Origin of the sequence: Streptomyces sp. NPDC060184 (assembly GCF_042728795.1) — a bacterium.
Lineage (GTDB): Bacteria > Actinomycetota > Actinomycetes > Streptomycetales > Streptomycetaceae > Streptomyces.
In genome coordinates, this window is record NZ_JBHWYX010000024.1 from 1 (window position 1) to 55682 (window position 55682).

52 protein-coding genes (1 of these 52 running past the window's edge) are annotated in these 55682 nt (G+C 72.4%); 30 read left to right on the forward strand and 22 right to left on the reverse strand.

The window, feature by feature from the left end; translation table 11 throughout:
- Window positions 1-111: 111 nt before the first annotated feature.
- Window positions 112-1671 carry a DUF2637 domain-containing protein gene (locus tag ACFWEE_RS17635; RefSeq protein WP_386890064.1) on the reverse strand — a complete coding sequence of 520 codons (1560 nt, stop codon included), beginning with the start codon at window positions 1669-1671 and terminating at the stop codon, window positions 112-114.
- A gap of 309 nt (window positions 1672-1980) precedes the next feature.
- Here ACFWEE_RS17635 and ACFWEE_RS17640 point away from each other — a divergent pair, with 309 nt between their 5' ends.
- On the forward strand, window positions 1981-2514 hold the full coding sequence (locus ACFWEE_RS17640; protein ID WP_386890066.1) for a hypothetical protein: 534 nt from the start codon (window positions 1981-1983) through the stop codon (window positions 2512-2514).
- Between the two features lie 36 nt (window positions 2515-2550).
- Here the strand turns inward: ACFWEE_RS17640 and ACFWEE_RS17645 are convergent, their stop codons facing one another.
- On the reverse strand, window positions 2551-3480 hold the full coding sequence (locus ACFWEE_RS17645) for a DUF3558 domain-containing protein (protein ID WP_386890067.1): 930 nt from the start codon (window positions 3478-3480) through the stop codon (window positions 2551-2553).
- Between the two features lie 238 nt (window positions 3481-3718).
- A complete protein-coding gene (locus tag ACFWEE_RS17650; RefSeq protein ID WP_386890068.1) occupies window positions 3719-4576 on the reverse strand; it encodes a DUF3558 domain-containing protein in 858 nt (285 codons plus the stop codon).
- Between the two features lie 258 nt (window positions 4577-4834).
- On the opposite strand from ACFWEE_RS17650, the gene ACFWEE_RS17655 reads away from it, so the two are divergent.
- Entirely contained in the window at window positions 4835-6028 is a 1194-nt protein-coding gene (locus ACFWEE_RS17655; RefSeq protein WP_386890070.1) for an RtcB family protein, read from the forward strand.
- A gap of 112 nt (window positions 6029-6140) precedes the next feature.
- On the opposite strand, the gene ACFWEE_RS17660 is transcribed toward ACFWEE_RS17655, so the two are convergent.
- From ACFWEE_RS17660 to ACFWEE_RS17675, 4 genes are all read right to left on the reverse strand, one after another.
- A complete protein-coding gene (locus ACFWEE_RS17660; RefSeq protein ID WP_386890071.1) occupies window positions 6141-6899 on the reverse strand; it encodes an SDR family NAD(P)-dependent oxidoreductase in 759 nt (252 codons plus the stop codon).
- Between the two features lie 63 nt (window positions 6900-6962).
- Window positions 6963-7730 (reverse strand): Mut7-C RNAse domain-containing protein, encoded by a 768-nt coding sequence (locus ACFWEE_RS17665; RefSeq protein WP_386890073.1) that lies wholly within the window; start codon window positions 7728-7730, stop codon window positions 6963-6965.
- Between the two features lie 172 nt (window positions 7731-7902).
- On the reverse strand, window positions 7903-8199 hold the full coding sequence (locus ACFWEE_RS17670; RefSeq protein ID WP_386890075.1) for a hypothetical protein: 297 nt from the start codon (window positions 8197-8199) through the stop codon (window positions 7903-7905).
- A 181-nt stretch (window positions 8200-8380) separates the two neighbouring features.
- On the reverse strand, window positions 8381-8980 hold the full coding sequence (locus ACFWEE_RS17675; RefSeq protein WP_386890076.1) for a hypothetical protein: 600 nt from the start codon (window positions 8978-8980) through the stop codon (window positions 8381-8383).
- A 284-nt stretch (window positions 8981-9264) separates the two neighbouring features.
- Between ACFWEE_RS17675 and hemL the strand changes: the two genes are divergently transcribed.
- Window positions 9265-10572: a glutamate-1-semialdehyde 2,1-aminomutase gene (gene hemL, locus ACFWEE_RS17680; RefSeq protein WP_386890077.1), complete on the forward strand. Its 1308-nt coding sequence runs from the start codon at window positions 9265-9267 to the stop codon at window positions 10570-10572.
- Window positions 10569-11261 (forward strand): histidine phosphatase family protein, encoded by a 693-nt coding sequence (locus ACFWEE_RS17685; protein ID WP_386890079.1) that lies wholly within the window; start codon window positions 10569-10571, stop codon window positions 11259-11261. Before hemL ends, ACFWEE_RS17685 begins: the two co-directional genes overlap by 4 nt.
- 144 nt (window positions 11262-11405) lie before the next feature.
- Here the strand turns inward: ACFWEE_RS17685 and ACFWEE_RS17690 are convergent, their stop codons facing one another.
- From ACFWEE_RS17690 to ACFWEE_RS17700, 3 genes are all read right to left on the reverse strand, one after another.
- Entirely contained in the window at window positions 11406-12587 is a 1182-nt protein-coding gene (locus tag ACFWEE_RS17690) for a PP2C family protein-serine/threonine phosphatase (RefSeq protein ID WP_386890081.1), read from the reverse strand.
- 243 nt (window positions 12588-12830) lie between these two features.
- Window positions 12831-14138 carry a PP2C family protein-serine/threonine phosphatase gene (locus ACFWEE_RS17695; protein WP_386890083.1) on the reverse strand — a complete coding sequence of 436 codons (1308 nt, stop codon included), beginning with the start codon at window positions 14136-14138 and terminating at the stop codon, window positions 12831-12833.
- 382 nt (window positions 14139-14520) lie between these two features.
- Window positions 14521-15024, reverse strand: a complete 504-nt coding sequence (locus ACFWEE_RS17700; protein WP_386890084.1) for a MarR family winged helix-turn-helix transcriptional regulator — start codon at window positions 15022-15024, stop codon at window positions 14521-14523.
- Between the two features lie 234 nt (window positions 15025-15258).
- On the opposite strand from ACFWEE_RS17700, the gene ACFWEE_RS17705 reads away from it, so the two are divergent.
- The 5 genes from ACFWEE_RS17705 (at window position 15259) to ccsB (ending at window position 20878) form a co-directional block, all read left to right on the forward strand.
- Window positions 15259-16563 carry a hypothetical protein gene (locus ACFWEE_RS17705; RefSeq protein WP_386890085.1) on the forward strand — a complete coding sequence of 435 codons (1305 nt, stop codon included), beginning with the start codon at window positions 15259-15261 and terminating at the stop codon, window positions 16561-16563.
- Window positions 16564-16630: 67 nt separating this feature from the next.
- Window positions 16631-17242: a TlpA family protein disulfide reductase gene (locus ACFWEE_RS17710; protein WP_386890087.1), complete on the forward strand. Its 612-nt coding sequence runs from the start codon at window positions 16631-16633 to the stop codon at window positions 17240-17242.
- Window positions 17243-17246: 4 nt separating this feature from the next.
- Window positions 17247-18008 (forward strand): cytochrome c biogenesis CcdA family protein, encoded by a 762-nt coding sequence (locus ACFWEE_RS17715; protein ID WP_386890089.1) that lies wholly within the window; start codon window positions 17247-17249, stop codon window positions 18006-18008.
- A 6-nt stretch (window positions 18009-18014) separates the two neighbouring features.
- The gene (locus ACFWEE_RS17720) at window positions 18015-19799 is read left to right on the forward strand and encodes a cytochrome c biogenesis protein ResB (RefSeq protein WP_386890090.1); all 1785 of its coding nucleotides are present in this window, start codon (window positions 18015-18017) and stop codon (window positions 19797-19799) included.
- On the forward strand, window positions 19796-20878 hold the full coding sequence (gene ccsB, locus ACFWEE_RS17725; protein WP_386890092.1) for a c-type cytochrome biogenesis protein CcsB: 1083 nt from the start codon (window positions 19796-19798) through the stop codon (window positions 20876-20878). Before ACFWEE_RS17720 ends, ccsB begins: the two co-directional genes overlap by 4 nt.
- Window positions 20879-20964: 86 nt before the next feature.
- Here the strand turns inward: ccsB and ACFWEE_RS17730 are convergent, their stop codons facing one another.
- The gene (locus tag ACFWEE_RS17730; protein WP_386890094.1) at window positions 20965-22281 is read right to left on the reverse strand and encodes an aldehyde dehydrogenase family protein; all 1317 of its coding nucleotides are present in this window, start codon (window positions 22279-22281) and stop codon (window positions 20965-20967) included.
- A gap of 193 nt (window positions 22282-22474) precedes the next feature.
- On the opposite strand from ACFWEE_RS17730, the gene ACFWEE_RS17735 reads away from it, so the two are divergent.
- Window positions 22475-22924, forward strand: coding sequence for a MarR family winged helix-turn-helix transcriptional regulator (locus ACFWEE_RS17735; protein ID WP_386890096.1), 450 nt, complete (start codon window positions 22475-22477; stop codon window positions 22922-22924).
- Window positions 22925-22997: 73 nt separating this feature from the next.
- On the opposite strand, the gene ACFWEE_RS17740 is transcribed toward ACFWEE_RS17735, so the two are convergent.
- Window positions 22998-23414 carry a PLD nuclease N-terminal domain-containing protein gene (locus ACFWEE_RS17740; protein ID WP_386890098.1) on the reverse strand — a complete coding sequence of 139 codons (417 nt, stop codon included), beginning with the start codon at window positions 23412-23414 and terminating at the stop codon, window positions 22998-23000.
- Window positions 23415-23482: 68 nt separating this feature from the next.
- Complete coding sequence (locus ACFWEE_RS17745; RefSeq protein ID WP_386890100.1) at window positions 23483-24295, reverse strand: class I SAM-dependent methyltransferase; 813 nt, start codon at window positions 24293-24295, stop codon at window positions 23483-23485.
- A gap of 87 nt (window positions 24296-24382) precedes the next feature.
- Here ACFWEE_RS17745 and ACFWEE_RS17750 point away from each other — a divergent pair, with 87 nt between their 5' ends.
- From ACFWEE_RS17750 to ACFWEE_RS17805, 12 genes are all read left to right on the forward strand, one after another.
- Window positions 24383-25102, forward strand: a complete 720-nt coding sequence (locus ACFWEE_RS17750; protein WP_386890101.1) for a GntR family transcriptional regulator — start codon at window positions 24383-24385, stop codon at window positions 25100-25102.
- A gap of 181 nt (window positions 25103-25283) precedes the next feature.
- Entirely contained in the window at window positions 25284-25484 is a 201-nt protein-coding gene (locus tag ACFWEE_RS17755) for a hypothetical protein (protein ID WP_386890103.1), read from the forward strand.
- Between the two features lie 94 nt (window positions 25485-25578).
- The gene (locus ACFWEE_RS17760) at window positions 25579-27036 is read left to right on the forward strand and encodes a menaquinone biosynthesis decarboxylase (RefSeq protein WP_386890105.1); all 1458 of its coding nucleotides are present in this window, start codon (window positions 25579-25581) and stop codon (window positions 27034-27036) included.
- Window positions 27033-27950: a menaquinone biosynthesis prenyltransferase MqnP gene (gene mqnP, locus ACFWEE_RS17765; RefSeq protein WP_386890107.1), complete on the forward strand. Its 918-nt coding sequence runs from the start codon at window positions 27033-27035 to the stop codon at window positions 27948-27950. Before ACFWEE_RS17760 ends, mqnP begins: the two co-directional genes overlap by 4 nt.
- A gap of 139 nt (window positions 27951-28089) precedes the next feature.
- Window positions 28090-28770: a UbiX family flavin prenyltransferase gene (locus ACFWEE_RS17770; protein WP_386890221.1), complete on the forward strand. Its 681-nt coding sequence runs from the start codon at window positions 28090-28092 to the stop codon at window positions 28768-28770.
- A gap of 120 nt (window positions 28771-28890) precedes the next feature.
- Window positions 28891-29346: an Lrp/AsnC family transcriptional regulator gene (locus ACFWEE_RS17775; RefSeq protein ID WP_266707593.1), complete on the forward strand. Its 456-nt coding sequence runs from the start codon at window positions 28891-28893 to the stop codon at window positions 29344-29346.
- 48 nt (window positions 29347-29394) lie between these two features.
- Window positions 29395-30558 (forward strand): aminofutalosine synthase MqnE, encoded by a 1164-nt coding sequence (gene mqnE, locus ACFWEE_RS17780; protein ID WP_386890109.1) that lies wholly within the window; start codon window positions 29395-29397, stop codon window positions 30556-30558.
- Window positions 30559-30744: 186 nt separating this feature from the next.
- A complete protein-coding gene (locus ACFWEE_RS17785) occupies window positions 30745-31269 on the forward strand; it encodes a GNAT family N-acetyltransferase (protein WP_386890110.1) in 525 nt (174 codons plus the stop codon).
- A gap of 160 nt (window positions 31270-31429) precedes the next feature.
- Window positions 31430-31723: a DUF4229 domain-containing protein gene (locus ACFWEE_RS17790; RefSeq protein ID WP_386890112.1), complete on the forward strand. Its 294-nt coding sequence runs from the start codon at window positions 31430-31432 to the stop codon at window positions 31721-31723.
- A gap of 438 nt (window positions 31724-32161) precedes the next feature.
- Window positions 32162-33511 carry a dicarboxylate/amino acid:cation symporter gene (locus ACFWEE_RS17795; RefSeq protein ID WP_386890113.1) on the forward strand — a complete coding sequence of 450 codons (1350 nt, stop codon included), beginning with the start codon at window positions 32162-32164 and terminating at the stop codon, window positions 33509-33511.
- A 166-nt stretch (window positions 33512-33677) separates the two neighbouring features.
- Window positions 33678-34319 carry a TetR/AcrR family transcriptional regulator gene (locus ACFWEE_RS17800; protein WP_386890115.1) on the forward strand — a complete coding sequence of 214 codons (642 nt, stop codon included), beginning with the start codon at window positions 33678-33680 and terminating at the stop codon, window positions 34317-34319.
- A 188-nt stretch (window positions 34320-34507) separates the two neighbouring features.
- A complete protein-coding gene (locus ACFWEE_RS17805) occupies window positions 34508-35227 on the forward strand; it encodes a DUF4232 domain-containing protein (RefSeq protein ID WP_386890117.1) in 720 nt (239 codons plus the stop codon).
- A gap of 73 nt (window positions 35228-35300) precedes the next feature.
- Here the strand turns inward: ACFWEE_RS17805 and ACFWEE_RS17810 are convergent, their stop codons facing one another.
- The 3 genes from ACFWEE_RS17810 to ACFWEE_RS17820 form a co-directional block, all read right to left on the reverse strand.
- Complete coding sequence (locus tag ACFWEE_RS17810) at window positions 35301-35726, reverse strand: nuclear transport factor 2 family protein (RefSeq protein WP_386890118.1); 426 nt, start codon at window positions 35724-35726, stop codon at window positions 35301-35303.
- A gap of 78 nt (window positions 35727-35804) precedes the next feature.
- Window positions 35805-36665 (reverse strand): MaoC family dehydratase, encoded by an 861-nt coding sequence (locus ACFWEE_RS17815; RefSeq protein WP_386890119.1) that lies wholly within the window; start codon window positions 36663-36665, stop codon window positions 35805-35807.
- Between the two features lie 4 nt (window positions 36666-36669).
- Window positions 36670-37989: a 3-oxoacyl-ACP reductase gene (locus tag ACFWEE_RS17820; protein WP_386890120.1), complete on the reverse strand. Its 1320-nt coding sequence runs from the start codon at window positions 37987-37989 to the stop codon at window positions 36670-36672.
- A gap of 71 nt (window positions 37990-38060) precedes the next feature.
- Here ACFWEE_RS17820 and ACFWEE_RS17825 point away from each other — a divergent pair, with 71 nt between their 5' ends.
- Together ACFWEE_RS17825 and ACFWEE_RS17830 are read left to right on the forward strand one after the other, a co-directional pair.
- Window positions 38061-39323, forward strand: coding sequence for an acetyl-CoA C-acetyltransferase (locus ACFWEE_RS17825; RefSeq protein WP_386890121.1), 1263 nt, complete (start codon window positions 38061-38063; stop codon window positions 39321-39323).
- A gap of 81 nt (window positions 39324-39404) precedes the next feature.
- The gene (locus tag ACFWEE_RS17830; protein ID WP_386890123.1) at window positions 39405-41342 is read left to right on the forward strand and encodes an AMP-dependent synthetase/ligase; all 1938 of its coding nucleotides are present in this window, start codon (window positions 39405-39407) and stop codon (window positions 41340-41342) included.
- Window positions 41343-41379: 37 nt separating this feature from the next.
- On the opposite strand, the gene ACFWEE_RS17835 is transcribed toward ACFWEE_RS17830, so the two are convergent.
- From ACFWEE_RS17835 to ACFWEE_RS17845, 3 genes are all read right to left on the reverse strand, one after another.
- Window positions 41380-41628: a hypothetical protein gene (locus tag ACFWEE_RS17835; protein WP_386890124.1), complete on the reverse strand. Its 249-nt coding sequence runs from the start codon at window positions 41626-41628 to the stop codon at window positions 41380-41382.
- A 59-nt stretch (window positions 41629-41687) separates the two neighbouring features.
- Window positions 41688-42134 carry a sel1 repeat family protein gene (locus ACFWEE_RS17840; protein ID WP_386890126.1) on the reverse strand — a complete coding sequence of 149 codons (447 nt, stop codon included), beginning with the start codon at window positions 42132-42134 and terminating at the stop codon, window positions 41688-41690.
- 148 nt (window positions 42135-42282) lie between these two features.
- Window positions 42283-43437, reverse strand: coding sequence for an Lrp/AsnC family transcriptional regulator (locus ACFWEE_RS17845; RefSeq protein ID WP_386890128.1), 1155 nt, complete (start codon window positions 43435-43437; stop codon window positions 42283-42285).
- Window positions 43438-43496: 59 nt separating this feature from the next.
- Here ACFWEE_RS17845 and ACFWEE_RS17850 point away from each other — a divergent pair, with 59 nt between their 5' ends.
- The 3 genes from ACFWEE_RS17850 to ACFWEE_RS17860 all read left to right on the forward strand — a co-directional run bounded on the left by ACFWEE_RS17850 (window position 43497) and on the right by ACFWEE_RS17860 (window position 47145).
- Entirely contained in the window at window positions 43497-44693 is a 1197-nt protein-coding gene (locus tag ACFWEE_RS17850) for a M20 family metallopeptidase (RefSeq protein WP_386890129.1), read from the forward strand.
- 89 nt (window positions 44694-44782) lie between these two features.
- A complete protein-coding gene (locus ACFWEE_RS17855) occupies window positions 44783-46192 on the forward strand; it encodes an MFS transporter (protein ID WP_386890131.1) in 1410 nt (469 codons plus the stop codon).
- Between the two features lie 149 nt (window positions 46193-46341).
- Window positions 46342-47145 (forward strand): ALF repeat-containing protein, encoded by an 804-nt coding sequence (locus tag ACFWEE_RS17860; RefSeq protein ID WP_386890132.1) that lies wholly within the window; start codon window positions 46342-46344, stop codon window positions 47143-47145.
- Between the two features lie 111 nt (window positions 47146-47256).
- Here the strand turns inward: ACFWEE_RS17860 and ACFWEE_RS17865 are convergent, their stop codons facing one another.
- Entirely contained in the window at window positions 47257-48006 is a 750-nt protein-coding gene (locus ACFWEE_RS17865; RefSeq protein WP_386890134.1) for an HAD family hydrolase, read from the reverse strand.
- Window positions 48007-48219: 213 nt separating this feature from the next.
- Between ACFWEE_RS17865 and ACFWEE_RS17870 the strand changes: the two genes are divergently transcribed.
- Window positions 48220-50802, forward strand: coding sequence for a bifunctional FO biosynthesis protein CofGH (locus ACFWEE_RS17870; RefSeq protein ID WP_386890135.1), 2583 nt, complete (start codon window positions 48220-48222; stop codon window positions 50800-50802).
- Between the two features lie 69 nt (window positions 50803-50871).
- On the opposite strand, the gene ACFWEE_RS17875 is transcribed toward ACFWEE_RS17870, so the two are convergent.
- Complete coding sequence (locus ACFWEE_RS17875; RefSeq protein ID WP_386890137.1) at window positions 50872-52098, reverse strand: PLP-dependent aminotransferase family protein; 1227 nt, start codon at window positions 52096-52098, stop codon at window positions 50872-50874.
- A gap of 302 nt (window positions 52099-52400) precedes the next feature.
- Between ACFWEE_RS17875 and ACFWEE_RS17880 the strand changes: the two genes are divergently transcribed.
- Window positions 52401-53465 carry an alpha/beta fold hydrolase gene (locus ACFWEE_RS17880; protein WP_386890138.1) on the forward strand — a complete coding sequence of 355 codons (1065 nt, stop codon included), beginning with the start codon at window positions 52401-52403 and terminating at the stop codon, window positions 53463-53465.
- A gap of 72 nt (window positions 53466-53537) precedes the next feature.
- The gene (locus ACFWEE_RS17885; RefSeq protein ID WP_386890139.1) at window positions 53538-54413 is read left to right on the forward strand and encodes a carbon-nitrogen hydrolase family protein; all 876 of its coding nucleotides are present in this window, start codon (window positions 53538-53540) and stop codon (window positions 54411-54413) included.
- 6 nt (window positions 54414-54419) lie between these two features.
- Here ACFWEE_RS17885 and ACFWEE_RS17890 read toward each other — a convergent pair whose 3' ends face one another.
- A protein-coding gene (locus tag ACFWEE_RS17890; protein WP_386890140.1) for an MFS transporter crosses the window boundary here: on the reverse strand, window positions 54420-55682 show its 3' portion. Its footprint extends 264 nt past the window's final position; the window shows 1263 of its 1527 coding nt (coding positions 265-1527); its start codon lies off the right edge, out of view; the stop codon is at window positions 54420-54422.

Sequence of the window (55682 nt, forward strand, 5' to 3'; positions counted from 1 at the left end):
CGCCCGGAGAGATCCGGGCGGCGGCCCCTTCTTCTGTCGTGTTCTTCTGTCGTGCGGGGGCGCGATGCGGGGCCGGTCCGACGACCGGCGGCCGAGGTCTCGGCGCCCGGCTCAGGCGATGTGGTCGGCCGCGAGCTCCGCGTCGAACCGCTGCTTGAACTCCGGCATCAGGCGGCGCAACAGGGCGGCGCTGCGCGGGTGCTGGACGTTGTGGCCGTCGGCGAGGTGGATGCCGAGGACGTCGACGCTCGGGTAGCCGCTGTTGGTCTGCACGAACGTCCGGAAGACCTGGTACGCGATCTCGGCGTACTCGGCGTCTTCGGCGTTCTCCGCCTCGGCGGTGACCCGTGCGGCCCGCTCCGCCTGCGCGTCGGCCTCGCGCTCGGCTTCCCGCACGGTCTCCTCGGCCGCCTGGACGGCCTCCCGCGCGTCCTGGTCGGCCTGGTCGGCCTGCGGAGCGTCGGCCCGCGGACCGGCTTCCGGCTGCTGTCCGGCGTCCCGCTGCCCGGGCTCCTGCTGCCCGCCGCGCTGGTGCGGGACGGCGCCGATGGTGCCCACGTTGCCGAGCGGGCGGGTACGGCCGCCGGGGCCCGAGGGCACCTGGGTGGGCGTGCGCTCGTAGGTGTCCTCGTAGAAGGGGTCGTAGTCGCCCTGGTACGGCTGGTCCGACGGCGGCTTCGCGAACCACGGGCTGCCCTGCGCCTCCGGGTCGGGGTCCACCGGAACCCAGTCGCCGCGCTCCTGCTGGACGGTGTCCTGCGGGTACGGCCCCTGCGGATACGGGTCCTGGGGGTACGCGTCCGGCGGCACGTCGTCCGGGACGTACCCGCCCCGGGCGCCGTCGTTCCGCTGCTGCGGCAGGGCCGCGCGCGGCGGGAGGTCCCGCTGCTGCGGGTGGGGCGCCCCGTCCTGCCGGCGTTCGGTGCCGTGCGCGTGCTCCGTGAGGTCACCGGGGGCGAGTTCGGGCTTCGGCGCGGGCGGCAGCAGCACCGGCTCGATCCCGGCTGCCGCGAGCCCGGCCGGGGCGGTGTCGGCGAGCGGTACGCCGAACTTGGCGAGCCGCAGCGGCATCAGCGCCTCGACCGGGGCCTTGCGCCGCCAGGTCCGGCCGAAGCGGGCCTGCAGCCGGGCCTGGTAGACCAGCCGGTCCTGTTCGAGCTTGATGACCTGTTCGTAGCTGCGCAGCTCCCAGAGCTTCATGCGCCGCCACAGCTTGAACGTCGGTACGGGGGAGAGCAGCCAGCGCGTGAGGCGCACGCCCTCCATGTGCTTGTCGGCGGTGATGTCGGCGATCCGGCCCACCGCGTGGCGGGCGGCCTCGACGGCGACGACGAAGAGGATCGGGATCACCGCGTGCATGCCGGTGCCGAGCGGATCGGGCCAGGCGGCGGCGCCGTTGAACGCGATGGTCGCGGCCGTCAGCAGCCACGCCGTCTGGCGCAGCAGCGGGAACGGGATGCGCATCCACGTCAGCAGCAGGTCCAGCGCCAGCAGGACGCAGATGCCCGCGTCGATGCCGATCGGGAACACCAGGGAGAAGTTCCCGAACCCCTTCTCCAGGGCGAGTTCGCGCACGGCTGCGTACGAGCCCGCGAACCCGATCGCGGCGATGACCGCCGCTCCTGCGACGACGAGCCCGATCAGTACCCGGTGCGTGCGTGTGAGCTGCATCGCGGCCACCCGCGATCCCCTCCCCGACCTCTGTTCTCCGCCCGGCTTCCGACATCCGGTGGGGGCCAGCCTGGCACATGTGTACGAGCTGTGATGCGCGGGGAGGCCGGGAGGGCCGCCCGGAGGGGGGTCCGACGGGAGTCCTTGATTCCGCAAAGGGGGCTCTGGGCTGGGACGTTGGCCCAGGGGCGATTTTCGGTCACGACTTGGGGGCGGCCGGTGGGACCGGACCGCTCCGGTCCTACGCTGAGCGCGCGACAGGGCGTCAGCAGCCCCTCGAACCCCTACGAGCGAGCCTGGTGATGACCCATGACCTCGGAGGTCGTCTCCGTACGCCCCAGTACCCGCCGCGCGACGGCCCCCACCGCCATCCTCCTCGCGGTCGAGGCGTTCAAGGCGCTGGTGAGCGGCGAGGCGCTGCAATGGTGGTTCTTCGGCGTCACGGCGTTGTTGTTCCCGGCCGTCCTCGTGGCCGTCCGCAGGTGCGCCGTCACCGTCACCTCGCGCACCGTCACCGTGCGTCAGCCCCTGCGGACCGTCTCCTTCCGTCTCGACCGGCTGCGTTCGGTGTCCGGCGGGCGTCCGCCGGGCAAGAAGCGCGGCGTGGAGACGCTGAGGTTCCAGGGCATCGGCGCGACCCGTACCTCGTTCAGCATGGTGTTCGTCCCCCCGGCCGACCGCCGCCGCCTGGTCACCGCCCTCACGGAACGCACGGCGCCGGACGTGGTGCGGTGGGACGAGCCGATGCGCGCCATGCTCGCCGAGGGCCGCCCGGACACACCGCCGGGGTCCGGCCCCCGGAAAGCGGCCGGACCCCGGAGCGGGACCCGCAAGACGTCCTGACGCCCGGACGCCGTCCGGGCGTCAGGACGTCGTCGTTCAGGACTTCGTCGTCGCCTTGGGCGTCGCCTTCGCGGTGGCGCCCGAGCCGGAGTCCGCGTCCGAGTCGGAGTCCGAGGCGGCGCTCTTGCTGCTGCTCGTCTTCGGGCTGTCGCTCTCGCCGTCGGTGCTCTTGCTGCTGCTGGTCTTCGGGCTGGAGCTGGTGGTGGCGCTCGGGCTCGACGCGTCGTCCGCGGTGGTCCCGCCCGCACCGCCGACGGCCGCCACCGCCTCCTTCGCCGCGGCCTGCGCGCCCGCCAGGATCTCGGCGGCGGACGGGGCCTTGGCGCCCGCGTAGCCGGTGCCGTTGTAGTTCACCGAGACGACGACGTTGGCCGTGCGCACCACGATCGCGGCGTAGGAGAAGTCCTCGCTCGTCTTGTTCAGGGTGTAGGTGATCGCGGTCGCCTGGTCGCCGATGCCGGAGACGGGCGCGGTCGCGAGCTTCTTGGCGCCGTCGACCGCCTGCGCCTTGGCGACCGACTTGGTGTAGTCGGTGGTCGCCCGGTCGGCGCCGCTGCCCAGTGCCTCGTCGGAGTCGTACCGGACGAAGCCGAGGTCCAGCCAGTGGTAGACGGAGCCCTTCACGCCCTTGTCGTCCAGGCCGTTCCAGGAGCAGCTGCCCCGGGCGTCGTCGTCGGAGGACTTGCCCACGGTGCCGCCGGCCTTCTTCGCGGACGGCACGAGCTTCTTGACCGTCTTCGCGGAGAGCGCCTTGCACGGGTCGGGCAGCCCGGCGAACTTCGCCGGCTCCACGGTGGGGGTCGCGGAGGCGGAGGCGGCGGCGCTCGACGAGCCGGAGGCGGTGGATCCGGCGCTCTTCTCCTTCGCGTCGTCGCCGGAGTCCGACGAGCAGCCGGCGGCGACGAGCATCACCGGGACGGCGGCGCAGAGGAGTATGCGGGACAGTCGCGGGGCTGATCGGTGCATGGTTCCTTCACTCGGACGGGACGGCGATCGCGGTCGGGCGGTCGTGCCGGCGCTCCGCCGCGCGGGCGTTCGTGCTCGGCTTCGGGACGGGCGCCGTGCGGCGGTCGGTGTACGGGCGGGCGGTGGTGCGGATGCGTGTTCCGAGGAGCCACCGTACGACGGACGCGGAACCCGCGCGGCCACGGCGGCGGCCCGCGACGGCCCCGGTGGGGGTCCGGCCGGCGCCCGTGGAAGCGGTCTATTCGTTGATGCTCTCGTCCAGTCCGTGGGCCAGTGACTGGGCCTTCTCCTGGAGTTCCGCACTCTCGGGCACGCCGTCGGCGTCGGCCGCCTGCTCGGCGTACCGGACGGTCACGACGACGTTCGATGTGCGGAAGACCACGCTGACGGTGCGGCGCTGCGCGGAAGAACCTCCGCTTTCGAGCGAATCGTCCAGGAACGCGGCATTTCCGATGTTGTTCAGCACCCGGGGCGCGAGCTCGTCGGAGGCCCCGTCGCCGCCGTCGTCGCCTCCGTCCGGGGTCGGTGACGCGGTCGTCGTCGGGGAGGTGGAGCCCTGCGGCGCCACCCCGGCCCCGTCGGACGCGGCCGGGTCCGACAGGGCTCCGGCGGAGGGGTCCGCGGGGTCCGCCGAGGGGTCCGCCGGAGAGGAGGACGTGACCGAGGGCGACGGCAGGCCGGCCGCCTCCGCCTTCTTCCCGTACACGGTGGCGGCGCTGTCCTCGTCGCTCACCGAGGGGTCGTAGGAGACGACCCGCTCGAAGTCGACCACCAGGGTGCGGGTCGACTCGGAGGTCCGTGCCTGCCAGGTGCAGCCCACCTTGCGGTCGGTGTCGTACGTGACCGACGCCCGGCCCTCGTACGCCCTCTCGCGCTGGTCCTCCGGGAGGTCCGCCACGCCCGGCAGCAGCTGCTTGAGCGTGTTCACGCTCACGGACCGACAGGCCTCCGGCAGGGTCTGGTACTTGCCGGGAGGCGCGACGGAGACGGTGGGGGTCCCGGGCTTCGCGTCGGTGGTGGCGTCCTCGGTGCCCGAGCCCCCGGTGCAGCCGGCGACGAGCACCGCGAGAAGCGCGATGCCGGGAACGTACGCCATGGGTCGCAAGGTCCCAGGCCCCCTTCGGTACGAAAACGAGTTGCCGCGCGACGGCGGCCGATGGACACAATGTGTATCGCACGTGCGGCTGTGAATGCCGGTCGGCCGAGATGTTTGCCGACCTTGGCACCGGTTTTGCGCTTTAAGTCTTTTGGGCCTTTTCGGGCCTCTTCGGATGGCTGTCCCGCTGTCCTGCTGTCCTGTTGTCCGTCCAGTTGTCTGTCCTGTCAGTTTCATGCCGGGGGAAGTCGAGGGTTCATGTCGTACGTGGAGATGCCGGGGGCGCAGGTACCGATCCGGATGTGGACCGACCCGGCGTCGGTCGAGGACGTCGCGATGCAGCAGCTGCGCAACGTCGCGACCCTGCCGTGGATCAAGGGCCTCGCCGTGATGCCCGACGTCCACTTCGGCAAAGGGGCGACGGTCGGCTCGGTCATCGCCATGCACGGAGCGGTTTGTCCCGCCGCCGTCGGCGTGGACATCGGCTGCGGCATGTCCGCCGTCAGGACCTCCCTCACCGCCAACGACCTGCCCGGCGACCTCTCCCGGCTGCGCTCCCGCATCGAGGAGGCCATCCCGGTCGGACGCGGGATGCACGAGGAGCTGGTGGACCCGGCCGGACTGCCCGGGGCCGGAGCGGCCGGCTGGGACGACTTCTGGAGCCGGTTCGGCGGGATCGCCGAGGAGGTGAAGTTCCGCCAGCAGCGGGCGGTGCGGCAGATGGGCACGCTCGGCGGCGGCAACCACTTCATCGAGTTCTGCCTCGACGAGGCGGGCTCGGTCTGGCTGATGCTGCACTCCGGTTCGCGCAACATCGGCAACGAGCTGGCCGACCACCACATCGGCATCGCCCAGAGCCTCCCGCACAACCAGGGCCTGGTCGACCGCGACCTCGCGGTCTTCGTCGCGGACACCCCGCAGATGGCCGCCTACCGCAACGACCTGTTCTGGGCGCAGGAGTACGCCATGTTCAACCGGGCCGTCATGATGGGGCTCTTCCAGGACGTGGTGCGCAAGGAGTTCCGGAAGGCGAAGGTCACCTTCGAGCCGGTCATCTCCTGCCACCACAACTACGTGTCGGAGGAGCGGTACGACGGCATGGACCTGCTGGTCACCCGGAAGGGCGCGATCCGGGCGGGCTCCGGCGAGTACGGGATCATCCCCGGATCCATGGGCACCGGTTCGTACATCGTGAAGGGCCTCGGCAACGAGAAGTCCTTCAACTCCGCCTCACACGGAGCAGGCCGCCGGATGAGCCGGATGGCCGCGAAGCGGAGGTTCACCACCAAGGACCTGGAGGAGCAGACGCGCGGCGTCGAGTGCCGCAAGGACTCCGGCGTGGTGGACGAGATCCCGGGCGCGTACAAGCCGATCGAGAAGGTCATCGACCAGCAGCGGGACCTGGTGGAGGTCGTCGCCAAGCTGAAGCAGCTCGTCTGCGTGAAGGGCTGAGACGGGAGCGCGCCCACGGGCCCGGCCGTGCGAGGCCGGGCCGGCGCCAGCCGTGCGAGGCCGGGCCGGGGCCAGCCGTGCCGGGCGGTGTCCGTGGGCGCGCGGCCGTCGCTCAGAGCGTGCGGTGGACCTTGGTGTTGGACGCCTGCGCGCGCGGGCGGACGACGAGGAGGTCGATGTTGACGTGGCTGGGACGCGTCACGGCCCAGCCGACGGTGTCGGCCACGTCCTCGGCGGTCAGCGGCGCGTCGACGCCCGCGTACACCTTGGCGGCCTTCTCCTTGTCGCCCCGGAATCGGTTGGTGGCGAACTCGTCGGTCTTCACCATGCCGGGCGCGATCTCGACGACCCGGACCGGCGTCCCGACGATCTCCAGCCGCAGCGTCTCGGCGAGCACGTGCTCGCCGTGCTTGGCCGCGACGTAGCCCGCGCCGCCCTCGTACGTCCCGTGGCCCGCCGTCGAGGTCAGCACCACGACCGTGCCGTCGCCGCTCGCCGTGAGGGCCGGCAGCAGCGCCTGGGTGATGTTGAGGGTGCCGACGACGTTCGTCTCGAACATCTGGCGCCAGTCCGCCGGGTCCCCGGTGGCGACCGGGTCCGCGCCGAGCGCGCCGCCCGCGTTGTTCACCAGGACCGCGAGCGAACGGAAAGCGGTGGCGAACTCGTCGACCGCCGCACGGTCGGTCACGTCCAGGGCGTAAGCGGTCGCCTGGTGGCCCGCCGCCACGATCTCCTCGGCCAGCGCCTCGATGCGGTCCTTGCGGCGGGCGGTGAGCACCACGCGGTAGCCCTCGGCGGCGAGCCGGCGGGCGGTCGCGGCACCGATGCCGCTGCTCGCACCGGTGATGACGGCGATCGGGGTGGCGGCCATGACGAACTCCCTCGGACAGGTGACCGGTACCCGGCCAGGATAGGCAGAGCCACGCCCCTGACCTCAGGCGGCGTCCGGCCCGCCGAACTCGCGCACGGCCTCCGCGACCACCGTCTCCAGATGCCCGTGGTGCGCGCCCCGCCAGTACACCCGCTCGCACACCGTGCACTGCGCGAACACGTCGTACGCCGCCTGCGTGCCGTGCTCCAGCCGGTCGGCCACCGCGTCCTTGTCGGCCTCCCGCAGCGGCCCGTTGCACGCCGTGCACCGCGACCACGGCACCAGGACCGGCGCGAAGCGCCCCAGCACGTCCCGCAGCTGGTCCTCGGGCCGGTCGCTGTAGACGTACGCCCCCGCCCAGAGCTCCCGCCTCCGCAGCAGCCCCCGGTCCCGCGAGAGCATCACCCGCCGCTCGCGCGCGGAGAGCGCCGCCAGCGCGGGATCGCCGATGTCCTCGCTCTCGTACGCCGCGTCGACCCCGAGCAGCCGCAACCGCCGGGCCAGCGTGCCCAGATGCACGTCCAGCAGGAACCGCAACGGCGCCCCCGGCACCCGCTGCGGACGCTCCACCGCCCGTACGACCAGGTGCTCCCCGGACCGCGGGACGTGCGACACCGGCACCCCCACCCCGTCCACCACCAGCGCCCCCGCCTCGGTGAGCGGCACGCCGAGCGACTCCACGACGTGCCCGAGCGTCGACACCCCGTCCGTCACCAGCGCGGTCACCCCCTCGCGCCGCTCGTGCGCGACGAACAGCCGCAGCCCGGGATCGACTTCGACGGTGATCTGCTGCTTGGCCGCGGGAGTCCCGGGCACGGGAGGCTTGGTCACGGGCCCAGGATGTCACCGGGGAGGCCGGCGGAGCGAGGAGTTTCCGGGCGGAGCGGGCCGCGCACGTACCGGGCGGCTCTCGGACCAGCACCCCCCTGCGCCGGGCGGGACCGCGCAGCTCCGTGCCGGCGGGGCCGGACACCAGGAGCGACGATCCGCCGCCCCCGGCGGCTCAGACCTGCGGGGCCGGGTCGGAGCTGGGGGTGGTGGCCCGCGCGCCGGGGGCGGCGTCGGGGGTGTCCGCGTCCGCGGCGGGCCGGGTGTAGAGCGGGCCGAACGCGGCGTACGCGTCGGCGAGGATCTCCTCGGCCGTGACGAGCGTCCGCTCACGCGCGAGGCGGAGCGCCTGGCGGGTGTACGGGGAGGGCGGGGCCGGGTGGCGGCGGCGCCACCAGCTCGCGCCCACGGCGTACGCGCCACTGGCGAGGACCACGGCGGGGACGGAGAGGATCGGCAGCACATCGCCCACGGCGGGACCTCCTTCAACGGATGTCCCTCTTGTGTCGGCAGGTTCCAGGGCCCGACTGGAGATCGTTCTTCGGCCAATGAATGGCCGGATGACTACGGATGGATGCGCAGGGTGCGCGGATGCGCTCCGGTGCACCCGGGAGCGTTCCGCTCCGGGGTCCGCGCCCCGGTGGTTCCGTGCGTCAGGGCCACACCAGGCAGTACGCCTGGTGGCCCGCGTCGTGCAGGCGGACGGAGAAGTCCTGCCACTCGTGGAGGAGGCGGTAGACGTTGAAGGCGTCGCGCGGGCCGCCCCGGTCGGGGACGGTCGACCATATGAAGGCCGCCGCGCCCACCGTCTCCTCGCCCACGTCACGCAGGGGGTCGACCACGGTCATCGGCAGCTTCACCACCGCGTAGTCGGGGTGCAGGACGACGAGCTCCAGCGGCGGGACCTGGTGCAGCGGGATCCCCTGTATACCGGTGAGGACCATGGCGGCCACCGTCTCCGGCTTGATCTTGCTGAACATGCCCCCCATGCCCAGCTCGTCGCCGCCCAGCTCCTCCGGGCGCATCGAGATGGGCACGCGGGCGGCGGTCGCGCCGTCCGGGGCGCCGAAGTACTTGTACGTCACCCCCACCCGGCCACCGCTCCTGATCCCGGGACCGCCGCCGGCATCCGGTGCGTCCGGTGCCGGTCTGCTGCCCTGTACGCGCTCAGCATCACGCCGGTGACGCCCACGCCGGGCAGGCTCGGGCCCCGGGCCGTCGGTGCCTTCGCCCACTCCGCCACCGCGATGCATATTTCATCCACCCGACTACTTCTTAGGAGACACAGCCCCACCGCGCAACCCGATCATCGTGTCAGTGACCTCCCCACCAGGCGTGCGGCGAAACACCTGCCCGCGAGTCCGCGCGCGCCTCTGACACCATGGCATGTGTGAGCTTTCCCCATGACGCCCCAGTTTCGCAGACGCGAGGGGGCTGACGCCCTTTCGTGATACGAGGAGTGCGCGCTCCTTGCTCACCGGTGGCCGCGATGTCCCCACCAGCCCTCCGACCCCCCGAATCGCAGATCAGGACCAAAGTGGCGTATTCATACGAAGCCCCAGTCTCACAGTCGCTCTTCGACCGCGCGTCCGCCGTGACGCCCGGTGGCGTGAACTCACCGGTGCGCGCTTTCAACGCCGTAGGCGGTACGCCCCGGTTCATGGTGTCCGGCACCGGTCCGTACCTCACCGACGCCGACGGCCGCGAGTACGTCGACCTCGTCTGCTCGTGGGGGCCGATGATTCTCGGCCACGCCCACCCCGAGGTCGTCGGCGCCGTCCAGGCGGCCGTCGCCCGGGGCACCTCCTTCGGTACGCCGGGTGAGGGCGAGGTCGCGCTCGCCGAGGCGATGGTGGCCCGGGTCGAGCCCGTCGAGCAGGTGCGCCTGGTCTCGTCCGGCACCGAGGCGACCATGTCCGCGATCCGCCTGGCGCGCGGCTTCACCGGCCGCGCCAAGGTCGTGAAGTTCGCCGGCTGCTACCACGGTCACGTCGACGCGCTGCTGGCCGCGGCGGGCTCCGGCGTCGCCACCTTCGCGCTGCCCGACACCCCCGGGGTGACCGGCGCGCAGGCCGGGGACACCCTGGTGCTCCCGTACAACGACCTGGAGGCCGTCCGCGCCGCCTTCGCCGCGCACCCCGGCGAGATCGCCTGTGTGATCACCGAGGCCGCCGCGGGCAACATGGGCGTCGTCCGGCCGGTGGACGGCTTCAACGCGGGGCTCAAGGAGCTGTGCGCCGCCGAGGGCGCGCTGTTCATCTCCGACGAGGTCATGACCGGCTTCCGCACCTCGAAGGCCGGCTGGTACGGCGTCGACGGCGTCCGCCCCGACCTGATGACCTTCGGCAAGGTCATGGGCGGCGGCTTCCCGGCCGCGGCCTTCGGTGGCCGCGCCGACGTCATGGCGTACCTCGCCCCGGCCGGGCCGGTCTACCAGGCGGGCACCCTCTCCGGGAACCCGATCGCCACCGCCGCGGGCCTCGCGCAGCTGCGGCTGCTCGACGACGCCGCGTACGCGAAGGTCGACGCGGTCTCCGCCGAGCTCCAGGGCCTGGTCAGCGGCGCGCTCAGCAAGGAGGGCGTGGCGCACCACGTGTCCACGGCGAGCAACATGTTCTCCGTGTTCTTCACCGACGAGCCGGTCCGGAACTACGCCGACGCGAAGAAGCAGGAGGCGTTCCGTTACACCGCCTTCTTCCACTCGATGCTGTCCCAGGGCGTCTACCTGCCGCCCTCCGCGTTCGAGTCCTGGTTCGTCTCCACCGCCCACGACTCCCGGGCCGTCGAGCGCATCGCCGACGCCCTGCCCGCCGCCGCCCGCGCCGCCTCGGAGGCCACCGCATGAGCGAGAACGGTTCCGCCCAGGACATCACCGTCGTCCACCTGATGCGCCACGGCGAGGTGCACAACCCGGAGGGCGTGCTCTACGGGCGCAAGCCCGGGTACCACCTCTCCGAGCTGGGCCGGAAGATGGCCGACCGGGTCGCCGAGCACCTGGCGCAGCGCGACATCCGCCACGTCGTCGCCTCCCCGCTGGAGCGCGCCCAGGAGACCGCGACGCCGATCGCGAAGACGCACGGGCTCGACCTCGCCACCGACGCGCGGCTGATCGAGGCCGCCAACGTCTTCGAGGGCAAGACCTTCGGCGTCGGCGACGGCGCGCTGCGCAACCCGGACAACTGGAAGCACCTCACCAACCCGTTCAAGCCCTCCTGGGGCGAGCCGTACATCGAGCAGGTCGTACGGATGATGGGCGCCCTGGACGCCGCGCGCGACGCGGCCCGGGGCCACGAGGCGGTCTGCGTCAGCCACCAGCTGCCGATCTGGATCGTGCGCAGCTTCGTGGAGCGCCGCAGGCTCTGGCACGACCCGCGCAAGCGGCAGTGCACCCTCGCCTCGCTGACCAGCTTCACCTACCAGGGCGACAAGATCGTCTCGGTCGGCTACTCCGAGCCCGCCCGCGACCTGGTGCCCGCGCACCTGCTCGCCGGGGCGAAGCCGGTGAAGGGGAAGTCGAAGGCGTTCGGCGCCTGAGGACGCGACGCACCCGAGCGCACCGATCCCGGGGGCGGGCCACCTACCGTGGCCCGCCCCCGGGATCGTTCGTTCCGCCCGGGGCCCCGAAGCCCCCGGAGCCCCGGAGTCCCGAAGCGTCGAACCCCGGAAGCCCGGAGCCGGTCAGCCCTCCGGGCCGCCCTTCGCGCCGAACCAGTCGAGGCAGACGACCAGCGCGTCGTCCTCCGGCTCCGCGTCCCGGTGCTCGGCCAGGGCCAGCAGCACGGCCCTCGGTACGGACGGGGCGTGCAGCAGCCCGGCCGCCTGGATGGCGCGGGCCAGCGCCCGTTCGCCGTACGGCTCACCGGCACGGTTCCGTGCCGCGTAGACGCCGTCGCTGACGAAGACCAGCCGGTCCCCCGGCAGCACCTGGAACTCCTGGACGGCGTAGGCGGTCTCGTCGAACATGCCGAGCGGGAGCTGCGCCTCCAGGCCGACGCGCTCCACGGTCCTGCCGCGCCTGCGCCAGAGCTGCGGCGACCCGGCGTCCACGACCTGGACGTTGCCGGTGGCGAGTTCGAAGGTGAGCAGCAGTGTCGACACGTGGGACGCGCCCCGGTACTCGGCGTACAGCGCCTGGTCGGCGAGGGCCGCCTGGTCCGCTATGCCGATGCCGGCCCGGCGGGCGTTGCGCAGGGCGTTCACGGCCAGGTTGGTGAGGAGCGACGCCTCGATGCCCTCGCCCATGCCGTTGGTGACGGTGAGGGTGAGGGTGTCGGCGGTGGTGGACCAGTCGAAGTTGTCGCCGTGGATGGCGTACGCCGGTTCCAGCTGGGCGCCTATGGCGTACTCGGGCCGTGAACACGCGCGGGCGGGCAGGAGCTGCCACTGCATCTCGGCGGCGAGGGTCAGCCGGCTGACCCGGCGGGCCCGCAGATAGAGGTCGGTGTCCCGTTCGGCGACGATGATCTCGTGGCCGAGGAGCTGGGCGATCTCGGTGAGGTCGTGGACGGCGCCGGTCGTACGCCGGTCCTGGGGCAGGGTCACGTCGAGGACGCCGAGCCGGTCGCCCCGGACGGTCACCGGGAGGTGCAGGACGACCGAGTCGCCCCGCCCCGGCGCGGTGCGCTCGTACGGTGTCTGGCTGCCGAAGGCGCGGCCCTCCGGGCTGCCGTTCACCGGCACCGGGCCGTCCGGGCGCGCCGGGGCGTCGACCGGCTGGAGCACCGTCAGGCTGTAGTCGGCCATCAGGAGCTCGACGTCCGTGGCGCCGTAGTGCTCGGCGAGTGCGGCGCGCGCGGCCTCCACCAGGGCGTGCGGCGCGGCGGTACGCAGGGCGCGTTCCACGGCCAGGTAGTTCGTCACAGTTGGTCGGCTTTCTTCACCAGGTGGCTGCTCGGGGGCGAGCAGAGTAACGGGACCAGGGGGGTGTCCGACGGGCCGGTGCCGGGCCCTTCGCGCCGCGCCCCTCCGACGGCGGAGCGGGGAGCGGCGGCCGGAGCGGGCGTCAGCGGGTACGGGCGCGGCGGAGCGTCGTCGGCCGGAGCGCCGTCGTCGGCCGGGGCGCCGGCTGGGGCGCCGGTGGGCGCGCCGGTGGGGGCGCCGCCCTCACACGGTGTCCGTCCAGCCGAGGTGGAGTACGGCCACGTCGTCGGCGAGTCCGCCGCTGCCGGCGGCGAGGTCCTCGCACCGCTGGACGACCGCGTCCACGAAGTCGTCGGCCGGGAGACGGTGGGCGTACTCCCGCGCGATCCTGACGAGGCCCTCCTCGCCGAGGCGTTCGTACCCGTCGCCCGTGCGGCCCTCGATGAGCCCGTCGGTGAAGAGCGCGAGCCGTGTCCCCCGGGGCGCCTCCAGGACGGTCACCGGCCAGTGCGCGCGGCCGGGCAGCAGGCCCAGCACGGGGCCGCCCGGCACTTCCTCCAGGCGGACCGGGCCGTCCGGCGGACGTACCAGCAGCCCCGGGTGACCGGCCCGCAGGACCTCCACGCGCGGAGTACGGGCCGCCCGGCTGAGCGTGGTGAGGGTGGCGAAGATCTCGGGGCCCGAACGCTCGGCGACCAGCATCTGTTCGAGCAGGTCCAGGAGTCGTTGGCCGCGCGCGCCGGAGAGGACGAAGGAGCGCCACGCGACCCGCAGGCACACCCCGAGGGCGGCCTCGTCGGGGCCGTGGCCGGAGACGTCGCCGACGACGGCGTGCGTGGTGCCGTCGGGTGTCTGGACGACGTCGTAGAAGTCGCCGCCGAGCAGGGTCTGCGCGCGGCCGGGGCGGTAGCGGGAGCAGACCTGGGCGGTGTCGTCGCGGAGCAGCGGGGTGGGCAGCAGACCGCGTTCGACCCGGCTGTTCTCCGCGGCCAGCATCCGGCTCTCCCGGAGATCGGCGGCGGCCCGCTCGGCCCGCTTGCGCTGTATGGCGTAGCGGATGGCCCGGACGAAGAGCTCGGCGTCGAGGCGGCCCTTGATCAGGTAGTCCTGGGCGCCGCCGGAGACCGCGGCGAGCCCGGAGTCCTCCTGGGCGAGGCCGGTCAGGACGACGACGGCGGTGTCCGGCGAGCGCGAGAGGATGGTCTCCAGCGCGCCGAGTCCCTGGGAGTCGGGCAGGTGGAGGTCGAGCAGGACGCACTGGGGGGTGTCCCGGTCGAGGGCGTCGAGCGCCTCCGCGAGGGTCCGCGCCCAGGACAGGTCGATGGCGACCCCGCTGTCGGCGACCATCTCCTCGACCAGCAGCGCGTCCCCGGGGTCGTCCTCGATCAGCAGGACGCTGGGCCCGTCGCCGCTCCACAGGTCGAAACCCGGGGCGCCGCCGGTGCGGCCGGCGGGGAGGGCCGCGGTACGGGGCGCGGCGGTGCCGGTGCGCGACGGTTCGCGGGAACCGCCGTCACGAGGTGCGAGGACGGTGGGGGGCGGGGTGCCCAAGGCGCTGTGCCTCCTCTCACCATGGGCCGGCCGGCCATGGGACCGCACGATGCGACCGCGACGAGACTAGAGGTAATAGTTGTTCACTGACAACAATTGCAGGGAGGAAACATCCCTGGTCGGGGCGGTGCGGGGTGAATCGGCCCGTGGTCGGCGGGTTCGTCGCCGGTTCGTCGCGGCGGCGTCGTGGGTTCGTCGTGGGTTCGTCGCTGGTTTTCCGTGGGTCCGCCCTCGGCCTTCCGCGCCACCGCGACGGGCGGTGAGGGTGTGCCGGACCGGGCCGGGCGGTGTTTCCGCGGGGCGGTGAGGGGTGCTGATCCCGGGGGCTCCCGGCGCTCTAGGGCGTTCCCCGGTCCCGCGTGTTCCCCGGCGTTCCCCGGCCTCAGGCGGGGTTGGCCAGCCAGGCCGGTCCGTCGGACTCGTATCTCTCTCCGTCGACGACCTCGGCGGCGGCGTCCCGGAACGCCGCGAGCCCGTCGCGCAGCGCTTCGGCCGCCTCGGGCTCCATCGCCGCGAGCACCAGGGACACCTCCCGCACCTGGCCGGCCCTGATCTCCTCCAGCAGCGCCCGGCCGGGACGGCTGAGGTGGAGCTCTATCTCCCGGCGGCTGGCCGCGCTCAGTCGCCGCTCGACGAGACCCGCGGCTTCCAGCCGGTCGCAGAGACGGCTCGTCGCGGGCGGGGTCGACCCCAGCGCCTCGCCCAGGGCCCGCATGTTGCCGCCCTCGTGGCGCTCGATCGCCAGCAGTGCGCGCAGCTGGGACGGGGAGGTGGGGCCCGTCGGGGTGTTGGCCTGGGCTCTTCCCCAGAGAACCGCGAGCAGATTCGTCACCTCGGACGCGGTGCGGGCCACTTCTTGGGGGGACGACGGCCGACGCGGGAACATCGCTCCACTGTGCCACCCCCGCGGCGCCGTTGTCAGCCCGCGCGGCTCCGGGCCGATGGCCGAAAGCCGTCGGGACCGTCCCCTCTGAGCGGAGCGCTTGTGGAGAACCGGTGAGGGTCCGGTCGTGTGGTGAAAATCAGATAATCGTAGGAACCATCGCGTCGCTCCTTCCATCTCAGCCATCGGCAGTTTGTATGGCCATGAGATAAAACGACCGTCGATGGGGACGTGGACGTGAACCAGAAACACGCGAACAACATCAACCGGAGGGGACTGCTGGGAGCGGGCCTGGGAGCCGCAGCCGCCGCGGGAATCGCGGGCTGCGGCTCACTCGGTTCCGGGGGCGGGGCGCACCACGGGCCCGGGAAGAGCTCCGGGGGCGCCGCCGGTACGGCTCCCGACCACGGCGCGCACGCCGGCGGAGGGAAGGAGCGCGGCACGGGCTCCGCGAACAGCGGCGTCCGGCTGATCGGAGACGGTTCCACCTCCGACACCGGAAAGCAGCCGAAACAGCCCGACGCGCCCGTCCCGCTCGAACCCGGCCAGACGCCCCCGCAGTTCGTGATCTTTTCCTGGGACGGGGCGGGCGAGGTCGGCAACGGCCTTTTCCCGCGCTTTCTCGAACTCGCCCGGGAACACGACGCCGCGATGACCTTCTTCCTTTCCGGCATCTATCTGCTGCCCGAGTCGAAGAAGTCGCTCTACCAGCCGCCCAACAATCCGCGCGGCGCCTCCGACATCGGCTACCTCACCGACGACCACGTCAGGCAGACGCTGCGGTACGTGCGCGAGGCGTGGCTCGACGGCCACGAGATCGGCACCCACTTCAACGGCCATTTCTGCGCCGGTGAGGGGTCGGTGGAGAACTGGACGCCCGCGCAGTGGCACAGCGAGATCAATCAGGCCGTCTCCTTCGTGACGCAATGGCGGACCAACAGCGGCTGGGAGAACGTCGAACCGCTTCCTTTCGATTACCGGAAGGAACTCGTCGGCGGACGCACCCCCTGCCTCCTCGGCCAGGAGAACCTGCTGCCGACCGCGAGCAGGCTCGGCTGGCGCTACGACGCGAGTTCGCCGGGCGGGACGCAGATGTGGCCGGAGAAGCGGCTCGGCGTGTGGGATCTCCCGCTCCAGGGAATCCCGTTCCCCGGCCACACCTTCGAAGTCCTCTCCATGGACTACAACATCCTCGCCAATCAGTCGCAGAATTCGACCCGGGGCATGCCCTCGCGCTATCCGGACTGGCGCGAGCAGGCGACCGGTTCCTATCTCGCCGGATTCCGCAGGGCGTACGAATCGAATCGCGCCCCCTTCTTCATCGGCAATCACTTCGAGGAGTGGAACGGCGGTATCTACATGGACGCCGTGGAGGAAGTGATCAAGCACGTGGCCGGACAGCCGGACGTGCGACTCGTCTCGTTCCGCCAGTTCGTGGACTGGCTGGACGTCCAGGACCCGGCAGTTCTGGCGAAGCTCCGTACACTCGAGGTCGGTCAGGCCCCCGCCGGTGGCTGGAACGCTTTCTTTAAGCAGGCCTGACAAGGGGCTTTACGGGCACCGAGGGGGGTGCCCAAGATCCCCGGATCTGCCATGCGAAACTTTTCACATGAGCCATGGCCGCGCACCCCGACGCCGCTTCACCCTGCTCGCCGCCACGACCGCCGTCGTGGCCGGTGCCCTGACCCTGTCCGCCTGCGGCGGGGACGACATCAAGTCGGGCGGCGGCGGTGACACCAACTTCGTCACCGGCAGCGGCGGCATCTCGACCGTGGCCGCGAAGGACCGCACGGCCGCCCCGGAGCTCGAAGGCAGCACGCTGGAGGGGAAGAGCCTCGACGTCGCCGCCTACAAGGGCAAGGTCGTCGTCGTCAACGTCTGGGGATCGTGGTGCGGCCCCTGCCGCGCGGAGGCGAAGCACTTCGCCGCCGTCTCCAAGGAGACCGCCGGCCAGGGCGTCCAGTTCGTCGGGATCAACACCCGCGACACCCAGAAGGACGCCGCCCTGAACTTCGAGGCGGACGCGGGCATCACGTACCCGAGCCTCTACGACCCGGTCGGCAAGCTCATCCTCCGCTTCCCCAAGGGCACCCTGAACCCGCAGACCATCCCGTCGACCGTGGTCATCGACCGCGAGGGGCGCATCGCCGCCCGCACCCTCCAGGCACTCGACGCGGAACAGCTGCACAAGATGATCGACCCGCTGATCGCGGAGAAGTGACCCGGTGACCGCCCTCGCCGCCGCCACGTACAACGAGACGGTCGTCAACGGTGCGCTGCTGGCCGCCGTGCCGATCGCGCTCCTCGGCGGTCTCGTCTCGTTCTTCTCGCCCTGCGTCCTGCCGCTGGTCCCCGGCTACCTGAGCTACGTCACCGGCATCAGCGGCACCGACCTGGCGAACGCCCGGCGGGGCCGGATCGTCGGCGGCGCCTCCCTCTTCGTCCTCGGCTTCACCGCCGTGTTCGTCTCGGGCGGCGCGCTCTTCGGCTACTTCGGCGGCAACCTCCAGGAACACAGCGAGGCCCTGCAGCGGGTCCTCGGCGTGCTGATGATCCTCATGGGCGTCTTCTTCATGGGGCTCATGCCGTGGATGACCATGCGCGAGTTCCGCATCCACCGCAGACCGGTCACCGGTCTGCTGGGCGCCCCGCTGCTGGGCGCCCTCTTCGGGATCGGGTGGACCCCCTGCCTCGGCCCGACGCTGAGCGCGGTGTCCATGCTCGCCTTCGACCAGGGCACCGCCGAGCGCGGGGCACTTCTGACGGTCGCGTACTGTCTGGGTCTCGGTGTCCCGTTCGTCCTCGCCGCCGTCGCCTTCCGCAAGGCGCTCGGAGCATTCGGCTGGGTCAAGCGCCACTACGCATGGGTCATGCGCATCGGGGGCGTCATGATGATCGCGACCGGCGTCCTGCTGCTGACGGGGCTGTGGGCCACGTTCATGCAGGACGTGCAGGGCTGGTCCAACGGTTTCACTGTGGGGATCTGAGTTCCATTGAGCAAGCTGAACACGACTGACGAGCGCGACGCGGCGCACACCGACGAGCAGGACGTCCGGGAGCTCGGCGACGCCGGGGCCCAGCTCTCCACCGCGCCCGTGGAGGAGCGCGCCGACCGTGAGGCCGGGCTGCCCGCCATGGGTGTCATCGGCTGGATCCGCTGGTTCTGGCGCCAGCTCACCTCGATGCGGGTCGCGCTGATCCTGCTCTTCCTGCTGTCGCTCGGCGCCATCCCCGGCTCGCTGATCCCGCAGAACAGCGTGGACGAGCTGAAGGTGCTGACCTTCAAGAACGCGCACACCACGCTCACCCCGGTCTACGAGAAGCTCCAGCTCTTCGACGTCTACAGCTCGGTGTGGTTCTCCGCGATCTACATCCTGCTGTTCGTCTCGCTCATCGGCTGCATCCTGCCGCGCAGTGTCCAGTTCGTGGGCCAGCTGCGCAGCCGCCCCCCGCACGCCCCGAAGCGCCTGACCCGGCTGCCGGCGTACACGACCTGGCGTACGGAGGCCGAGCCGGAGCAGGTCCGCGAGGCGGCGCTCGCCCTGCTGCGCAAGCGCCGGTTCCGCTCCCACACGGTGGGCGACGCGGTCGCGGCGGAGAAGGGCTACCTCCGCGAGGCCGGGAACCTGATCTTCCACGTCGCGCTGATCGTGATGCTGGTGGCCTTCGCCGTCGGCTCGCTCTTCAAGTACGAGGGCGGCAAGCTCATCACCGAGGGCGACGGCTTCGCCAACACGATGACGCAGTACGACGACTTCACGTCCGGGTCGCTGTACGACTCCGACTCGCTCTCGCCGTTCAGCTTCACCCTCGACGACTTCGTCGGCACGTACGAGAAGACCGGCCCCCAGCGGGGCACGGCCCGCACCTTCGAAGCGCGGGTGACGTACGCCGAGGGCGCGTACGGCAAGGACAAGAAGGGCGTCATCAAGGTCAACGAGCCCTTGGTGATCGACGGCACCAAGATCTTCCTGATCTCGCACGGCTACGCCCCGGCGGTCACGGTCCGGGACGGCAGGGGCAAGCAGATCTTCAAGGGTGCCGTTCCGCTGCTGCCCCGGGACGCCAACATCACCTCGTCCGGCGCCATCAAGGTCATGGACGGCTACAGGGACAAGAACGGCAAGTGGGACCAGCTCGGCTTCCAGGCGTTCTTCGTCCCGACCTTCGCCGGGGCCGGCAGCGGCACGATGCTCTCGCAGTTCCCCGGCGCGGAGAACCCGGTGCTGGCGCTCAACGCGCTGCACGGCAGCCTCGGCGTCAACTCCGGCCTCCCGCAGAACGTCTACCAGCTCGACACGACCAAGCTGAAGGCGTTCAAGGACGCCGACGGCAACAACCTGAAACAGCGCCTGGCTCCCGGCGAGACCATGCAGCTCCCGGACGGCGCGGGCTCCATCACCTTCGACGGCGTCGAGGAGTGGGCCAGCTTCCAGATCTCGAAGCAGCCGGCCGCCGGCTGGGCGCTCGGCGGGGCCGTCGCCGCCATCGCAGGACTCGCCGGTTCGCTCTTCATCCAGCGCCGCCGCGTCTGGGTGCGGGCCGCGCGCGGGGCCGACGGGGTGACCGTCGTCGAGATGGCCGGACTCGGCCGCAGCGAGTCCGCGAAGCTGCCCGAGGAACTGCTCTCCCTGGCGTTGGCGCTGAACGACGTGGCGCCGACCGCACCCGATCCGCAGCCCGGCCCCGACCCGGGGCCGGAGACCGACGCCGCGGCCGAACCCGGCCCCGGTCCCGACGTACCTGCCGCAGAAACTGCCGAAGGGGCTGAGAAGTGAATCTCGCCGCCGCCGCCAACGAGAATCTGGCGCACACCAGCAATGTGCTGATCTATTCGTCGATGGCCGTCTACACCCTGGCCTTCCTCGCGCACATCGCGGAATGGGTGTTCGGCAGCCGCAGCAAGGTCGGCCGCACGGCCGCCGCGCTCGACGCCGGGGCCGCCGCCCGGTCCTCGGTGAAGGTCCAGGTCAACCAGGCCGGCGGCGCGACCGCCGTGCTGGAGCGCCCGAAGGTGGTCACCCGGTCCGCCGCCGGGACCCGGGACGTCCCGGACGGTCCCGGCGCCGCCGGCGGCACCTTCCAGGGCGACCTGTGGGGCCGGATCGCGGTCTCGATGACCGTGCTCGCCTTCCTCGTGCAGGCGGGCGGCGTCGTCGCCCGCGCGCTCTCCGTGGAGCGCGCCCCCTGGGGCAACATGTACGAGTTCTCGATCACCTTCTCCACGGTCGCCGTCGCGGCCTACCTGGTCCTGCTCCTGCTGCGGAAGAACGTCCGCTGGATGGGCCTGCTGCTGGTCACCGTGGTCCTGCTGGACCTCGGCATCGCCACCACCGTGCTCTACACGGACAGCGACCAGCTGGTGCCGGCGCTCCACTCGTACTGGCTGTGGATCCACGTCTCCACCGCCATCATCTGCGGCGCCGTCTTCTTCCTCGGCGCGGTCGCCACGCTGCTCTACCTCTTCCGCGACAGCTACGAGCGGAAGATCGAGAACGGCGAGACGCCGGGCCGGTTCGCGCAGTCCGTGCTGGACCGGCTGCCCTCCGCGGCGACGCTGGACAAGTTCTCGTACCGCGCCAACGCGGCCGTCTTCCCGCTCTGGACGTTCACGATCATCGCGGGCGCGATCTGGGCCGGCGAGGCGTGGGGCCGCTACTGGGGCTGGGACGCCAAGGAGACCTGGTCGTTCATCACCTGGGTCGCCTACGCCTGCTACCTGCACGCCCGCGCGACCGCCGGGTGGAAGGGCCGCAAGGCCGCCTACCTGGCGCTCATCGCCTTCGGCTGCTGGCTGTTCAACTACTACGGCGTCAACATCTTCATCACCGGCAAGCACTCCTACGCCGGGGTCTGACGCCCCGCACCACCTGCGCGAAACGGCTGCCCGCACCTCCGGTACGTACCGGGGAGCGGGCAGCCGTTTCGCGTGCGGTGGGGGCGTCAGCCGAGCGGGGTGTCCAGGACCGCCTTGCGGTGGGTGAAGGTGTCGATGGAGTAGGGGCCGTGGTAGCTGCCCATGCCGCTCTCGCCGACCCCGCCGAACGGCAGGTCGGAGACGGTCAGGTGGGCGAGCGGCAGGCCGATGCCGACGCCGCCCGAGGAAGTCTCGGCCAGCAGCCGTTCGCGGACCTCGGGCGACTCGGTGAAGGCGTAGAGCGCCAGCGGCTTGTCCCGGTCGTTGACGAAGTCGATCGCCTCGTCCAGACCGGCCACCGTGAGGATCGGCAGCACCGGGCCGAAGATCTCCTCGCCCATCACCGGCGCGTCCGGGGCGACGTCGGCGAGCACGGTCGGCGCGATGTACTTCGCCGCCCGGTCGTGGGCGCCGCCGGTGACCGTACGGCCGGAGTCCAGCAGGCGCACCAGGCGGTCGAAGTGGCGCTCGTTGATGATGCGGCCGTACTCCGGGGAGGCCGAGGGGTCGCTGCCGAACTGCGTCTCGACGGCGGCGGCGAGCGCGTCCGCGAGGGCGGTGGCGGTCTCCGGGTCGGTGAGGACGTAGTCGGGGGCGACGCAGGTCTGGCCCGCGTTGAGGAACTTCCCCGAGGCGAGGCGCGCGGCGACCGCCTTCAGGTCGGTGTCCCGGTCCACGAAGACCGGGGACTTGCCGCCCAGCTCCAGCGTCACCGGGGTGAGGTGCTTCGCCGCGGCGGCCATCACGATCCGGCCGACCGTGCCGTTGCCGGTGTAGAAGATGTGGTCGAACCGCTCCTCCAGCAGCGCCGTCGTCTCCTCCACGCCGCCCTCGACGACGGCCACCGCGTCGGTGTCCAGGAAGCGGGGGAGCAGCCGGGCGACGGCGGCGGAGGTCGCGGGGGCCAGCTCGCTGGGCTTGGCCACCACGCAGTTGCCGCCCGCCAGCGCGCCCGCGACCGGGGCGAGCAGCAGCTGCGCCGGGTAGTTCCAGGGGGCGATGACCAGGACGACGCCGAGCGGGTCGCGCACCGTGAGCGCGGTGGCCCCGAGGGCGGCGAGCCCGGCGTGCACGGGGGCGGGCTCGGGGCGCAGCCAGTCGGCGAGGTGCTCCAGGGTGTGGTCGATCTCGCGGACGGTGAAGTCGATCTCGGTCCGGTAGGACTCCGCGCGGCTCTTGCCGAGGTCGGCGTGGAGCGCGTCGGCGAGTTCGTCGCCGTGCTCGGTGAGCAGGGCGCGCAGCCGTTCCAGCTGGTGGGTGCGCCAGGCCAGGTCCTTCGTGCGGCCGGTGCGGAAGGTGGTGCGGAGGCGGGCGACGACGTCGGCCGGGGACTCGGCGGGCATGGGGGGCTCCCTACTGCGGGCGTCTCGACGGACAGGAAGTTGACATCATCAAGCAACGCATTTCATGTAACGACCATAAGTTGAGTAAGTCAAATAATCTGAGTGCGGCGCGCGTGCGACGTACCGTGGAGGACCCACACCCGTGATCCGCGCCGGACTGTCCGCCGCTCCTCCGCCCAAGGATGACCACCCCATGCCCCCGGAACCGGCACCCCGCGCCGACCACGCCGTCCCCACCCCGGACGACCTGCTGGAGCCCCTGGCCGTCGTCGTACGGGGACACTCCGACGACCTCACCGCCGTCGCCGCCCGCCACGGCCTGAGCAGCGCCCAGGCCCGCGCCCTCATCGCGCTCGACGCGCCCATGCCGATGAGCGCCCTCGCCCGCCACCTCGTCTGCGACGCCTCCAACGCCACCGGGCTCGTCGGCCGCATGGAGACCCGGGGCCTGCTCGTCCGCACCCCCGCCCCCGGCGACCGCCGCTCCAAGGTCGCCTCCCGCACCGCGGAGGGCACCGGGCTGGCCCACCGGATACGCGCCGAGATGCGCGTGGTGCACGGCGCGCTGGAAGCGCTCACCCCCGAGGAGCGCACCGCGCTGCTGCCGCTGCTGGAGCGTCTGGGCGGGCTGCTGGGCCCGTGAAACGCCGAAGCCCGCGCGGTCCGGTTTCCCGGCCCGCGCGGGCTTCGTACGGCTGACGGCCGTGGACCGCCGGTCAGGCGGTCGCCGGAGGCGGCGTCCCCGGTGCCTCGTCGGGGCCGGTACCGCTCTCGCGGCGCTTGAGCTCCTCCTCGCGGCGGCGCAGGTCGGCCTCCCAGTCCTTCAGCAGCGACTCGTCCCGCCTGTTCTCCGCGCGGAGGCTCTGCAGGAACTCCGGATTGTCGTCGGGCGCCACCCACTCGGTGCGGTGGTTGCGGTGCCACTCGGAGGGCGTACGGCCTCCGGCGGGCGCGTGTCGCAGCTTGCCCGCGGCCAGCCAGACGATCGGACCGACGATCCAGAACAGCAGGATGATGAAGACCCAGGCGACCTTCGGCAGGTGCTTGGCCTCGTCCTCCGGGGTGTTGAGGCAGTCGATGAAGGCGTAGATCGTCAGCGCCAGCGGCAGGAGATAGATCAGGGCCCTGAACATGGTTGAGGAAGTCCCCCCGAGAACGGCGGCGGGGCGTGGTGGCCCCCGGTGAGCCGACAGGGTACCGGCTACGGATGACACCCCACGGCGAGCAGATGTGAACTGGCGGCGAGCAGTGCGGGATGAGGCTCCGCCAGCCGGGCTGCGGCGAGCGCGGACTCGAAGAGCGGCGAGTCCACGAGCGACTCCCCGGTGTGCTGCTCCGTCGCCTTCAGCAGCGACCAGGCGGGCCCCTCGATCCCGTACACCACCGGGTCCTCGCACCCGGAGTCGCGCAGCTCGGCCGCCAGTTCCTCCGAAGTGTGGAAGTACGCCTCGGTGAACCCGCGCCGGCCGTCGTACACCCCCGTCGCCAGGCTGTCCACGATGCTCTCCCCGATGGCGGGATGGTGCAGGTGGGCGTAGGCGGTGTGCTCGAAGAGCGGGGCGTACCGGTTGATGCCCGCCGCCGCGACCAGCCCGCCCGGCCGGACCACCCGGCGGGCCTCCGCCAGGGCGGCCTTCCGGTCGGCGGGGTCGGTCAGGTGGTAGAGCGGACCGAGCAGCAGCACCGCGTCGTACGTGGCGTCCCCGGCCGGGAGTGCCCGCGCGTCCCCCTGCTCGGCGGTGGCCCCGGTCTCCAAGGCCTCCTGGACGTGCCGCTCGACCGGGTCGACGAGGTGGACCGCGTACCCCGCCTCCACCAGCCACCGCGCGTGCGCACCCGGGCCGCCGCCCACGTCGAGCACCTTCGCGGGGGCGGGCGGCAGGTGCCTGCGCAGCAGTTCCCGGGTCCGCACCAGCTCCAGCACCCCGTCCGCGTTCTTGGTGAGCCGGGCGGACTCGTCGTAGCCGGAGGTGTAGAAGTCGATGATTGCGGGGGGTACCTGATGGGGCGCCATGCACGCTCCTCCTGGGGTGGTCATGGGTGGGAGCGAACTTCTCGACTAACTTAACCGGTTGACCAGTCCAGCGACCAGGAGGCTGCGATGCCGCTTCTCAAGTACGAGCAGATCGCGGAGTCATTGCGTGCCCGCATCACCGACGGCGATTTCGGCCCGGGCGACCTTCTCCCGTCCGGCCGGGACCTGTGCGAACAGTGGTCCGTATCGCGGGCGACCGTCATCAAGGCGATGGATGTACTCCGCGCGGACGGGCTGGTCGTCGCGCGGCAGGGTTCGGGATTCACTGTGGTGGAGACGCCGCTGGCGCGCCCGGCGGGGCGGCGGATCGCCGGTTTCGCGCGCCTTTCGGGCGGCTCGGCCTTCCGTCGTCTCGGGACGCCGGTCCGGGAAGTGCCTCCGCAGAAGGTGGCGGAGGCGCTGTGTCTGTATCCGGAGGTCGCCGCACTCCGCCGTGACCGGCTCGTGCTGCTGGACGACGGAGCGCCGCAGTCGCTGGTCGTTGCGTGGTTCCCGCCGGACATCGCCGACGCCTGCCCGAGGCTTGCGCAAGCCGGACCGCTGATGGAAGGCACCACCCACTACGTCGCCCGCACCACTGGCAGGCGCCCCGCTGAGGGCGTCGACGTGTCGACGGTCCGGTTGGCCTCCGAGCATGAGGCAGAGCTTCTGGGGCTCACGCTTCCTGAAGCGGTCGCCGTCGTCCTTCATACGGCGTCGGATTCCGAGGGCAGGCCGCTTGTCTGCGAGGAGGGCGTGACACCGGCGCAGGTCTGGGAGCGCACGGACGCCTACCCGATGAACTGAGACCGATACCCGATGGGCTGAAGACCACCGGCATCTCTTGACTGGGCCGGTCAACCGGTCCAGGCTTCGGTGTATGACACCAGAGCACCTCGACTCCTCGACTGCTCGTTTACTTCCGTGGACACGCGAGGACGGCGCCCCCTGCTACCTCGTGACGAACGGGCAGGGACCTGTCTCGCGCATGGCCGACGAGATGGAGCGGACGCAGATGCGTACGGCCGTCGAGGTCCAGGAATACGCGCGCGCCCTGAAGGAGGATCCCGACGTGACGGTTCTGGAGCTTCGCTTTGTCGCCACCCGGCTCTCCGAGTGCCTGACCGATGCGCTGCGCATCGCGGAAAGCCGGGGCGGCCGACTGGAACGGGAGCGGATGCCCGAGTGACGTCCGCGCCACCTGTTCACCCCGCTCCGCCCCCCGGCGCGGCGGCGGGGGAGCCCCCGAGGGGGAGTGCGGGGAGGATGACAAACTGGTGGGCATGGCTTACGACGATCTTCGCTCCCTGCTCCGGGCCTTGGAACGTGAGGGCGATCTCAAGCGCATCAAGGCCGAGGTCGATCCGTACCTCGAAGTCGGCGAGATCGTCGACCGCGTCAACAAGGCCGGCGGGCCCGCGCTGCTCTTCGAGAACGTCAAGGGGTCCTCGATGCCCCTGGCCATGAACGTGTACGGCACCGACCGGCGGCTGCTGAAGGCGCTCGGGCTGAAGGCGTACGCGGACATCAGCGACAAGATCGGCGGGCTGCTGAAGCCGGAGCTGCCGCACGGGTTCGTCGGCGTGCGCGAGGCGTTCGGGAAGCTCGGCTCGATGATCCACGTGCCGCCGAAGAAGGTGAAGGGGGAGAGCGCCCCCGTCCAGGAGGTCGTCCTCACCGGCGACGACGTGGATCTCGACCAGCTCCCCGCGCTCTTCACCTGGCCCGAGGACGGCGGCTCCTTCTTCAACCTGGGGCTGACCCACACCAAGCACCCCGAGACCGGCGTCCGCAACCTCGGGCTCTACCGCCTCCAGCGCCACGACCGCCGGACCATCGGCATGCACTGGCAGATCCACAAGGACAGCCGCAACCACTACCAGGTCGCCGCCAAGCGCGGTGAGCGGCTGCCGGTGGCCATCGCCTTCGGGGCGCCGCCCGCCGTGACGTACGCGTCCACCGCACCGCTGCCCGGGGACATCGACGAATACCTCTTCGCCGGGTTCGTCCAGGGCAAGCGGATCGAGATGGTCGACTGCAAGACCGTGCCGCTCCAGGTCCCGGCCAACGCCGAGGTCGTCATCGAGGGCTGGCTGGAGCCGGGCAGGATGCTCCCCGAGGGTCCCTTCGGCGACCACACCGGGTTCTACACCCCGCAGGAGCCGTTCCCCGCGCTGACCATCGACTGCGTGACCATGCGGAAGCGCCCGCTGCTCCAGTCGATCGTGGTCGGCCGCCCGCCCACCGAGGACGGGCCGCTGGGCCGCGCCACCGAGCGGTTCTTCCTGCCGCTGCTGAAGATCATCGTCCCGGACATCGTGGACTACCACCTCCCCGAGGCCGGCGGCTTCCACAACTGTGCGATCGTTTCGATCGACAAGAAGTACCCCAAGCACGCCCAGAAGGTGATGAGTGCCATCTGGGGCGCCCACATGATGTCGCTGACCAAGCTGATCGTCGTCGTGGACTCCGACTGTGACGTCCACGATCTGCACGAGGTGGCCTGGCGGGCGCTCGGCAACACCGACTACGCCCGGGACCTGACCGTCACCGAGGGGCCGGTCGATCACCTCGACCACGCCTCCTACCAGCAGTTCTGGGGTGGCAAGGCGGGCATCGACGCGACGCGGAAGTGGCCCGAGGAGGGGTACACGCGGGACGGAGGCTGGCCGGAGATGGTCGAGTCCGACCCGGAGACGGCGGCGAAGGTCGACCGCCGCTGGAAGGAATACGGACTGTGACTGCCGCAGAAGCAGCGCTGGGCCACGGCCCGGCGCAGCCCAACAGCAAGGTGAAGGCGTTCCTGCGGCTGGTGATGATCGAGCACTCGGTGTTCGCGCTGCCCTTCGCGTACATCGCCGCGCTGACCGCGATGTTCCAGGTCAGCGAGTCGATCCACTGGGTCGAGCTGCTGCTCGTCACGGTGGCGATGGTCGGCCTGCGGACCTTCGCGATGGCCGCGAACCGGATCATCGACCGGGAGATCGACGCGCGCAATCCGCGCACCGCGACCCGCGAGATCGTCACCGGCGCGGTCTCGGTGCGCTCCGCGTGGACGGGCGCGCTGGTCGCGCTGGTCTTCTTCCTCGGCGCCGCGGCGCTCCTGAACCCGCTCTGCCTCGCGCTCGCGCCGATCGCGGTCGTGCCGATGGTGGTCTACCCGTACGGCAAGCGGTTCACGAACTTCCCGCACGCCATCCTCGGCCTCGCCCAGGCCATGGGCCCGGTCGGCGCCTGGCTCGCGGTGACCGGCAGCTGGTCGTGGGACGCGGTCGTTCTCGGGCTCGCCGTCGGCATCTGGATCGGCGGCTTCGACCTGATCTTCGCCTGCCAGGACGTCCGCGCCGACCGCGCGCACGGCGTGCTCTCGGTGCCCGCCCGCTTCGGCATCCCGGCCGCGCTCTGGGGCGCCCGGGTCTGCCACGTGATCACGACCGGGCTGCTCGTCTGGTTCGGCCTCGCCACCGACGCGGAGCGCTTCTACTGGATCGGCATGGTGATCGTCGCCGTGGCCTTCGTGTACGAGCACCGGGTGGTGCGCCCGCACGACCTGTCCCGCCTCAACCGGGCGTTCTTCTCGGTCAACGGCTTCATCGGCATGGCGCTCTTCGCCTGCACCCTGCTCGACCTGGTGGTGCGCGGCCTCACGCCGTGACGGCGGCAGGGGGACGGCGGCGCGGGGGCGGGCCCGCGAACCCCGGGACGCCGGCAACGCCCGGAAGCCCCCGGCCGGTTCCGGGTTCGGCCGGTGCGCGGGGGCCGGTTACCCTCGGCGTGTGGAATCCACGACTTCAGTGAGTCAGCAGCCGCGTCGGCCTTGGATTGTCGGGGTGTCGGGCGCCTCGGGGACCCCGTTCGCCGCTTCGGTGGTGCGTGGGCTGCTCGCCGCCGGTGAGGACGTGGACCTGGTGGTGAGCCGCGCCTCGCGGCTCACTCTGCTGGACGAGACGGGGATCGCGTTCCGCGACGCGCACTGGCGGGGCGACCTCGCGAGCTGGCTGGCGCGCGGGGCGGACGGCAAGCCGGACACCTTCGACCCGGACCTCTCCGGGGTGCGCCACTGGCCCGCCGGGGACCTCGCCGCGGGGCCGTCCTCGGGGTCGTACCCGGCGAAGGGGATGCTGATCGTCCCGGCGTCGACGGCCTGCGTGGCCGGGGTCGCGCTCGGGCTGTCGAAGGACCTGCTCCAGCGGGCCGCGAGCGTCACGCTCAAGGAGCGGCGCCCCCTCGTCGTCGCCGTGCGGGAGACCCCCCTGAGCGGTGCGACGCTGAGGCAGATGGTCGCCCTGGACGAGGCGGGGGCCGTGGTGCTACCCGCCTCCCCGGCGTTCTACGCGGGCGCCACGCACATCCAGGACCTGGTGGACTTCGTCGCGGGGCGGGTGCTGGACGCCGCGGGGGTGCCGCACGGTCTGTACCGCCGCTGGGAGGGGGAGCTCGGTGGCGGCTCACGCGGGGGTTCACCCCTCGGCTGACGGCGGGGTGTCCTTCTGCCTCTCCCGACCGCACGAATATTTCGCAGGCTGAAAGTCCTTTTCGCCTTAAATTCTGTACCCAGATTTGCGATACTGCTGAACAATGGAAGGTTCTGTCATATGGACGCGGTGGACAGGCAGCTCATCCAGGCCCTCCGGGAGAACGGCAGGGCGTCGTACGCGGAACTGGGCCGGCTCGTCGGCCTCTCCGGCCCCAGCGTCACCGACCGGATCAACCGGCTGGAGTCGGCCGGGGTCATCACCGGCTACCGCGCCACCGTCAACGCGGCGGCCCTCGGCCTCGGCGTCACCGCGCTGATCGGCATCTCGCTCTCCGACGCGGCCGACCACGAGGACGTGGCCCGCCGGCTGCGCGACCTGGAGGAGATCGAGGACGCCTGGTTCATCGCGGGCGACGATTCCTACATGCTCAAGGTGCGCGTCGGCGACGTCGACGGCCTGGAGAAGACGATCCGCCGGCTGAGCGGAACCAAGGGCGTCTCGCGCACCCGGACGACGATCGTGCTCTCCACGAAGTGGGAGAACCGGGTCGGGGAGCTTCCCGAAGAGCGCTAGGCGTACGGTTACGGGAAGTCTGTTACGGAGAGAAATGGGAGGCGTCTGGTGGACGCGGGACTCAAGCGCGAGCTGGAGGAGAAGGTCCGGGCCGGCGAGCGGCTGAGCCGCGAGGACGGGATCGCTCTCTACGAGTCCGACGACCTCGCCTGGCTCGGCGGTCTGGCCCATGAGGTGCGTACCCGTAAGAACGGTGACGTCGTGCACTTCAACGTCAACCGGCACCTCAACATGACGAACGTGTGCACCGCCTCGTGCGCGTACTGCTCGTTCCAGCGCAAGCCGGGCGAGAAGGACGCGTACACGATGCGCATCGAGGAGGCCGTCCGCCTCGCCAAGGCGATGGAGAACGACAACCTCACCGAGCTGCACATCGTCAACGGGCTCCACCCCACGCTGCCGTGGCGGTACTACCCGCGCTCGCTCAGCGCCCTCAAGGAGGCGCTGCCGAACGTGGCGCTGAAGGCGTTCACGGCGACGGAGATCCACCACTTCGAGACGATCTCCGGGCTCAGCGCCTCCGAGATCCTCGACGAGCTGATCGAGGCCGGTCTGGAGTCGCTGACCGGCGGCGGCGCGGAGATCTTCGACTGGGAGGTCCGCCAGCACATCGTCGACCACAACACCCACTGGGAAGACTGGTCGCGCATCCACCGCCTCGCGCACGAGAAGGGTCTCAAGACCCCGGCGACGATGCTGTACGGGCACATCGAGGAGCCCCGTCACCGCGTCGACCACGTGCTGCGGCTGCGCGAGATGCAGGACGAGACCGGCGGCTTCCAGGTCTTCATCCCGCTGCGCTACCAGCACGACTTCGTGGACATGAAGGACGGCAAGATCCGCAACAAGCTCCAGGCGCGGACCACGATGGCCACCGGCGCCGAGGCGCTGAAGACCTTCGCCGTCTCCCGGCTGCTGTTCGACAACGTGCCGCACGTCAAGGTGTTCTGGGTGATGCACGGCGTCCAGACCGCCCAGCTGGCGCTCCAGCACGGCGCGGACGACATGGACGGCTCGGTCGTCGAGTACAAGATCACGCACGACGCGGACAACTACGGCACGCCGAACAAGCTCGGCCGTGACGATCTGCTGGAGCTCATCCGGGACGCGGGCTTCCAGCCCGTCGAGCGCAACACCCGGTACGAGATCATCCGCGAGTACCCGGGCCCGGACGCCGACCGGCGCGAGACGCCGCAGGCGATGCGGGTCTGACGCCGCGCCTTCCCCGAGGGGCCCCGGTCGCAGGCGAGCCGCCCGCGACCGGGGCCCCTCGGCGTGTCCGGCCCGTACCGGTCTTCCGGGCCCTTCCCTGGACCGCGGCCACCGTGTGCCGCCGACCCGTCCCGCATGCCGGAAAGCGGGTTGAGGCCTTCCGGATGTAATGGTTAACCTGGACTCATGCCACTTACCTTCACCCTGGACCCCGACTTCGGTCCCGAGCTGCGCGACGGCGTCCTCGCGCTCTGGACCGACGTCTCCAACGCGGGCGGCTCGGTCGGCTTCGTACCGCCGGTCACCACCGAGGACGTCCGCCCCGAGCTGCTCAAGCACCTCACCGCGATCGCGGAGGGGCGCACCCGGCTGCTCGTCGGACGGGACGAGGACGGCACGGTCGCGGCGACCGCCTTCCTCACCCTCAACACCCACCGGCTGATGCGCCACTGGCTCTGGCTCTACACGGTGATGGTCCACCCCTCCCACCAGGGCAAGGGGTACGGGCGCGACCTCATGGCGGCGGCGGCCGACGCGGCGCGCACCATCGACGGCATGGAGTACATCCGGCTCACCTGCCGGGGTGGCACCGGCGTGGACCGCTTCTACGGAAGCTGCGGCTACAAGGAAGTGGGCCGGGTGCCGGGTGCGATCCGGGTCGCCGAGGGCGACGACCGGGACGACATCACCATGCTCCTCCCGCTCGCCTGATCTCCTCCGCGGGCCGTCCGGGGTGCGGGGCCGGCGCGTTCCCGCAGTTCAGGCGGGGGTGACGCGGGGCCGTGGCAACCCCGTGAACCGAGCGATTTCGGGGCATGCTTCACTGGTCGGGCAGGTTCGCATCACCGTCGTACGTAGAGAGAGGTCAGCCGTGTCCGCTGCCAAGCCGAGCGCAATGATCCGGTACTCCGCGCTGCGCCTGCTGATTTTCGTCGCCTGCTTCTTCGTCGCGGGGGTGGCGGTCCACTTCGGTGTGATCCCCTCCGGCGTCGGCGGCTCCAACGTCGTCTGGGTCGTCCTGCTCGGACTGGTGCTCTCCGCCCCGCTGAGCTACGTCCTGCTGCGCAAGCAGCGCGACGAGATGTCCGTTCAGGTCGTCCAGAAGGTGGACCGCGCCAAGGCCCGCCTGGAGGCGAACCGCGCGCGCGAGGACGCCGTCCAGTAGGACCGGGTTCCCGTCACCGCGGAACCCGGCACGTAACCTTCGTCACATCCGCGCCCCTCGGCGCGCGTCGCACCTCGGACCCCGGCCCGGAGCAAGTCGCTCCGGAACCGGGGTCTTTGACGTTTTTATCCGCCGCTTACCGGCCACGCCCAGCCGGATGCGTGCTCATAGAAAAACTTTGAGAGCCTCAAAGTCGCGGTGTTAACGTGAACGACATGAAGACAGCAGTGCGAATCCGCTACGCCCCGGGCGTCCCGCTCGTGGCGCGCCTGCACGTCGATCTCTGCCGCTGCACGACCGCGGCCTGTTGTCGCCTCTGACCCGGCAGCATGCAGCGGCGCCGCCTCCCGGCGAGGACGCCGCCCCTTCGTCCCCTTTTCCTTCCTCGCGTACGTGTGCCTTCCCACGCGTACGCCGCGTCCTGTCTGGAGTGTGTCCGTGTCCGCGAACTCCGCGTCCACCACGGAGACCGCCGAGCCCAAGAGCTCCGGTTTCCGCATACCGAAGGTGCCCTTCTGGGCCCAGATCGTCGCCGGTCTGGTCCTCGGTGTCGTCCTCGGCTGGATCACCCGTAGTTACGACGTCGCGTGGCTCTACACCACGCTCGACAAGGTCGGCCACATCTTCGTCCAGCTGCTGAAGCTGGCCGTCGCGCCGCTCGTCTTCTTCGCGATCCTGGTGTCGATCACCAACCTCCGCAAGGTCAACAACGCGGCCCGGCTCGCCACCCGCACCCTGCTCTGGTTCATGATCACCTCGCTGATCGCGGTGGCCATCGGCCTCGCCATCGGCCTGATCACCAACCCGGGCTCCGGTACCGGCCTCACGCCGAAGGACGGCCTCAAGCCCGAGCACGCGGGCTCCTGGCTCGACTTCCTCACCGGCATCGTCCCGACCGACGTGATCACGCCGTTCACCGAGCTGAACGTCCTCCAGATCGTCTTCATGGCCGCCGTCGCCGGCATCGCCGCTCTGAAGCTCGGCGAGAAGGCCCAGCCGATCCTCACCCTCAGCGAGTCGGTCCTGGAGCTGCTCCAGAAGGCCCTGTGGTGGGTCATCCGCCTCGCCCCGCTCGGCACCGTCGGCCTCATCGGCTACGCCATCGCCGACTACGGCTGGGACCTCATCGGCAAGTACGCCACCTTCACCGCCGACGTCTACATCGGCTGCGCCCTGGTGCTCTTCGGCGTCTACCCGCTGCTCCTCGCCACCGTCGCCAAGGTCAGCCCCGTCCAGTTCTTCAAGGGCGCCTGGCCCGCGATCCAGCTGGCGTTCGTCTCCCGCTCCTCGGTGGGCACCATGCCCGTCACCCAGAAGGTCACCGAGCGCCTCGGCGTCCCGAAGGAGTACGCCTCCTTCGCCGTGCCGTTCGGCGCCACCACCAAGATGGACGGCTGCGCCGCGATCTACCCGTCGCTGGCCGCGATCTTCATCGCGCAGATCTTCGACGTGCAGCTCGGCGTCGGTGACTACGTCCTGATCGCGTTCGTCTCGGTCATCGGTTCGGCCGCCACCGCCGGTCTCACCGGTGCGACGGTCATGCTGACGCTGACCCTCTCGACGCTGGGCCTCCCGCTGGAGGGCGTCGGCCTGCTCATGGCGATCGACCCGATCCTGGACATGATGCGCACCGCCACCAACGTGGCCGGCCAGGCGCTGGTCCCGGTGATCGTCTCGGCCCGCGAGAAGATCCTCGACCTCGGCAAGTACAACACCGCCTCGGCCTCGCCGGTGGACGAGATCGAGGTCGTCGAGGAGGAGCCCGCCCGGGTTCCCGTCGCCGCCTGATCCACCTCGCACCACGCGCGCCCCGGGGGCGCCCGGGTCCTTCGGGACCTGGGTGCCCCCGGGGCGTTTCCACGGCGGGGCGCGCGCCGTCGCGCCGACGGGTGCCGTCCCCGCTCCCCGTACCCTTACTCGGGAGTAAGGCAGCGGGGGCGGAAGGAAGTCCGACATGGATGCGGTGAAGAGCAAGCGGATGCCACGCGCCGTGCGTGAGCAGCAGATGATGGACGCGGCGGTGCAGATCTTCGGGCAGCGCGGCTACCGCGCGGCCTCGATGGACGAGATCGCTGAGCTCGCGGGCGTGTCGAAGCCGCTGGTCTACCTGTACCTGAACTCCAAGGAGGAGCTTTTCACCGCCTGCATCCGCCGCGAGGCGAAGGCGCTGGTGGACGCGGTCCAGGCGGGGGTCGAGCCGGGGCTGCCCGCCGACCGGCAGCTCTGGGAGGGGCTGCGTGCCTTCTTCACGCACACGGCCGAGAACCCGGACGGCTGGGCGGTGCTGCACCGCCAGGCGCGTACGCACGGGGAGCCGTTCGCCTCGGAGGTCACCACCATGCGGGACGAGATCGTCGCGTTCGTGACCGGTCTCATCGGCGCCGCCGCCCGGGAGGCCCACCACGACCCCGCGCTGCCCGACCGGGACGTGGCCGGGCTCGCCCAGGCGCTGGTGGGCGCCGCCGAGGCGCTGGCGGGGTGGGCCAACGAGACCCCGGGCGTCTCGGCCCGGGAAGCGGCGGCGACGCTGATGAACTTCTCCTGGGCGGGCCTGGAGAACCTCATGAACGGGCGGCCCTGGCAGCCCCCGGCCTGACAGTGACAGGCGCCCGGGTTCGCCGGGGATCTCCTCGGGAACGGCCGGCGCTTGTCGGGGACGGCCGGCGCTTCTCGGGGACGTCGGGCGCGGCGGTGAACCGGTCGGGGGATCTCGTCGTAGGGAGGGGCGGGGCGCCCGTACGGGCCCCACGCCGACCGCGAACCCGAGGACAAGGAACTCCCGCCATGCGTCATCCCCGTGCCCGCCGCACCGCCCGTGGACCGGTGCTCGGTGCCGTCGCCCTGCTCGCCGCGCTCTCCCTGACCGCCTGCGGCGGCGGGGACACGTCCGCCTCGGACGAGGCGGACTCCTCGGTGAGCGCCGACGGGTCGGACGGGGCCGCGGACACCTCCGCGGACACGGCCGGCGACGGGGCGGAGGACCGGGTCGCCACGGAGGGGCAGGCGGACACGGACGCCGGCGCGGAGCCGGAGGCGGGCTCCGGCGAGGGGACGGACGCGGGTTCCGGCTCCGGCGGTGCGTCCGGCGGTGCCTGCGACGGCGCCAACACCGAGGTGGTGGCGGACATCATGAGCCGCCCGGTCAACCACGTGCTGCTGACGATCACCAACACGGGGTCCACCGCCTGCGACGCGTACGCGTATCCGGGGGTCGGCTACGAGGGTGCCCAGGCGGTCATGGACTTTGTGAAGGAGAGCGTGCCGCAGTCGGTCGTCTCGCTGGAGCCCGGTCAGTCCGCCTACGCCTCCGTCCGCACGGCGGCGGCGGACGGCAGCGGTGAGGGCGGGGCCGAGGTGTCGGAGCTGACGGTGGACTTCCAGGACGCCTCGGGCTTCGGGAACGGCACGAGCGCGAACGCCTCGCTGGGACAGCGGGTCACGGTCGACAGCTCAGCCGCCGTCACGTACTGGTCGACCGACCTGGACGCCGTCAGCGCGTACTGAGCCGGAACCCCGGAGGGCGGCTGCCCGGGGCCGCGCGGTGCGGTCCCGGGCAGCCGCCCTCCGGCGGGTCGTCTCAGGGGGTCTTGGGGGCGAGACCGGCGGCGACCAGGGCCGCGTGGACCGCCTGGCCCAGGGCCTGTACGGCGGACTGGGGGCGCACCATCACGGTGAACTCCTTGATCAGCCCGGCCTCGTCGAAGTGCAGCAGGTCGATGCCGTGGATCTGGACGCCGTTCACCGTGGCGCGGAAGACCAGGATCTCCGAGGGGGCCTCCTTGCCGTCGGTGCTGGTCTCGGCGGCGCCCTCGTACTGGCCGACGTAGTGGAAGTCCTCGAAGAGCTGGAGGAGCACCCCGAGGAGGCCCAGAACCTGGGGCCTCCCCTCGAAGGGGGTGAACTTCACCGGGCTGTAGAAGCGGATGTTCTCGGTGAACAGGGCGTCGACACCCGTGAGTTCACCCTTCTCCACGGCGGCGCGGAAGCGTGCGGCGGATTCCATGGCGCGTTCCTCCTGGTGTGCGTGCGGCGCGGTGGTGCCTCAAGGCGGTCCCGCGGGGCCGGGTCGTACCGTACGGCCTCACAGGTCGCGGGTCACCGTGCCGGTGAGGTGGAGCCGTGCGCCGTCCGTGCCGCCGCGCAGCTGGAACCTCGTCCCCGAGCCGTCCGCCGCGTACGTCACCGTGCCCGGGAGCAGCACGGGTGCCCTGAACTCCGCACGTACGGTGCGGATGTGGTCGGCGCCCTCCACCTCGGCGAGGCAGCGCGCGACGCTCCACATGCCGTGGGCGATGGCCCGGGGGAAGCCGAACAGGCGGGCGGTGAGCGGGTGGAGGTGGATCGGGTTGCGGTCGCCCGAGGCGGCTGCGTACCGCCGGCCCAGGTCGCCGGTGAGGCGCCACTCGGCGACGGCGGGGAGATCGGGGTCGGGCGGGTCGGGCTGTGCGGGCGCGGCGGACCGCACGGGTGGGGCGGGGGCGGTCGTCCGTACGGCGTGGCGGGCGAGGTACCCGCTGCGGGACTCCCACACCAGCTCGTCGCCCACCCGGGCCTCCGTCACCACGGTGGCCTCGGTGCCCCGGCGGTGCGGGGTCAAGGACTGTGCGTACACGGTCAGTCGGAGAGGTTCCGCAGGCCCTGTGGGCCGGTGGGAGGTGATTTCGATCCAGGTGTGCACGAGCCCCAGCACCGGCAGCGGGAACGCCCGTGCCGTCATCAGTCGCATCGCGAGCGGGAACGCCAGCACGTGCGGACAGGTGAGGGGGAGTGGGCCGTTGGGCGGGAAGTGGCAGATCCGGCGGTAGCGGGCGAGGAGTTCGGCCGGTACGGGGGCCGCGCTCCCGGTGACGCGGGTGGCCGGGAGCGCGGCGCCGGACCGGCCGGGGCGCTTCAGCGGCGAGGTCAACGCGCCGCGCAGGAGCATGAGTTCGAGGCAGGGCATCGGCTCACGCTCCCAGCAGGCTCTGGCCGCAGACGCGGACCACCTGGCCGTTGACGGCGGAGGAGGCGGGCTGCGCGAACCACGCGGTGGTCTCGGCCACGTCCACCGGAAGCCCGCCCTGGGAAAGGGAGTTCATGCGGCGGCCCGCCTCGCGGATGAAGAGCGGCACGGCGGCGGTCATCTTCGTCTCGATGAAGCCGGGGGCGACCGCGTTGACCGTGACCCCGTGGTCGGCGGCGGCGCGCGGGGCGAGCGAGCGGACCAGGCCGATGATGCCCGCCTTGCTCGCCGCGTAGTTGGTCTGCCCGTTGTTCCCGGCGATGCCCGCGATGGAGGCGGTGGCGACGATCCGGCCGCCCCGGTTGAGGGTGCCCGCCTTGAGGAGCGCGTCCGTGGTCCGCAGCACCGAGTCGAGGTTGACGTCGATCACGGAGGCCCAGCGGTCTGCCGCCATGTTGGCGAGCCGGCGGTCGCGGGTGATGCCCGCGTTGTGCACGAGGACGTCGAGCCCGTCCGGGACCGCCGCCGCGATCCGCTCGGCGGCGTCCGGGGCGGTGATGTCCAGTGGCAGCGCGGTGGCGCCGAGCCGGTCCGCCGTGCGCACCAGGTCGGCCTCGGCCTGGGGGACGTCGAGGCAGATCACCCGGGCGCCGTCGCGCGCCAGCACCGAGGCCACCGCCTCGCCGATGCCCCGGGCGGAACCGGTGACCAGCGCGGTGCGGCCGGTCAGCGGGGCGAACCAGTCGGCGACCGGGCCGGGCGTGGCGCCGGAGACCTCGACGACCTGGCCGCTGACGTACGCGGACCGGGGCGAGAGGAGGAAGCGCAGGGTGGACTCGGCGGACGCGGCGGCGCCCGGCACGATCCGTACCAGCTGGGCGGTGGCGCCCCGGCCGATCTCCTTGCCCAGCGAGCGGACGAACCCCTCCAACGCCTGCTGCGCCGCGGCCTGGTGGTGGTCTTCGGGGGACGGGGCCGTACCGAGGACGACGATCCGGCCGCTGCGGGCGACCGAGCGGACGACGGGGTGCAGGGCGGCGTGGAGGGCGGCGAGCCCCGGCGCGGAGGTGATGCCGGTCGCGTCCACGACGATCCCGGCGGGCCGGTCCGCCCGCTCCACCACCGGCAGCCCGAGGCGGGCGAGCAGCTCGCCGACCTCGCCCGGGACGGCCGCCTCGCCCGCCGTGAGGTGCAGCAACGGCCCGTCGAGCGTGGGCGTCTCCAGGGACCAGCGGCGCAGCGGCGTGGGCTGGGGAAGGCCCAGGCGCCGGGTGAGGAAACGGCCGGGGGCTGTGCCGGTCAGGTGCAGATAGCGGTCGGCCATTGTCCAGACTCCCTGCTCGGTCGTAGATTTACTCCGGAGTAAGGTTACTCAAGAGTCAGGAGCTGGTCGAGATGATTCCGCTTCCGCAGCCGCGCCGGGTCGCCGTCCTCGGCGGCAGCCGCATCCCCTTCGCCCGCTCCGACGGCCCGTACGCCGAGGCGTCCAACCAGCTGATGCTCACCGCCGCGCTCGACGGGCTCGTCGAGCGGTTCGGCCTGACCGGGCAGCGGGTGGGCGAGTTCGCCGCCGGTGCCGTGCTCAAGCACAGCCGCGACTTCAACCTGGCCCGGGAGACGGTGCTCGGCTCCCGGCTGGACCCCCGCACCCCCGCGTACGACGTCCAGCAGGCGTGCGGGACCGGCCTCCAGGCCGTCATCGGCGTCGCGAACAAGATCACTCTCGGGGCGATCGACTCGGGCATCGCGGGCGGCGCGGACACCGCGAGCGACGCGCCGCTCGGCGTCAACGACGAGCTCCGCCGCATCCTGCTGAGCGCCCGCCGCGCCAAGGGCAACGCCGCCCGGCTCAGGGCACTCGCGGCCGTCCGCCCCCGTCACCTCGTCCCCGACATCCCGCGCAACGCCGAGCCGCGCACCGGGCTTTCGATGGGCGAGCACGCGGCGATCACCGCCCGCCGCTGGGGCGTCGCACGCGAGGACCAGGACCTGCTGGCGGCGACCAGTCACCAGCGGCTGGCCGCCGCCTACGACCGGGGGTTCCTGGACGACCTCGTCGTCCCGTACCTCGGCCTGGAGCGGGACCAGAACCTGCGGCCCGGCTCCACGACGGAGAAACTCGCCACGCTGAAACCGGTGTTCGGCGCCGGACACCCCGACGCGACGATGACCGCCGGGAACTCCACCCCGCTCACCGACGGGGCCGCCACCGTGCTGCTGGCGAGCGAGGAGTGGGCGCGGGAGCGCGGCCTCGCGCCGCTGGCGTACCTCACGCTGTACGAGACCGCCGCCGTGGACCACGTGAACGGCGAGGACGGCCTGTTGATGGCCCCCGCCCACGCGGTGCCCCGGCTGCTGGAGCGGGCCGGGCTGACCTTCGAGGACTTCGACCTGTTCGAGGTGCACGAGGCGTTCGCCTCACAGGTGCTCGCCACGCTCGCCGCCTGGCGCAAGCAGGGCCTCGGCCCCGTCGACCGGGCGAAGCTCAACGTGGCCGGTTCCTCGCTCGCCACCGGCCACCCCTTCGCGGCGACCGGCGCCCGGATCGTCGCCACCCTCGCCAAGCTGCTCGCGGAGCGCGAGGGACCCGGGCGCGGGCTGATCTCCGTCTGCGCGGCCGGTGGTCTGGGGGTGACCGCGATCCTCGAACGGCCCTGAACCGTCGGACACCACTGCACGACCCGGCCCGTTCGCCGCCGGAACCGCACCCGCCACCGCCCCCCTTCCGAGGAGCCGCACGTGTCCACGCCCCCCGCCCCGCCCGCATCCCCGGCCGACGGCACCGCGTCCGCCGCCGCGCCGCCCGTCCTGGTCCCCCCGCTGCTCCTGCGCGGTACGGACGGCCGCGTGCGGGAGGTCTCCGTACCCGCGTTCGCACCGCCCGTACGGCGCGGCTCGCTCGCCGAGATCCCCTTCGACAACGCGCGCGAGGCGCCCTCGGACGCCGTCCTCAGCCGCAAGCAGGAGGACGGCAGCTGGCGGGACGTGACCGCCCTCGCGTTCGCCGAGGAGGTGCGCTCCGTCGCCAAGGGCCTGATCGCGGAGGGGTTCCGGCCCGGCGCCCGGATCGCGATCATGGCCCGTACGACGTACGAGTGGACGCTGCTCGACTTCGCCGCCTGGGCCGCCGGGCTCGTCACCGTCCCGATCTACCCGACCTCCTCGGCGTACCAGGTGCGGTGGATCCTCCAGGACTCCGGTGCTCAGGCCTGCGCGGTCGAGACGAAGGAGCAGGCGCGGATCGTCAGCCAGGAGCGCCGGGAACTCGACGGCCTGGCCCACCTGTGGCAGTTCGACACCGGGGCGCTCGGGCGGCTCCGGGCGGCGGGCACGCACGTGCCCGACGCGGCGGTGGACGAGCGCCGCGCCCTGCTGACCCCGGACACCGCCGCCACCCTCATCTACACCTCCGGCACCACCGGCCGCCCCAAGGGGTGCGTCCTCACCCACGGCAACTTCTTCGCCGAGGTCGACAACGCCATCGAACTGCTCCACCCGGTCTTCAAGTCGGTCTCCAAGTACCCCGCCTCCACCCTGCTGTTCCTGCCGCTCAGCCACGTCTTCGGCCGGATGGTCGCGATCGGCTGCCTGCGTGCCCGGGTCCGCCTCGGGCACGCTCCCTCCATCCGTACCGAAGACCTGCTGGAGGACCTGGCCGGGTTCCAGCCGTCGTTCCTGCTGGCGATCCCGTACGTCCTGGAGAAGGTCTTCAACACCGGGCGCGCCACCGCCGAGAAGATGGGCCGCGCCTCCTCCTTCGACCGTGCGGCCCGCATCGCCCAGCGGTACGGCCAAGCGGTCGAGGCCGCCGAACACGGCACGGGCCCCGGTCCCGGCACCGGCCTGAAGATGGCCCGCAAGCTCTACGACCCGCTGGTCTACCGCCGCATCCGCGCGGCCCTCGGCGGCCACGTCCGGTACGTCATCTGCGGCGGCTCCCCGCTGGGCGGCCGGCTCGCCTCCTTCTACGCGGGCGCCGGCATCGAGATCTTCGAGGGGTACGGCCTCACCGAGACCACCGCCGCCCACACGGTGACCCCGCCGCTCAAACCCCGCCTGGGCACGGTCGGCTGGCCGCTGCCGGGGACCTCCGTACGGATCGCGGACGACGGCGAGGTACTGCTCCGGGGCGGCCAGGTCTTCCACGGCTACTGGGACGCGCGGACCGGCACCTCCGTACCGGTGCTGCACGACGGCTGGTTCGCCACCGGAGACCTCGGTGCCCTCGACGACGACGGCTACCTCACCATCACCGGCCGCAAGAAGGACATCATCATCACCTCGGGCGGGAAGAACGTCATCCCGGCCCCGCTGGAGGACTGGCTGCGCGCCCACCCGCTGGTCGGCCAGTGCATGGTCGTCGGCGACAACCGCTCCTTCATCACCGCGCTGATCACCCTGGAGGAGGACGGGCTCGCGCACTGGCGGCAGATGAAGAAGAAGCAGGGCGTGCCGCTGCGCGAACTGGTCGGCGACCCGGAGCTCCGCGAGACGATCCAGCACGCGGTGGACGAGGCCAACGGCCTCGTCTCGCGCGCCGAGTCCATCCGCAAGTTCACCGTGCTGCCCGTCGACTTCACCGAGGCGAGCGGCCACCTCACGCCGTCACTGAAGCTCAAACGGGACGTGGTGGCACGGGACTTCGCGGCGGAGATCGAGGAGCTGTACCGGAAGTGAGGTGCGGGGGCCGGCCGGGCGTCCGGTCCCGGGCGGATCAGCGGGGCCGGACCGGGCCGAGCAGTGCGGTCGTCGGCCGGTTCCGGGCCCGGCGGGCGGCCCCGAAGGCGGTGGCCCCACAGGCCGCCGTCGCCAGGAACAGGACCAGCGGGGCCACGAGCGCCGCGAGCCACGCGAGGAGTCCCGCCCGGGGCACGATCCAGTGACCCCAGGGGGCGCGCACCGCCTCGACGGTCCGGCCGACGTGCTCCGCCCCCTGCACCACGGTCCGGGATCCGCCGGCCACTTCTCCGTACCGCCTCCGGTTCGCACCGGGCCGAACGTACTCCCTCGCGGGTCAGGGCCCTACAGCGGGTTGTCGCCGTCCCTGTTGAGGGCGTGTCCCCGCCGGAAGAAGAGCTTCGCGGCGAAGTGACCGTGCTCGCCGGCCATCCGGAACCACGGCTCCGACGCCGCCAGCCCGTCGCGCGCCTCCACCAGGCGCCCCATCTCCCACATCGACTCGGGGTCCTTGCGCTCCACCCCCAGGCGGAAGAGGCGTTCGGCCTCGTCCAGGTTCCCCTGGATCTTCGCGATCAGGGCGATCGACCGCAGGGCTTTCAGGTCGCCGCCCTGGGCGGCGGCCATCAGCCTCTCCGGCGTGCCGTACTTCCGGTGCTGCCGCCAGGCGCGGATCGCCAGCAGCAGGCCGAGCAGCCAGGCCACCCAACTGATGTCGAAGAGCGTGTCGTTGTCGGTCGCCATCCCGATCACGCTCAGGATCGCCGCCACGACGAACAGCAGGAATGCCATGCGTCCCCCCCCGGGTCACGTACTGCCCATCGGCACTCTTCCCGACGGGGGCCTCCGCAACCCCTGGAGTGGCCCCGGATGCGCCGGTGAGTCCCTTCCGGGGAGCCGCCCTCGGCAGGAGCCCGCCCGGAACGGCGCGGGGGGACGCTCACGCCGCCCGGCCACCGCCCCGCAGCCGTTCCAGCAGGGCGTCCTCGGCCCGGTGCGCGCCCGGGTCCTCCCAGAAGGTGACCGGGACGCCCCGGATGTGGCGGCCGTGCGGGTCCAGGACGTGACCGGCCAGCTTGAGCGGCCAGAGGGTCACCGCCCGGTCGGCGACGACGAGTTCGGGGAAGCGGGTGGCCAACCGGGCCTCGAACGCGCCGATTTCCTCGGCCGAGCGCAGCCACACCGCCAGCATCAGGTTGTACGGCCCCGACAGCGAGGCACAGAGGCGGGTTTCGCGCATCCCGATGAGCTGGGAGGCGATCCGCGCGGTGTCGGCGGCCGGGGCGATGCCCCACAGGGTCACCGAGATCGGCCAGCCGGAGAGGTAACGCGCCACCTCGCAGCGGTAGATGAGGGCGTCCTCGCGGTGCATCCGGTCGAGCCGGCGGCGGACGGTGCTGGGGCTCACGCCCAGGCGTTCCGCGAGCCGGGCGGCGGGCTGGCGGAAGTCCTCGCTCAGCAGCAGGTAGAGCCGGGTGTCCAGGTCGTCCGGCGCGGTCAGGCCCCGGCGCGGGTGGGAGGGGCCCCGGTCCCTGGTCAGCGCGTCCTGGCTGTCCGGGTCGAGCCGGTCCAGCCGCCAGCGGCTGCCCTCGGTGTGGACGGCGGTGGCGATCTGCGAGCGGGTGGCCGCGACGCCGGGCAGCGCGCCGAGGCGGAAGCCGACGTACCGGGCCAGCATCGCCTGGTCGGGGAAGGCGGCGGTGAGGACGAGGTCCCGGGAGCCGGTGACGTGCTCGATGGTGATCAGGTGCGGGTCGTCCGCGATCTCTGCCGCCACCTCGTGCAGGGCGCCCGCCGCGCAGTCCACCTCGATGAACGCGATGATCGGCAGCGTCACCCCGGACGCCACGGTGTAGCAGCTGAGCCAGGCGTGTCCGGCCTCGGTGAGCCGGTTCCAGCGCCGGGCGGCCGTCGAACCGTCCACCCCGAGCGCCTTGCCGATCTGTGCCCACTCCGCACGGGGCGAGGTCTGCAACGCGGTGATCAGCAGATAGTCCAGCTCGTCCAGCGGGGCGTCGTCGGGGGCGGCGGCCTGGCCCCGGGGACCGCGGGCGGGCGCCGGAGCGGTGGCGGATTTCTGCGTGAAGGACCTCATCGGCGCCGCTTTCCTGCGGATGATCATCAGTGGCGTGCTCGGGTCAGCACCATACGCCCATGTCTCTGCTCCAGGATGCCCACGCCCTCGCCCCCGCGCTGACCGAACTCCGCCACGCCCTGCACCGGGAACCCGAGCTCGGCCTCGACCTCCCGCTCACCCAGCGCAGGATCGTCGACGCCCTGGCGGGCCTCGGGCTGGAGATCACCCTGGGGAAGGGGCTCAGCTCCGTCACCGCCGTGCTGCGCGGCGGGCTGCCCGGTCCCGCGGTGCTGCTCCGCGGCGACATGGACGGGCTGCCCGTCCAGGAGGACACCGGCCTCCCGTACGCCTCGGTGCTCGACGGCCGGATGCACGCCTGCGGCCACGACCTGCACGTCACCGGGCTCGTCGGCGCGGCCCGGCTGCTGGCGGACCGGCGCGCGGAGCTCGCGGGGGACGTGGTGTTCATGTTCCAGCCGGGCGAGGAGGGCCAGGGCGGCGCGAAGATCATGATCGAGGAGGGGGTGCTCGACGCGGCGGGGGAGCGGGTCGTCGCCGCGTACGCCCTGCACGTGGTCTCCACCGGGGCGCCGACCGGCTTCGCCGCCACCCGGCCGGGGCCGATGCTCGCCGCCTCGGACGCCGTCCACGTCACCGTGCACGGCCGGGGCGGGCACGGCTCGTCCCCGCACCTGGCGGCCGACCCGGTGCCCGCGATGTGCGCGATGGTCACCGCGCTCCAGACCCTGGTCACCCGCGAGATCGACATCTTCGACCCGGCGGTCGTCACGGTGGGCCGGATCGAGGCCGGTACGGCGCCCAACGTCATCCCGGAGGACGCGCGGTTCTCCGCCACGGTGCGGACCTTCTCCGACGCCGCCCGCGCCGCGGTCCGCGCGGGCTTCGAGCGGACCGTGCACGGGGTGGCCGCCGCCCACGGGGTCACCGCGACCGTCGATTACGTCGACCAGTACCCGCCGACCGTCAACCACGCCGGGGAGGCGGCGTTCGCGCTGGAGACCGCGCGGCGGATCCTCGGCCCGGACCACGCCTTCGAGGCGCCCAAGCCGATGGCCGGGGCGGAGGACTTCTCGTTCGTGCTGCGCGAGGTGCCCGGCGCGTTCGTCGGGCTCGGCGCCTGCCCGCCCGGCACCGACCCCGCCACCGCCCCGATGAACCACTCCGCCCAGGCGGTGTACGACGACGGCGCCCTGCCGCACGCCGCCGCGCTGCTCGCCGGGCTGGCCCTGCGCCGCCTCGGCCACGACGTGTAGGTGGTGTCCGGCCTGCGCGGCCCGCTCGCCCAGCTCCCCTCCCGCCCCTTCCGGTGTCACCGTCGCCCCGTACCCGCTGGAGCCCGCCCATGGCCGTCACCGCCACGCCCGCACCGCCGCCCGCCACCGCCTCGGTCACCGCCGTCGTGGGGCTCCTCGTGTTCTTCGAGGCGACCAGCGGCTTCCTCCAGGTCGGGCTGGCCCCGCTGCTGCCCGACCTCGCCGACCACCTCTCCATCGGGTCGGCGTCCCTCAACTGGGTCGTTTCCGTACAGCTGTTGGCGGCGGCGGTCTGCGTCCCGCTGTTCGGGCGGCTCGGCGATCTGTACGGTCACCGCCGGATGCTCCGGATCGCGCTCGCGCTGATCGCCGCCGGAACGCTGACCGTCGCCCTCGCCCCCGACTACCCGGTGCTGCTGGCGGGCCGGGTGCTCCAGGGGCCGATCGCTGCGCTGCTGCCGCTGGAGATCGCGCTCGTACGGGACCGGCTGCCGGTCGCCGAGGCGCGCCGGGCCATCGCCCGGCTCGTCGGGGCGCTGACGCTCGGCGCGATGGCGGGCGGGGTGGTGATGGGGCTGGTGGACTCCGCGTTCGGCTCCCTGCGGCTGACCCTGCTGGTCCCGGCGGTGCTCGCGGCGGCCTGCGTTCCGGTCTCCTTCGTCGCCGTACCGGAGTCCCGGAGCAGGGCGGGCGGGCGCGTCGACCGGGCCGGGGTGGTGCTCCTCGGCGCCGCGATGATCGCCCTGCTCGCCGGGGTGTCGGGCGCGGAGGACGGCTCCTGGGGCTCGGTGCGTGTGCTCGGCCCGGTGCTCCTGGGGATCGCGCTGCTCGCCCTCTGGGTGCGGGTCGAGCTGCGCGGCAGCGAACCGCTCGTGGACGTACGGGCGTTGGCGGCACGGACCTCCGCGCCCTTCTACTGCGCCGCCTTCCTCTTCGGGGTCTTCTACTTCGGCAGTCAGACCCCCAACTCCACGTTCTACGCGGCCGATCCGGCGACCGACGGGTACGGGTTCGGGCTCGGCGCCCTCGCCATCTCGCTGGTGTCGCTGCCCGGTGCGGTCGGCAGCGTCGTCGGCTCCCTCTCCACGGCCGCGCTGGCGAAGCGGATCGGCTACCGGCCGACGCTGATGGCCGCCTTCGGTCTCGTCGCGCTCACCTTCACCCAGTTCGCCTTCTTCCACGAGGAGATGTGGCAGATGGCGACGGGCTCCGCCTTCCTCGGCCTCGGCATCGGACTGGCGCTGGGCGCCATGCCCACCGTCATCGTGGAGGCGAGCGAGCCCGCCCGTACGGGGATCGCCGCCGCCCTCTACAACAACGTGAAGACACTCGGCGGGGCGGTGGCGGGCGGGGTGTTCGCCTCCCTGCTCGGCGCGTTCCGCTCGGACCTCACCGGCGAACCGGGCGAGGGCGGCTACACGGCGGTGTGGCTGGTCGGCGCGGCGGCGGCCCTCGCGGCGGTCGCGATGAGCGCGCTGTCGCGGCGCCGGGAGGGGTGACGGGGTACCGCTGTTGAAGCTGATGTTTCCTCAAAAGCCTTACAGGTCAGCGGAGATGTTCATCCACGGGCTCGGCAGGTCGCGTTGATGCGTGTACCTGCCAGTCGGATGCTTCGTACCGACGGACCCATCGAGCCTGGAGGTACATCATGAGACCGACCCGCGCCGCGCTGCTGCTCGCCGCGACCGCTCTGACGCCCGCGCTCCTCTTCACCGCTCCGGCCTTCGCGGACGACGCGTCCGCGTCGTCCGTGCCCGTCGCTCCCTACACGCCCTTCACGCCCCCGGCGGTCGCCTGCCCGGCCGAACCGTCCGGCACGGAGACTCCGGTCGACGAGCTGACGGAGGACGAACTCCAGGCCGAGGTCCAGGGCATACTCGCGGACCCGAACGCCGGGCCGTACGTCCTGCGCGCGGCGAACGCGGCCCTGGCCGGGACGGTGGACGGCCTGCGCACCTTCCTGGAGACGGGCTGCACCACGGCCCAGAGCGGCGACGACGTCTTCTGGGTCGCCCGCGTCATCGCGGTGGCCCAGCAGAACGGCGACCATACGGTCTGGAAGGCGGGCAGCGACGCCATAACCGCCTCCGAGACCGATGTGAACGCCGCGCGCGTCTTCCTGGAGACGGGGTATCCCGTGGCCCAGGTCACGGACGACTACCTCGCCGTCGCCCGCATCAGCGCCGTGGCCCAGCAGAACGGTGACGCATACCTGCTGCAGGCGGCCAGCGACGCTTTCGAGGTCAACACCCCCGAGGCCGTCAGCTACTTCCGGTGGACCGGGTACAAGGACGCGCAGTACAAGGACGACCAGCTCTACGTCGTCCGCATGCTCAACGACCCGGACCTCAGCGACGCCATGAACGACGCGATCCAGGACCTCCTCAGCAACGGCACCGCGGAGGACTTCCGGTACTTCCGGACGGTCGGGCAGTACGAGATCGACGGCTGATCCCGGCTGATCCCGGCCGCTCCGGTGGTGTTACCCGGCGTCCCCGCCGGGGGACACCACCGGGCGGCGGGGGAGCCGTACGTCGTGACGCGGGCCGGTGCGTCCGTCCGGTCAGCGCACCGACCGCAGCGCCCGGAGCGTGGGCGACCCGCCCCGCTCCGGCCGCCGCTCCGGGGCGTCCCGTACGTGTCCCGGCCCGCCGCTCCCGTCCCCGCGTTCCCGTACCAGCCCCGGCAGCGTGGCCAGCTCGGTGAGGGCGTCCACGCGCCAGTCGGCCGACTCCACCACGTCCGGGTGATCCGCCCACCAGTGCCCGAACGGGCCCCGCCGCAGGTGGGCGGTGCGCAGACCGGCGGCCTTCGCCGGGAAGAGGTCCTCGGCGGGGTGGTCGCCGACGTACACCGTGGTGCGCGGGTCGGCGTCCGAGGCCTTGAGCACCCGCACGAAGAACTCCGGGTCCGGCTTGGCCACGCCCCACTCCGCCGAGGTGACGACGAGGTCCGCCGGGAGGTCCAGGGACCGCAACTGCTCGGTGGCGCGCGCCGACCGGTGCCCCGCCACCACCACCCGGAGCCCGAGCGAGCGGAGTCCGGCGAGCGCCGGGCGCACGTCCGGGTAGAGGTCCCGTTCGCCGAGGTGCTCGCCGCGCCCCGCCGCCTCGCGGGCGAGCTCCGCCTCCGCCACGTCCATGCCGGGGCGGAGCAGCGCCAGCGCGTCCGCGGCGCCCCGGCCCCCGACGACGGCGGCGCCGACCAGAGCGCTCACGGTGTGCACGGGCACACCCAGCCAGTCGGCCCAGGACGCCCAGTGGCGGTCGTCGCGTACGAGGGTCTCACCGATGTCGAACACGATCGTTTCCATCACCGTGCCGACCCTACGGGGCGGACCCCGTCGCACCGCCGACATCCGCGCCCGGGCGCGCGGCGCGGGTTCGGGAGCGGGCTCCACGCGGCGCGGGTGGTGGTGAGCGCGAGCCGTGCTGCGGAGGTGCGCGCGAACCGTGCTGCGGAGGTGTGCGCGAAGGTGCAGGTGACCGGCCGACCCGGGCACCGGCGCCGCTCGTATGCTCGGTCCATGACCGATCCTCAGAGCGGACGCCCCACGACCAACGCCATGCGGCGCGCACTCAAACGGGCACGTGACGGTGTGGCCCTCGACGCCACCGAGGCCGCCGTACTCCTCCAGGCACGCGGTGACGATCTGACGGACCTCGCCGCGTCCGCCGCCCGGGTACGCGACGCGGGCCTGGAAGCGGCGGGCCGGCCGGGCGTCATCACGTACTCCCGCAAAGTGTTCATCCCGCTCACCCGCCTCTGCCGCGACATCTGTCACTACTGCACCTTCGTCACCGTCCCCGGCAAGCTCCGCCGCGAGGGCCACGGGATGTTCCTCTCGCCCGACGAGGTCCTCGACATCGCCCGCAAGGGCGCGGCGCTCGGCTGCAAGGAAGCGCTCTTCACCCTCGGCGACCGCCCCGAGGACCGCTGGCCCGAGGCGCGGGAGTGGCTGGAGGCCGAGGGGTACGACGACACCCTGGCGTACGTACGCGCCATGGCGATCCGGGTCCTGGAGGAGACGGGCCTGCTCCCGCACCTCAACCCCGGGGTGCTCGGCTGGACCGATCTCCAGCGCCTCAAGCCGGTCGCCCCCTCGATGGGGATGATGCTGGAGACCACCGCGACCCGCCTCTGGTCCGAGAAGGGCGGCCCGCACCACGGCTCCCCGGACAAGGAACCGGCCGTCCGGCTGCGCGTCCTGGAGGACGCCGGCCGCTCCAACGTCCCCTTCACCACAGGCATCCTGATCGGCATCGGAGAGAACTACGAGGAGCGCGCCGACTCCCTCTTCGAGATCCGCCGCACCGCCCGCGCCTACCACGGCATCCAGGAAGTCATCATCCAGAACTTCCGCGCCAAGCCGGACACCGCGATGCGCGCGATGCCCGACGCGGAGCTGGAGGAGCTGGCCGCGACGATCGCGGTGGCCCGGCACATCCTCGGCCCGTCCGCGCGGATCCAGGCCCCGCCGAACCTGGTGGACTCCGAGTACGCGCTGATCGTCGGGGCGGGCATCGACGACTGGGGCGGGGTCTCGCCGCTCACCCCCGACCACGTGAACCCCGAACGCCCCTGGCCGCACATCGACGAACTCGCCGCCCGCACCGCCGAGTCCGGCTTCGCGCTGCGCGAACGGCTCACCATCTACCCGGAGTTCATCCAGCGCGGCGAACCGTGGCTCGACCCCCGGCTGCTCCCGCACGTGCGCGCGCTCGCCGACCCGGAGACCGGCATGGCCAAGGAGGGCGCGATCCCCGTCGGCCTGCCCTGGCAGGAACCGGACGAGGAGTTCGGCGCGAGTGGCCGCACCGACCTGCACCGCACCATCGACACCGAGGGCCGCACCGGCGACCGCCGTGAGGACTTCGACGAGGTGTACGGGGACTGGGAGGCGCTCCGCGAGGCCGCCGCTCCCGGCATGGCCCCGTCCCGCGTCGACGCGGACGTCCGTGAGGCGCTGAGCCAGGCGGCCGACGACCCGACGAAGCTCACCGACGCCCAGGCCCTCGCCCTGCTCCACGCGGAGGGCCCGGCACTGGACGAGCTCTGCCGGATCGCGGACACCCTGCGCCGCGACACGGTCGGCGACGAGGTCACCTACATCGTCACCCGGAACATCAACTTCACCAACGTCTGCTACACCGGCTGCCGTTTCTGCGCGTTCGCGCAGCGCCGCACCGACGCCGACGCGTACACCCTCTCCCTCGACCAGGTCGCCGACCGGGCCGCGCAGGCGTGGGACGTCGGCGCGGTGGAGGTCTGCATGCAGGGCGGCATCCACCCGGACCTGCCCGGCAGCGCCTACTTCGACATCGCGCGGGCCGTGAAGGAACGCGTCCCCGGCATGCACGTCCACGCCTTCTCCCCGATGGAGGTCGTCAACGGCGCCACCCGCACCGGGCTTTCGATCCGTGACTGGCTGACCGCCGCGAAGGAGGCCGGACTCGACTCCATTCCCGGTACGGCGGCGGAGATCCTGGACGACGAGGTCCGCTGGGTCCTCACCAAGGGCAAACTCCCCACCGCCACCTGGCTGGAGGTCGTGAAGACCGCCCACGAGGTGGGGCTGCGTTCCTCGTCCACCATGATGTACGGGCACGTCGACCAGCCCCGCCACTGGCTGGGCCACCTGCGCACGCTGGCCCGGCTCCAGCAGGAGACCGGTGGGTTCACCGAGTTCGTGACCCTCCCGTTCATCCACACCAACGCCCCGGTCTACCTCGCCGGCATCGCCCGCCCCGGCCCCACCGACCGCGACAACCGGGCCGTCACCGCCATGGCCCGGCTGCTGCTCCACCCGCACATCACCAACATCCAGACCAGCTGGGTGAAGCTCGGCACCGAGGGCGCCGCCGAGATGCTCCGCTCGGGCGCCAACGACCTCGGCGGCACCCTGATGGAGGAGACCATCTCCCGTATGGCCGGGTCGAGTTACGGCTCGTACCGCTCCATCCAGGACCTGGTGGCCATCGCCGAACTCGCGGGCCGCCCGGCGAAGCCGCGCACCACCCTCTACGGAGAGGTCCCCGCGGAGCGCGTCGCCGCGGCGACCGCCTCGGACGGCCACCTGCCGGAGCTGCTGCCGGTCCTGCCGGGCTGATCCGGCACGCGCCGCCGCCCCGTGCCCCTCCGCTCGCGCGGCGGGGGCGCGGGGGCGGCGGCGGTGGGCTCAGGCGTGCGCGACAGGCTGCGGTGCCGGTGCCCCGGTCGCGCCCAGTGCCTTGCCCAGCCGCAGCAGCCCCTCGCGGATCTCGTCCGGGGTGTGGGTGGTGAAGGACATCCGCAGGGTCGCCGGGTCGGGAGTCCCGGCGTAGAAGGGGGCGCCGGGGACGTACGCCACCTCGTGGGTGATCGCCTTCGTCAGCAGGGCGGTCGCGTCGTGTCCGTCGGGCAGGCGGACCCAGAGGAACATCCCTCCGTCCGGCCGGTTCCAGGTGCTGCCCGGTGGCAGGGCGGCGGGCAGGCCGTCGAGCAGCGCGTCCCGGCGCTCGCGGTACGCGGCGCGGACCCGGCCGATGTGGGCGTCGAGGTCGAAGACCTCCAGGTAGCGGGCCGCCGCGGCCTGGTCCACGGCGGAGCAGTGCAGGTCGGCGGCCTGCTTGACGATCACGCAGGCCCGGCGCAGCGCGGCGGGCGCACGGAGATGGCCGAGCCGCATGCCGGGGGACATCACCTTGGAGAAGGTGCCCAGCAGCACCGTGCGGTCGGCGGCGGCGTCCAGCGACGAGATCCACGGCAGGTGCTCGCCCTCGAAGCGCAGCTCGCCGTAGGGGTCGTCCTCGACGATCCACAGGCCGAGGCGCTGCGCGACCTCGGCGACGGCCTGCCTGCGCGCGAGCGGGAGGGTGCGCCCGGTCGGGTTCTGGAAGGTGGGGACGGTGTAGAGCAGCTTGGGCCGTTCCCGCTCGACGAGTTCCGCGAGCGCCACCGGGTCGATGCCCTCGTCGTCGCACGGCACCGGCAGGACCCGTGCCCCGGCGAAGTTGAAGCACTGCAACGCCGCGAGGTACGTGGGGTCTTCGACGAGGACGGTGTCGCCGGGCTCCAGCAGCGCGGTGGTGAGCAGAGTCAGTGCCTGCTGCGATCCGGTGGTCACCACCAGGTCCTCCGCCCGGGTCGGCAGCCCCCGCGCGGAGTACCGGGCGGCGACGGCCGCCCGCAGCGCCGGGTCGCCCTCGGTCACCGAGTACTGGAGGGCCCGTGCCGCGTCCTCGGCCAGCACGTGGTCGTAGGCGGCCCGGATCCCGCCGGTGTCGAACAGCTCGGGTGCCGGAAGCCCGCCCGCGAACGAGATCACCTCCGGCCGCGCGGTGAGCGCGAGGATCTCGCGTACGGGAGAGGCGCCGACCGAGGCGGCGCGGGTGGCGAGGGCGGGGGTGTCGGCTCGGGTCGTCATGGCCGCAGCCTACGAGCAACCGCCGTGCCTCTTGAAGGCGTTGGGGCCGTCGAAGTCGGAGGAGGCGGCCCATTCTTGGTCAAGTCCGGTCATGACCGGCGTAGAGTCCCCATCGGGCGTGCCGCGGCTGCGGCCCGCCCCGGCGAGCTGTCGGTAGCCTGGATCCGTGACAGCACCCACGGGCCGGACCGGGGTGTCAACCGGTCTGTCGTGCCGGGGACTTGGCCCACCGAAGATCGCCCCGCCCCCGCCCCCGGCCCGGTGTCCTGGCGCGCCCACCGCCCACTCATCGAGGGACCACCATGAACGCCCCGACCGACCCGTTAGTCCTCGAACTCCCGCACTTCCGTCTGGAGAGGGGCGGCGTCCTGGACCCGGCCCGCCTCGTCTACCGGACCCATGGAGACCTCGCGCCCGACAGGGGCAACGCCGTCCTGCTCCCGACCTGGTTCGCCGGTGACCACACCTCTCACGAGTGGCTGATCGGTCCGGGCCGCCCGCTGGACACCGACCGCTACTTCGTCATCGTGCCGAACCTCTTCGGCAACGGCCTTTCCTCCTCGCCCTCCAACACCCCCGCACCGCAGGCCGGCGCGGACTTCCCCCACGTCACGATGGGTGACAACGTGCGTGCCCAGCACGAGCTGGTCCGCCTCCACTTCGGCATCGAGCGCCTCGCCCTCGTGATCGGCTGTTCCATGGGCGCCCAGCAGACGTACCAGTGGGCGGTCTCGTACCCGGACATGGTCGCCCGCGCCCTGCCGTTCTGCGGATCGCCGAAGACCTCACCGCACAACGGGGTGTTCATCGAGGGGCTGCGGGCCGTGCTCACGACCGACCCCGAGTGGCACCGGGGCCGGCGGGCGCCCGGACACGCGGCGGGCCTGCGGGCCTTCTCCCGGGTCTACGCGGGCTGGGGTTTCTCGCAGGCTTTCTACTGGAACGAGCGGTACCGCTCCCTGGGGTTCGACTCCGTCGACGAGTTCCTGGCGGGTTTCTGGGAGCCGAACTTCGCGGGCCAGGACACCAACGACCTGCTCGCGATGCTCTGGACGTGGCAGCACGCGGACGTCGGCGCGACCGGGGGAGCGGGCGGGGACGTCGCCAAGGCGCTGGGAACCATCACCGCCAGGACGCTGGCCATGCCGGCGGAGAGAGACCTCTACTTCCCGCCCGAGGACGAGGTCCGGGCCTCGGCGCACATCCCGGACGCGGAGGTGCGGGTCATCCCCGGTGAGTGGGGCCACCTCGCGGGCTCCGGAGCCAACCCGGACGATGTCGCGTTCATCGGCCGGTCCGTGCGGGAGCTGCTGGCGTCCCCGGCGGACGGCCCCCGCGCGCTGGGCTCCCGTCCCGGTACCGGCTGAGCCCGCACGCGGTCGCGGCCCCGGCCGGCGGAGCCCGAGGGCCCCGTCGGCCTGCCGGTAACCTGGGGTTCCATGACCGCACGCACCGCCCCGTCCCGTACGTACCCGATCCCGTCGAGCCCGCTGCGGGTCGCCGCCGCGCAGGCGCAGGCCGTGGCCGGAGACGTCGAGGCCAACACGGCCACCGCCGCCGCCCTGGTCCGTGAGGCCGCCGGGGCGGGGGCGCGGGTGGTCGTCCTCCCGGAGAAGTTCCTCAGCGGGTACGAGCCCGACCTCGTCCGCGCCGAACCGCTGCGCTGCGCCGTGCAGCCCGGCGACCCGCGCCTCGCGCCGCTCGCCGACGCCTGCCGGGAGACCGGCACGGTCGCGGTGGTGGGCGCCGCGTTCCACGAGGCGGGGGAGCTGTACGTCTCCGCGCTGGTCATCGGGGCCGACGGCACCCTCGTCACCCGCTACGACAAGCAGTACCTCTTCAAGACCGAGCGCGAGGTCTACCGGCCGGGGGCCGCCGGGTGCACCCTCGACGTGGACGGCTGGCGGCTCGGGCTCGGCATCTGCTACGACTCGGGCTTCCCCGAGCACGCCCGCGCCGCCGCGTTGGACGGCTGCCACGCGTACCTCGTCGGCGCCCTCTTCAGTGTCGGCAACGGCCACCACGAGTCCCGTACGTGGTTCCCCGCCCGCGCCCTCGACAACACCGTCTACACGGTCCTGGCCAACCACATCGGTACCACCGGCGGCTGGAACACCTGCGGCGGCAGTGGGGTGTGGGGTCCGGACGGGCGGCTGCTGACCGAGGCCGGACCGGACCGGCGCGAGGTGGTCACCGCCGACCTCGACCCGGCCGCCCTGACCGCCGCCCGCGAGGCGGAGGGGATGCTGGGCGACCTGGACCGGGTCGTGGCGGGGGAGCGGGCCCGGTACGCGCTGGGCGCCGGGCGGCCGTAGCGCCGCTCAGCTCGCTTCCGGCGCCCCGGCGCGGGCGATACGGGTGGCGAAGAAGGCGAAGGCCAGGGCCAGAGCGGCCTGTACGGCCACGGCGGCGGCGAAACCGCGGGGCAGTCCGGCGTCGGCGGAGCCGTCCGCCGTCGCGTCGGCCACGGCGTGGAAGAGGCCGCCCAGGAGTGCCACGCCCAGGCCGAGACCGAGCTGCTGCAGGGTGGTGAAGAGACCGCCGGCGACGCCCGCCGCCCAGGTCGGGGTGCGGGAGAGGACGGTGCGCAGGACCGGTCCGTACATCAGGGCCTGGGTGACACCGAGCGCGATCAGCAGCGGCTGCAGGGTCCACGTGGTGTGGCCGTGGGTGCCGTTCACGGTGAAGGCGAGGCCCACGAGCACCGCCGCCTGGCCGAGGGCCGCGCCGGTCATCGTCCAGCGTCCGGTGCGGCGTTCCACGGCCGGCAGGGCGAGGGCGGTGACGATGAACCCCGCGCCGAACCCGAGCAGCAGCACGACGGTGTCCCAGGCGTCCACGCCGAACGCGCCCTGGGCGAGTGCCGAGAACTCGTACAGGAAAGCGCCGTAGCCGGTGAAGAACAGCAGGGACATGACCAGGCCCTGCCGCACGGCCGGGGTGCGCAGCACGCTCGGCGGGACGACGGGCAGTTCGCCGCGGCGTTCGGCGGCGCGCTGCGAGCGGGCGAAGACGGTGAGCGCCGCGCCGCCCGCGGCCAGCATCGCGAGCACCGGGGCCGGGCCGCCCGCGGAGGTGCCGAGGGTCAGGGGCACCACGACGAGGAGCAGGCCGGTGCCGAGGAGCGCGGCCCCGCGCAGGTCCAGCGAGAGCGGCGCCGTCGAGCGCGACTCGGGCACGGTGCGCAGGGCGAGCAGCGCGGCGGCCCCGATCGCGCCGGTGAGTATCTGCACGAGCCGCCAGCCCCAGTGGTCACCTGCGGCCTGGGCGACGGCGCCCGCGAGGAGCTGCCCGGCGACGGTCGCGATGCCGCCGACGGCGGCGAAGAGCGTGACGCCCAGGGCCCGCAGCTTCGCGGGCGCGGTGGACTGGATGGTGGAGAGGACCTGCGGGGTGAACAGCCCCGCGGCCACGCCCAGCACGGCGCGCAGGACGACGAGGGTGATCAGGTTCGGTGCGAGCGCGGCGAGCACGGAGGCCACGCCGAACGCGCCGACCCCGGCCGCGAGCAGCCGCCGCCGTCCGAACCGGTCGCCCAGGCGCCCCGCCACGACGAGGGTCGCCGCGAACGCCGTGGTGTACGC

Bases quoted from the DNA above. Each gene is read 5' to 3' on its own strand.
- ACFWEE_RS17800 (WP_386890115.1), top strand. From the start codon at position 33,678: ATGGATGCGGTGAAGAGCAAGCGGATGCCACGCGCCGTGCGTGAGCAG.
- ACFWEE_RS17865 (WP_386890134.1), bottom strand. From the start codon at position 48,006: ATGGAAACGATCGTGTTCGACATCGGTGAGACCCTCGTACGCGACGAC.
- ACFWEE_RS17700 (WP_386890084.1), bottom strand. From the start codon at position 15,024: ATGTTCCCGCGTCGGCCGTCGTCCCCCCAAGAAGTGGCCCGCACCGCG.
- ACFWEE_RS17735 (WP_386890096.1), top strand. From the start codon at position 22,475: ATGCCCCCGGAACCGGCACCCCGCGCCGACCACGCCGTCCCCACCCCG.
- ACFWEE_RS17755 (WP_386890103.1), top strand. From the start codon at position 25,284: ATGGCCGACGAGATGGAGCGGACGCAGATGCGTACGGCCGTCGAGGTC.
- ACFWEE_RS17825 (WP_386890121.1), top strand. From the start codon at position 38,061: ATGATTCCGCTTCCGCAGCCGCGCCGGGTCGCCGTCCTCGGCGGCAGC.
- ACFWEE_RS17855 (WP_386890131.1), top strand. From the start codon at position 44,783: ATGGCCGTCACCGCCACGCCCGCACCGCCGCCCGCCACCGCCTCGGTC.
- ACFWEE_RS17645 (WP_386890067.1), bottom strand. From the start codon at position 3,480: ATGCACCGATCAGCCCCGCGACTGTCCCGCATACTCCTCTGCGCCGCC.
- ACFWEE_RS17850 (WP_386890129.1), top strand. From the start codon at position 43,497: ATGTCTCTGCTCCAGGATGCCCACGCCCTCGCCCCCGCGCTGACCGAA.
- ACFWEE_RS17760 (WP_386890105.1), top strand. From the start codon at position 25,579: ATGGCTTACGACGATCTTCGCTCCCTGCTCCGGGCCTTGGAACGTGAG.
- ACFWEE_RS17650 (WP_386890068.1), bottom strand. From the start codon at position 4,576: ATGGCGTACGTTCCCGGCATCGCGCTTCTCGCGGTGCTCGTCGCCGGC.
- ACFWEE_RS17750 (WP_386890101.1), top strand. From the start codon at position 24,383: ATGCCGCTTCTCAAGTACGAGCAGATCGCGGAGTCATTGCGTGCCCGC.
- ACFWEE_RS17730 (WP_386890094.1), bottom strand. From the start codon at position 22,281: ATGCCCGCCGAGTCCCCGGCCGACGTCGTCGCCCGCCTCCGCACCACC.
- ACFWEE_RS17805 (WP_386890117.1), top strand. From the start codon at position 34,508: ATGCGTCATCCCCGTGCCCGCCGCACCGCCCGTGGACCGGTGCTCGGT.
- ACFWEE_RS17655 (WP_386890070.1), top strand. From the start codon at position 4,835: ATGTCGTACGTGGAGATGCCGGGGGCGCAGGTACCGATCCGGATGTGG.
- ACFWEE_RS17675 (WP_386890076.1), bottom strand. From the start codon at position 8,980: ATGCATCGCGGTGGCGGAGTGGGCGAAGGCACCGACGGCCCGGGGCCC.
- ACFWEE_RS17840 (WP_386890126.1), bottom strand. From the start codon at position 42,134: ATGGCATTCCTGCTGTTCGTCGTGGCGGCGATCCTGAGCGTGATCGGG.
- ACFWEE_RS17745 (WP_386890100.1), bottom strand. From the start codon at position 24,295: ATGGCGCCCCATCAGGTACCCCCCGCAATCATCGACTTCTACACCTCC.
- ACFWEE_RS17880 (WP_386890138.1), top strand. From the start codon at position 52,401: ATGAACGCCCCGACCGACCCGTTAGTCCTCGAACTCCCGCACTTCCGT.
- ACFWEE_RS17660 (WP_386890071.1), bottom strand. From the start codon at position 6,899: ATGGCCGCCACCCCGATCGCCGTCATCACCGGTGCGAGCAGCGGCATC.
- ACFWEE_RS17820 (WP_386890120.1), bottom strand. From the start codon at position 37,989: ATGGCCGACCGCTATCTGCACCTGACCGGCACAGCCCCCGGCCGTTTC.
- ACFWEE_RS17740 (WP_386890098.1), bottom strand. From the start codon at position 23,414: ATGTTCAGGGCCCTGATCTATCTCCTGCCGCTGGCGCTGACGATCTAC.
- ACFWEE_RS17815 (WP_386890119.1), bottom strand. From the start codon at position 36,665: ATGCCCTGCCTCGAACTCATGCTCCTGCGCGGCGCGTTGACCTCGCCG.
- ACFWEE_RS17885 (WP_386890139.1), top strand. From the start codon at position 53,538: ATGACCGCACGCACCGCCCCGTCCCGTACGTACCCGATCCCGTCGAGC.
- ACFWEE_RS17860 (WP_386890132.1), top strand. From the start codon at position 46,342: ATGAGACCGACCCGCGCCGCGCTGCTGCTCGCCGCGACCGCTCTGACG.
- ACFWEE_RS17640 (WP_386890066.1), top strand. From the start codon at position 1,981: ATGACCTCGGAGGTCGTCTCCGTACGCCCCAGTACCCGCCGCGCGACG.
- ACFWEE_RS17810 (WP_386890118.1), bottom strand. From the start codon at position 35,726: ATGGAATCCGCCGCACGCTTCCGCGCCGCCGTGGAGAAGGGTGAACTC.
- ACFWEE_RS17685 (WP_386890079.1), top strand. From the start codon at position 10,569: ATGAGCGAGAACGGTTCCGCCCAGGACATCACCGTCGTCCACCTGATG.
- ACFWEE_RS17710 (WP_386890087.1), top strand. From the start codon at position 16,631: ATGAGCCATGGCCGCGCACCCCGACGCCGCTTCACCCTGCTCGCCGCC.
- ACFWEE_RS17875 (WP_386890137.1), bottom strand. From the start codon at position 52,098: ATGACGACCCGAGCCGACACCCCCGCCCTCGCCACCCGCGCCGCCTCG.
- ACFWEE_RS17775 (WP_266707593.1), top strand. From the start codon at position 28,891: ATGGACGCGGTGGACAGGCAGCTCATCCAGGCCCTCCGGGAGAACGGC.
- ACFWEE_RS17635 (WP_386890064.1), bottom strand. From the start codon at position 1,671: ATGCAGCTCACACGCACGCACCGGGTACTGATCGGGCTCGTCGTCGCA.
- ACFWEE_RS17845 (WP_386890128.1), bottom strand. From the start codon at position 43,437: ATGAGGTCCTTCACGCAGAAATCCGCCACCGCTCCGGCGCCCGCCCGC.
- ACFWEE_RS17785 (WP_386890110.1), top strand. From the start codon at position 30,745: ATGCCACTTACCTTCACCCTGGACCCCGACTTCGGTCCCGAGCTGCGC.
- ACFWEE_RS17870 (WP_386890135.1), top strand. From the start codon at position 48,220: ATGACCGATCCTCAGAGCGGACGCCCCACGACCAACGCCATGCGGCGC.